The organism is Micromonospora sp. SD19 (assembly GCF_054462275.1).
The window spans coordinates 454486-506527 of record NZ_JBTLMN010000004.1; the positions used below are offsets into that span (position 1 = coordinate 454486).

52 protein-coding genes (1 of these 52 cut by a window edge) are annotated in these 52042 nt (G+C 72.3%); 25 read left to right on the plus strand and 27 right to left on the minus strand.

All coding sequences use genetic code 11. The features are described 5' to 3' along the window. The 3 genes from ACX27O_RS17715 to ACX27O_RS17725 form a co-directional block, all read right to left on the minus strand. Positions 1–376: the 5' portion of a DUF5709 domain-containing protein gene (locus ACX27O_RS17715; protein WP_030336635.1), read on the minus strand. Its footprint begins 197 nt before the window's first position; the window shows 376 of its 573 coding nt (coding positions 1–376); its start codon is at positions 374–376; its stop codon lies off the left edge, out of view. A 136-nt stretch (positions 377–512) separates the two neighbouring features. Then, positions 513–1334 (minus strand): ATP-binding protein, encoded by an 822-nt coding sequence (locus ACX27O_RS17720; protein WP_210863754.1) that lies wholly within the window; start codon positions 1332–1334, stop codon positions 513–515. Then, a complete protein-coding gene (locus ACX27O_RS17725) occupies positions 1334–2332 on the minus strand; it encodes an SDR family oxidoreductase (RefSeq protein ID WP_036412353.1) in 999 nt (332 codons plus the stop codon). The genes ACX27O_RS17720 and ACX27O_RS17725 overlap by 1 nt, the downstream gene beginning before the upstream one ends. A gap of 224 nt (positions 2333–2556) precedes the next feature. Here ACX27O_RS17725 and ACX27O_RS17730 point away from each other — a divergent pair, with 224 nt between their 5' ends. Beyond that, positions 2557–3756: a glycosyltransferase gene (locus tag ACX27O_RS17730; RefSeq protein WP_030336641.1), complete on the plus strand. Its 1200-nt coding sequence runs from the start codon at positions 2557–2559 to the stop codon at positions 3754–3756. A 66-nt stretch (positions 3757–3822) separates the two neighbouring features. Here the strand turns inward: ACX27O_RS17730 and ACX27O_RS17735 are convergent, their stop codons facing one another. The 4 genes from ACX27O_RS17735 to aroA are packed head-to-tail and all read right to left on the minus strand — an operon-like array spanning position 3823 to position 8015. Then, positions 3823–4677 (minus strand): hypothetical protein, encoded by an 855-nt coding sequence (locus tag ACX27O_RS17735; protein ID WP_030336643.1) that lies wholly within the window; start codon positions 4675–4677, stop codon positions 3823–3825. Between the two features lie 59 nt (positions 4678–4736). After that, entirely contained in the window at positions 4737–5555 is an 819-nt protein-coding gene (gene hisN / locus ACX27O_RS17740; RefSeq protein WP_030336645.1) for a histidinol-phosphatase, read from the minus strand. Positions 5556–5583: 28 nt separating this feature from the next. Continuing rightward, on the minus strand, positions 5584–6744 hold the full coding sequence (gene rsgA / locus ACX27O_RS17745) for a ribosome small subunit-dependent GTPase A (protein WP_458939744.1): 1161 nt from the start codon (positions 6742–6744) through the stop codon (positions 5584–5586). Continuing rightward, positions 6714–8015 carry a 3-phosphoshikimate 1-carboxyvinyltransferase gene (aroA, locus tag ACX27O_RS17750; protein ID WP_030336649.1) on the minus strand — a complete coding sequence of 434 codons (1302 nt, stop codon included), beginning with the start codon at positions 8013–8015 and terminating at the stop codon, positions 6714–6716. The genes rsgA and aroA overlap by 31 nt, the downstream gene beginning before the upstream one ends. 103 nt (positions 8016–8118) lie before the next feature. Here aroA and ACX27O_RS17755 point away from each other — a divergent pair, with 103 nt between their 5' ends. The 5 genes from ACX27O_RS17755 to rsrA all read left to right on the plus strand — a co-directional run bounded on the left by ACX27O_RS17755 (position 8119) and on the right by rsrA (position 11439). Next, positions 8119–8829 carry an SOS response-associated peptidase gene (locus ACX27O_RS17755; RefSeq protein WP_030336651.1) on the plus strand — a complete coding sequence of 237 codons (711 nt, stop codon included), beginning with the start codon at positions 8119–8121 and terminating at the stop codon, positions 8827–8829. 196 nt (positions 8830–9025) lie between these two features. Further along, entirely contained in the window at positions 9026–9418 is a 393-nt protein-coding gene (locus ACX27O_RS17760; protein ID WP_030336652.1) for a WhiB family transcriptional regulator, read from the plus strand. A 51-nt stretch (positions 9419–9469) separates the two neighbouring features. Next, positions 9470–10087, plus strand: a complete 618-nt coding sequence (locus tag ACX27O_RS17765; RefSeq protein WP_030336654.1) for an alpha/beta hydrolase family protein — start codon at positions 9470–9472, stop codon at positions 10085–10087. Positions 10088–10322: 235 nt separating this feature from the next. After that, the gene (locus tag ACX27O_RS17770; RefSeq protein ID WP_030336656.1) at positions 10323–11150 is read left to right on the plus strand and encodes a sigma-70 family RNA polymerase sigma factor; all 828 of its coding nucleotides are present in this window, start codon (positions 10323–10325) and stop codon (positions 11148–11150) included. 1 nt (position 11151) lies between these two features. Further along, positions 11152–11439, plus strand: coding sequence for a mycothiol system anti-sigma-R factor (gene rsrA, locus ACX27O_RS17775; RefSeq protein ID WP_030336658.1), 288 nt, complete (start codon positions 11152–11154; stop codon positions 11437–11439). A 112-nt stretch (positions 11440–11551) separates the two neighbouring features. Here rsrA and ACX27O_RS17780 read toward each other — a convergent pair whose 3' ends face one another. After that, the gene (locus ACX27O_RS17780) at positions 11552–11626 is read right to left on the minus strand and encodes a 50S ribosomal protein bL37 (protein ID WP_369814844.1); all 75 of its coding nucleotides are present in this window, start codon (positions 11624–11626) and stop codon (positions 11552–11554) included. Between the two features lie 221 nt (positions 11627–11847). Between ACX27O_RS17780 and ACX27O_RS17785 the strand changes: the two genes are divergently transcribed. After that, on the plus strand, positions 11848–12069 hold the full coding sequence (locus tag ACX27O_RS17785; RefSeq protein ID WP_210858367.1) for a biotin/lipoyl-binding carrier protein: 222 nt from the start codon (positions 11848–11850) through the stop codon (positions 12067–12069). Then, positions 12066–12575 carry a GNAT family N-acetyltransferase gene (locus ACX27O_RS17790; RefSeq protein WP_210858363.1) on the plus strand — a complete coding sequence of 170 codons (510 nt, stop codon included), beginning with the start codon at positions 12066–12068 and terminating at the stop codon, positions 12573–12575. Before ACX27O_RS17785 ends, ACX27O_RS17790 begins: the two co-directional genes overlap by 4 nt. Positions 12576–12641: 66 nt before the next feature. Here the strand turns inward: ACX27O_RS17790 and ACX27O_RS17795 are convergent, their stop codons facing one another. Further along, complete coding sequence (locus ACX27O_RS17795) at positions 12642–13220, minus strand: TetR/AcrR family transcriptional regulator (protein WP_030336665.1); 579 nt, start codon at positions 13218–13220, stop codon at positions 12642–12644. 111 nt (positions 13221–13331) lie between these two features. Here ACX27O_RS17795 and ACX27O_RS17800 point away from each other — a divergent pair, with 111 nt between their 5' ends. Next, on the plus strand, positions 13332–14918 hold the full coding sequence (locus ACX27O_RS17800) for an MDR family MFS transporter (protein ID WP_030336667.1): 1587 nt from the start codon (positions 13332–13334) through the stop codon (positions 14916–14918). Between the two features lie 137 nt (positions 14919–15055). Here the strand turns inward: ACX27O_RS17800 and ACX27O_RS17805 are convergent, their stop codons facing one another. Next, entirely contained in the window at positions 15056–16882 is a 1827-nt protein-coding gene (locus tag ACX27O_RS17805; RefSeq protein WP_051708803.1) for a tetratricopeptide repeat protein, read from the minus strand. 188 nt (positions 16883–17070) lie between these two features. Here ACX27O_RS17805 and ACX27O_RS17810 point away from each other — a divergent pair, with 188 nt between their 5' ends. Together ACX27O_RS17810 and ACX27O_RS17815 are read left to right on the plus strand one after the other, a co-directional pair. Continuing rightward, positions 17071–18102 carry an SIS domain-containing protein gene (locus tag ACX27O_RS17810; RefSeq protein WP_030336670.1) on the plus strand — a complete coding sequence of 344 codons (1032 nt, stop codon included), beginning with the start codon at positions 17071–17073 and terminating at the stop codon, positions 18100–18102. A gap of 25 nt (positions 18103–18127) precedes the next feature. After that, positions 18128–19720 carry a PAS domain-containing sensor histidine kinase gene (locus ACX27O_RS17815; RefSeq protein ID WP_030336671.1) on the plus strand — a complete coding sequence of 531 codons (1593 nt, stop codon included), beginning with the start codon at positions 18128–18130 and terminating at the stop codon, positions 19718–19720. Between the two features lie 149 nt (positions 19721–19869). On the opposite strand, the gene ACX27O_RS17820 is transcribed toward ACX27O_RS17815, so the two are convergent. Then, positions 19870–21414 carry a glycosyltransferase family 39 protein gene (locus tag ACX27O_RS17820; RefSeq protein WP_458939745.1) on the minus strand — a complete coding sequence of 515 codons (1545 nt, stop codon included), beginning with the start codon at positions 21412–21414 and terminating at the stop codon, positions 19870–19872. 36 nt (positions 21415–21450) lie between these two features. Next, positions 21451–22476, minus strand: coding sequence for an aldo/keto reductase family protein (locus ACX27O_RS17825; protein WP_458939746.1), 1026 nt, complete (start codon positions 22474–22476; stop codon positions 21451–21453). Between the two features lie 63 nt (positions 22477–22539). Between ACX27O_RS17825 and ACX27O_RS17830 the strand changes: the two genes are divergently transcribed. The 5 genes from ACX27O_RS17830 to ACX27O_RS17850 all read left to right on the plus strand — a co-directional run bounded on the left by ACX27O_RS17830 (position 22540) and on the right by ACX27O_RS17850 (position 27252). Beyond that, positions 22540–23451: an ArsR/SmtB family transcription factor gene (locus tag ACX27O_RS17830; protein ID WP_357638886.1), complete on the plus strand. Its 912-nt coding sequence runs from the start codon at positions 22540–22542 to the stop codon at positions 23449–23451. A 291-nt stretch (positions 23452–23742) separates the two neighbouring features. Next, on the plus strand, positions 23743–25455 hold the full coding sequence (locus ACX27O_RS17835; RefSeq protein ID WP_030336675.1) for a nitrite/sulfite reductase: 1713 nt from the start codon (positions 23743–23745) through the stop codon (positions 25453–25455). After that, positions 25452–25613, plus strand: a complete 162-nt coding sequence (locus ACX27O_RS17840) for a hypothetical protein (protein ID WP_167337345.1) — start codon at positions 25452–25454, stop codon at positions 25611–25613. Before ACX27O_RS17835 ends, ACX27O_RS17840 begins: the two co-directional genes overlap by 4 nt. Next, on the plus strand, positions 25610–26377 hold the full coding sequence (locus ACX27O_RS17845; RefSeq protein ID WP_030336676.1) for a phosphoadenylyl-sulfate reductase: 768 nt from the start codon (positions 25610–25612) through the stop codon (positions 26375–26377). The genes ACX27O_RS17840 and ACX27O_RS17845 overlap by 4 nt, the downstream gene beginning before the upstream one ends. Next, the gene (locus tag ACX27O_RS17850; protein WP_210866759.1) at positions 26359–27252 is read left to right on the plus strand and encodes a sirohydrochlorin chelatase; all 894 of its coding nucleotides are present in this window, start codon (positions 26359–26361) and stop codon (positions 27250–27252) included. Before ACX27O_RS17845 ends, ACX27O_RS17850 begins: the two co-directional genes overlap by 19 nt. Before the next feature lie 105 nt (positions 27253–27357). Here the strand turns inward: ACX27O_RS17850 and ACX27O_RS17855 are convergent, their stop codons facing one another. Together ACX27O_RS17855 and ACX27O_RS17860 are read right to left on the minus strand one after the other, a co-directional pair. Then, positions 27358–27615 (minus strand): WhiB family transcriptional regulator, encoded by a 258-nt coding sequence (locus ACX27O_RS17855; RefSeq protein WP_007072794.1) that lies wholly within the window; start codon positions 27613–27615, stop codon positions 27358–27360. A gap of 447 nt (positions 27616–28062) precedes the next feature. Then, complete coding sequence (locus ACX27O_RS17860; RefSeq protein ID WP_030336678.1) at positions 28063–29013, minus strand: diacylglycerol/lipid kinase family protein; 951 nt, start codon at positions 29011–29013, stop codon at positions 28063–28065. Positions 29014–29056: 43 nt separating this feature from the next. On the opposite strand from ACX27O_RS17860, the gene ACX27O_RS17865 reads away from it, so the two are divergent. Next, positions 29057–29446 carry a hypothetical protein gene (locus ACX27O_RS17865; RefSeq protein ID WP_030336679.1) on the plus strand — a complete coding sequence of 130 codons (390 nt, stop codon included), beginning with the start codon at positions 29057–29059 and terminating at the stop codon, positions 29444–29446. 22 nt (positions 29447–29468) lie between these two features. On the opposite strand, the gene ACX27O_RS17870 is transcribed toward ACX27O_RS17865, so the two are convergent. From ACX27O_RS17870 to sodN, 3 genes are read right to left on the minus strand one after another with little or no spacing between them, the layout of a single operon-like run. Continuing rightward, entirely contained in the window at positions 29469–29876 is a 408-nt protein-coding gene (locus tag ACX27O_RS17870; protein WP_030336681.1) for an ATP-binding protein, read from the minus strand. Positions 29877–29908: 32 nt separating this feature from the next. Beyond that, on the minus strand, positions 29909–30454 hold the full coding sequence (locus ACX27O_RS17875) for a GNAT family N-acetyltransferase (protein WP_030336683.1): 546 nt from the start codon (positions 30452–30454) through the stop codon (positions 29909–29911). Next, positions 30451–30855 (minus strand): superoxide dismutase, Ni, encoded by a 405-nt coding sequence (gene sodN, locus ACX27O_RS17880; RefSeq protein WP_458939747.1) that lies wholly within the window; start codon positions 30853–30855, stop codon positions 30451–30453. Before sodN ends, ACX27O_RS17875 begins: the two co-directional genes overlap by 4 nt. Positions 30856–30908: 53 nt before the next feature. Here sodN and ACX27O_RS17885 point away from each other — a divergent pair, with 53 nt between their 5' ends. From ACX27O_RS17885 to ACX27O_RS17895, 3 genes are all read left to right on the plus strand, one after another. Further along, positions 30909–31289, plus strand: coding sequence for a S26 family signal peptidase (locus tag ACX27O_RS17885; RefSeq protein ID WP_051708804.1), 381 nt, complete (start codon positions 30909–30911; stop codon positions 31287–31289). A 145-nt stretch (positions 31290–31434) separates the two neighbouring features. Beyond that, positions 31435–32613: an NAD(P)-dependent malic enzyme gene (locus tag ACX27O_RS17890; RefSeq protein WP_030336688.1), complete on the plus strand. Its 1179-nt coding sequence runs from the start codon at positions 31435–31437 to the stop codon at positions 32611–32613. A 191-nt stretch (positions 32614–32804) separates the two neighbouring features. Beyond that, positions 32805–33767, plus strand: coding sequence for a zinc-binding dehydrogenase (locus ACX27O_RS17895; RefSeq protein ID WP_030336689.1), 963 nt, complete (start codon positions 32805–32807; stop codon positions 33765–33767). Positions 33768–33916: 149 nt separating this feature from the next. Here the strand turns inward: ACX27O_RS17895 and ACX27O_RS17900 are convergent, their stop codons facing one another. The 3 genes from ACX27O_RS17900 to ACX27O_RS17910 all read right to left on the minus strand — a co-directional run bounded on the left by ACX27O_RS17900 (position 33917) and on the right by ACX27O_RS17910 (position 36419). Continuing rightward, positions 33917–34882: an alpha/beta hydrolase family protein gene (locus ACX27O_RS17900; RefSeq protein ID WP_030336691.1), complete on the minus strand. Its 966-nt coding sequence runs from the start codon at positions 34880–34882 to the stop codon at positions 33917–33919. A 75-nt stretch (positions 34883–34957) separates the two neighbouring features. Continuing rightward, positions 34958–35494: a nucleotidyltransferase domain-containing protein gene (locus ACX27O_RS17905; RefSeq protein WP_210861704.1), complete on the minus strand. Its 537-nt coding sequence runs from the start codon at positions 35492–35494 to the stop codon at positions 34958–34960. A gap of 28 nt (positions 35495–35522) precedes the next feature. Further along, a complete protein-coding gene (locus ACX27O_RS17910) occupies positions 35523–36419 on the minus strand; it encodes an alpha/beta hydrolase family protein (protein WP_458939748.1) in 897 nt (298 codons plus the stop codon). A gap of 157 nt (positions 36420–36576) precedes the next feature. Between ACX27O_RS17910 and ACX27O_RS17915 the strand changes: the two genes are divergently transcribed. Continuing rightward, positions 36577–36750, plus strand: a complete 174-nt coding sequence (locus tag ACX27O_RS17915) for a hypothetical protein (protein ID WP_458939749.1) — start codon at positions 36577–36579, stop codon at positions 36748–36750. A gap of 36 nt (positions 36751–36786) precedes the next feature. Here the strand turns inward: ACX27O_RS17915 and ACX27O_RS17920 are convergent, their stop codons facing one another. Continuing rightward, a complete protein-coding gene (locus tag ACX27O_RS17920) occupies positions 36787–37902 on the minus strand; it encodes an acetate/propionate family kinase (RefSeq protein WP_458939750.1) in 1116 nt (371 codons plus the stop codon). Then, positions 37899–39977, minus strand: coding sequence for a phosphate acetyltransferase (gene pta / locus ACX27O_RS17925; RefSeq protein ID WP_210866757.1), 2079 nt, complete (start codon positions 39975–39977; stop codon positions 37899–37901). Before pta ends, ACX27O_RS17920 begins: the two co-directional genes overlap by 4 nt. Before the next feature lie 314 nt (positions 39978–40291). Between pta and ACX27O_RS17930 the strand changes: the two genes are divergently transcribed. Together ACX27O_RS17930 and ACX27O_RS17935 are read left to right on the plus strand one after the other, a co-directional pair. Next, the gene (locus ACX27O_RS17930) at positions 40292–40843 is read left to right on the plus strand and encodes a hypothetical protein (protein WP_210862860.1); all 552 of its coding nucleotides are present in this window, start codon (positions 40292–40294) and stop codon (positions 40841–40843) included. Next, complete coding sequence (locus ACX27O_RS17935) at positions 40836–42998, plus strand: bifunctional polysaccharide deacetylase/glycosyltransferase family 2 protein (RefSeq protein WP_458939751.1); 2163 nt, start codon at positions 40836–40838, stop codon at positions 42996–42998. The genes ACX27O_RS17930 and ACX27O_RS17935 overlap by 8 nt, the downstream gene beginning before the upstream one ends. A 73-nt stretch (positions 42999–43071) precedes the next feature. On the opposite strand, the gene ACX27O_RS17940 is transcribed toward ACX27O_RS17935, so the two are convergent. From ACX27O_RS17940 to ACX27O_RS17960, 5 genes are all read right to left on the minus strand, one after another. Next, positions 43072–43251 (minus strand): DUF6104 family protein, encoded by a 180-nt coding sequence (locus ACX27O_RS17940; protein ID WP_030336704.1) that lies wholly within the window; start codon positions 43249–43251, stop codon positions 43072–43074. Positions 43252–43365: 114 nt separating this feature from the next. Further along, complete coding sequence (locus ACX27O_RS17945; RefSeq protein ID WP_458939752.1) at positions 43366–47154, minus strand: multifunctional oxoglutarate decarboxylase/oxoglutarate dehydrogenase thiamine pyrophosphate-binding subunit/dihydrolipoyllysine-residue succinyltransferase subunit; 3789 nt, start codon at positions 47152–47154, stop codon at positions 43366–43368. Between the two features lie 291 nt (positions 47155–47445). Continuing rightward, positions 47446–48258: an ABC transporter permease gene (locus tag ACX27O_RS17950; RefSeq protein ID WP_458939753.1), complete on the minus strand. Its 813-nt coding sequence runs from the start codon at positions 48256–48258 to the stop codon at positions 47446–47448. After that, on the minus strand, positions 48255–49190 hold the full coding sequence (locus ACX27O_RS17955; protein WP_030336710.1) for an ABC transporter ATP-binding protein: 936 nt from the start codon (positions 49188–49190) through the stop codon (positions 48255–48257). The genes ACX27O_RS17950 and ACX27O_RS17955 overlap by 4 nt, the downstream gene beginning before the upstream one ends. Before the next feature lie 141 nt (positions 49191–49331). Then, complete coding sequence (locus ACX27O_RS17960; RefSeq protein ID WP_458939754.1) at positions 49332–49979, minus strand: hypothetical protein; 648 nt, start codon at positions 49977–49979, stop codon at positions 49332–49334. 160 nt (positions 49980–50139) lie between these two features. Here ACX27O_RS17960 and ACX27O_RS17965 point away from each other — a divergent pair, with 160 nt between their 5' ends. Then, positions 50140–50937 (plus strand): GNAT family N-acetyltransferase, encoded by a 798-nt coding sequence (locus ACX27O_RS17965; protein WP_458939755.1) that lies wholly within the window; start codon positions 50140–50142, stop codon positions 50935–50937. Next, on the plus strand, positions 50934–51872 hold the full coding sequence (locus ACX27O_RS17970) for a lysophospholipid acyltransferase family protein (protein WP_458939756.1): 939 nt from the start codon (positions 50934–50936) through the stop codon (positions 51870–51872). The genes ACX27O_RS17965 and ACX27O_RS17970 overlap by 4 nt, the downstream gene beginning before the upstream one ends. Positions 51873–52042 lie beyond the last annotated feature (170 nt).

The following is a 52042-nucleotide window of genomic DNA, read 5'->3' on the forward strand; positions in this document are numbered from 1 at the left end:
AGTTCGGGTCCGAGGTGGGCCCGGGATCCATCACGTCGGCGTCCAGCTGGGCCTCCGCCGCGGCTTCCAGATTGTCCGCCTCGAAGGCGATCTTCGGGTCGATCGTGCCGGCCAGCGGATCGTCCGCCGGGCGTTCGTAGACCTCACGGTCGAGCTTGTAGTCCAACGACTCACCGTCGAGCTGCTCCTCAGCTGTCGTTCCGAACCGGTCCACCGCCACCGGCGTCCGGTCGCCGGGCAGCTGGGCCGGGTCGGGGCCGTCCGCCTCGCGCCCGGTGAAGACGTCGTCGTTGGCGGTCGAGTCGTCATCGGCGGTGTCGGGCAGCCCTTGCGCCTCGGTGTCGGACACGGGGGTCGGGTACTCGTTGTCGCGCATGTCTGATCACTACCCGCTGCCCTCCCGCCGTAACCGGGTGACCCTTCGGCGAAACGGCACCGAACCGGGCGTCGACGGCGAAAGCCCGGGGCCGGCAGCGCGTACCGGCCGGCGAGGTACGCCGCGATCAGCTTGGTCAGAGGGCCTCGTCGTCCGGGTGCAGCACACACCAGACGACCTTGCCGTCCCCTACGGCGCTGCTGCCCCAGCGACGGGTCACCGTGTCGATCAGCAGCAGGCCCCGGCCGCCGGCCCGGGACGGCGGGGAGATCCCGGCGAACGTCGGCCGGCGCGGGGAGTGGTCACGAACCGCCAGGTGCAGGGTGGTCTCCTGGGGTGCCAGCCGAACCGTCATCGGGGTCTGGGCATGGGCCACCACGTTGTTGACCATCTCGGTGATGGCGATGCACGCCGGATCGGCGAGCGTCGGCATGCCCCAGCGCTCGCAACCGGTGTTGACCAGATCGCGGGCCTGCCGGGCGGCTCCCACCGTCGGGGCGAGTTCGGCGGTGAGCACCGCCGCCAGTGGTGTCGTCGCGATGGCGGCCAGCGCGCCGTCGAGCGTCGGCCAGGCCGGCACGCCGTCGAGCGCCGAGTCCGAGTGGGCGGGCCCGGCGGCTGCGGAGTCCGGTTGGGCGGGCCCGGCGGCCGTCGGGTCACACAGCAGCAGATCCGCGGCGGGCCAGTCGGCGACCTCCCGGCGAATGTCGGCGAAGATGCCCCGACCGGCCGGCTCGACGAACCGCAGACCGGTCACGTCCGCCACCACCGGGCCGGGGCGGTCCGCGAGGCGGGTGAGCAGGGCGCCGCGTACCGCCTCGGCTCCGGCGGCGTCGAGCACACCGGTCAACCGGACCACCGCCGACGACTCGTCGACTTCCACGAGACAGCTCGCCATGATCGCCCCATTGTGCGCGCCGGTGACGGTCGGCGCATTCTGACGCTCGACGTCCGCCATCAGCGGTCCGACCGGGAGCGGCGGTTGATGGCCGCCAGGGTGCCGACGGCGGTGCCGGCGGCGGCCAGACCGAACGCGGCGGTCATCCGCACCAATTGCCGGCGTCGACCGTGCCAGCCGCCGTCCTGGCGCGCCTGAGCGTCGGCGTGGAACACGTTGCCGCTGCTGTCCACGCGGGCGCCCGGCCCGAACTGGGTTCGGTGCGCGTACCAGCCGAGGGTGCGCTCCACCAGCGCGGGCGCCAGCCGCCACTGCAGGCCGATCAACCGGGCCGCGCCACCGGCGTACGCCTCGCGGCGCGGCCGGCGCAGCAGCCGGACGATGGTCTCGGCGACCACCTCCGGCGGGTAGATCGGAGGCGGCGGCACCAGCTCCCGGCCGCTGTGATTGCCGGTGTGCCGGAAGAACGGGGTGTCGATGGTGGCCGGCAGCACGGTGCAGACGGAGATGTGCCCCCGGCCGGTGACCCGCAGCTCCTGACGGACGGTGTCGGCCAACCCCCGGATGCCGTGCTTGGTGGCGTTGTACGCAGACTGGTACGGCATGGCCACCTCGGCCAGCACCGAGGCGTTGTTGACCAGCACACCGCCACCGGCGGCGCCGAGGTAGGGCAGGGCCGCCTTGATGCCGTGCACCGCCCCGAGCAGGTTGACCTCCAGCACCCGGCGGAACTCGGCGACCGGGATCTCGTCGAACAGACCCACCGCGCTGACCGCGGCGTTGTTCACCCAGGCGTCGATCCGACCGAACTCGGCCACCGCCTGTTCGGCCAGCCGCCGCACCGACTCCAACTCGGTCACGTCGGTCGGTACGACGAGCGCCTGACCGCCCAGCTCCCGGCAGCGCTGCGCGACCTGTCGCAGGGCCGGCTCACTGCGGGCGGCCAGCACGACGGCGGCACCCCGGCGGGCCAGTGCGTAGGCGGTCGCCGTGCCGATCCCGCTGGACGCGCCGGTGATCACCACGGTCGAATCGTCGAGACTGCGGGTCAGCGGCATTCCTGAGCGGTACCCCCGGCCGGACCTGGTCACACCAGCGACAGGTTGTCGATCACCATCGAATCGTGCGGTCGGGTGTCACCTGTGCTTGCTGTGGCGCAAGTGTCGGTGGCAGTCGGGCGGACTCTTCCTGATCTGCCAGGTTTCGACTCAGCGTCGCGGGGTTAATGGGACGCTCTGACCGGGAGGACCACCGCCGAGGAAAGATCGCAGGGAGGTGACCCATGCGCGTCGGCCTCGTCTGCGCGCACGCCAGCTCATACCGCCACGCCGACGGCCCACCGGTCGGCACTCGACAGCACATCGCCAGGGTCGCCGCGGAACTGACCGAGCGGGGCCATGACGTCCGGCTCTACGTCCGCCGGGACGACCCGGCGCTGCCGGCGACGATGAACGTCGACGGCTACCAGGTGCACCACGTGCCGGCCGGCCCGCCCACCGCACTACCCACCGCCGAGCTGATCCCGTACGTGACGGAGGTCGGCCGTTGGCTGGCCGACGAGTGGTCCGGTGCCTGGCGGCCCGAGGTGGTGCACGGGCACTACTGGGTCGGCGGCCTGGCCGCCGCACACGCCGTTCGGGAGACCGACATCCCGGTGGTGCAGACGTTCCACTCGCTCGGCGTCGAGCAGCTGCGTCACCTGGGCGGTCACTACGACGGGCCGGGGCAGCGGATCACGCTGGAACGCGCGCTGACCCGGGCCGTCGACATCGCCGTGGCCCAGTCCAACGACGAGGTCGACGAGCTGACCCGGATGGGTCTGCAACGCAGCTCGGTCGCGTTGGTGCCGGCCGGCGTCGACATCGACCTGTTCCATCCCGACGGCGAGGCCGCGCCGCGCGAACAGCGGCCCCGCATCCTCTCGGTGGGCTCGCTCGCCGCCGGGCACGGCCAGGAGGACCTGATCCGGGCGATGCGGCTGGTCGGCGACGCCGAGTTGGTGATCGCCGGTGGGCCGCCGGCCGACCAGTTGGCCAACCACGCGGAGGCGCGCCGGCTGCGCGAGCTGGCCGAACAGATCGGCGTCGTCGACCAGGTGCGGCTCGTCGGGGCGGTGCCGCACGACCAGATGGCCACCTGGTACCGGTCGGCGGACGTGGTCGCCTGCACGCCGCACTACTCCTCGGCCGGGCGGGTCTCGCTGGAGGCGATGGCCTGCGGGGTGCCGGTGATCGGCTACGCGATGGGCGGCCTGGCGGACGCCGTCGTCGACGAGGTCACCGGCCGCCTGGTGCCTCCCGGTGACGTACGCGCGCTCGGCGTGTCGCTGCGTCGGCTGCTCGCCGACAACGCCGGCCGGTTCGCGTACGGACACGCCGCGGTGGACCGGGTGCGCAGCAGCTACACCTGGGAGCGGACCGCCGGTGCGTTGGAGCGTCTCTACGAGCGGGTGGTGAGCCGGCGCAAGCCGGTCGAGGCCTGAGCGGGGCGGTGCCGCGACACCCGCGGGCGCGGTGTCGGCCCGCCCGGCCGGGCCAGCGGCGGCCGGTCAGCCGGTCCGGCCGGCACCCACCATGGCGGGGTCCCGCCGGGGAGCCACCGAACGGTGCTGCTGCGGTTCGGCGTACCGGGTCAGGCCGATCACCGCGGCCAGGGTGACCAGGAAGCCGGCCGCGGCCAGCCACTCCCGCCCCGGCCAGATCTTGTCGTTGAGCAGCAGCAGGCCGACGATCGCGGCCGGCACCGCCCCGGCGGCGTCCATCGCGGCGACAGCGGCGGTCGTCGAGCCACGCTGCATGGCCAGACCGAGCAGCAGCTGACCGACGATCGAGTGGACGATCAGCAGGTAGAACAACGGGTTGACGAGGAACGCCTCGGCGGACGGCGCGGACGCCAGAGGCCGGGCGGCGACAGCTGCCGAGCTGAACGCCAGCCCGGCCAGGGAGCCGAGGGCCACCGAACCCGGTGCCCCGTGCAGCCGTACGGCGAAGACACCGAGCACCGCGATCACCCCGAGCGCCACCAGCAGGGCTATCGAACCGGCGGTGCCGAGCTGCTTCGACGGTGCCGGCCGGGCGGACAGCACCAGCGCGGTGATCCCCGCGAAGAGCAACGCCAGCAGCACCACCTCCGCCGCCGGCAGCCGCCACTTCAACACCAGCACCCCGAGGATGGCGGTCACCCCGAGCCCGGCGGCCACGCTGGCCTGCACGAGGAACAGCGGCAGGTCCCGTCGGGCCAGGAAGGCGAGCACGAAGCCGCCGATCTGGCAGCCCAGGCCGACCAGGTACGTCCGATGCCCGGCGAGGCGCAGCAGCAGACCCGGATCGAAGGTGTGGTGGACAGTGGTGCGGGCCGCCGCCACCGACTGGAGCAGGTTGGCGAAGCCGTACGCGACGATCATCGCCGCGAGGAAGCACCAGCCGGAGGAGACCACCTGGCGAGGATAGAGGTTGCCGGGGGTCAGCGCGCGGCTGGTCGATCGAGGCGGGTGAGGATGTCGGCGTGCAGCACACCGTTGGTGGCCACCACGCTGCTGTCGGTGCCCGGGGCGCCCGCCGGGGCCGGTCGACCGGACAGATCAGTGACCGTGCCACCCGCCTCCGTGATGATCGGCACCAGCGCCGCCACGTCCCACAGCGACAGCTCCGGCTCGGCCATCACATCCAGTGCCCCCTCGGCCAACAGCATGTAGCCGTAGAAGTCGCCGTACGCCCGGCTGCGCCAGCTGTCCCGCATCAGGTCGAGCACCGCGTCGAGCCGGCCGGCCTGCTCCCACCCGTCCAACGATGAGTAGCAGAAGCTGGCGTCCGCGACCCCACGCACCGCTGACACACCGATCCGCTCGCCAGCCGTGGGGCCCGGCCCGGCGTACGCGCCCGCGCCCGCGCTGGCCCACCAGCGTCGTCCGAGCGCCGGTGCGGACACCACACCGACCGCCGGCCGGTCGCCGTCGTAGAGCGCGATCAGGGTGGCCCAGATCGGCACGCCCCGGACGAAGTTCTTGGTGCCGTCGATCGGGTCGATGATCCACCGGCGGCCGTTCGCGTCGGCGGACGGCTGTGCGCCGTACTCCTCACCGAGCAGCCCGTCGGCCGGCCGGTGCTCGGTCAGCAGGGCGCGGATCTCCCGCTCCACAGCGGTGTCCGCGTCGGAGACCGGCGTCAGGTCGGGCTTCGCCTCGACGCGCAGGTCGAGCGCGCGGAACCGGGCCGTGGCGATGGCGTCGGCCCGATCGGCGAGCAGGTGGGCGAGGGCGAGGTCGTCGGCGTACCCGGTCATCCCGGCAACCTAGCCCACGCCCGTCGGGTCACTCGTCGGGCCCGCGCCGGTCACCCTCGCCCGGCCCGCGCTGGTCACTGTCGCCGCGCGAGTCACCCTCGCCGGCGCGGGAGGCGAGCAACCGGCGGTACGAGGCCAGCCGGCGCGGGTCCGCCTTACCGGCGGCCACCCAGGCGTCCAGCCCACACTCGGCCTCGTCGGCCGTGTGCGGGCAGTTCGGTGGGCAGTCGACGGTGCCCTCGACCAGGTCCGGAAAGCCGTGCAGCAGGCTGTCGGCCGAAACGTGCGCCAACCCGAAGCTGCGGATCCCGGGGGTGTCGATGATCCAACCCGGGTCCGTGTCGACCCCGGGCACCGGTGGCAGCCGCAGCGCCACCGCGCTGGTCGAGGTGTGCCGGCCCCGGCCGAACGCGCTGACCACGCCGACCGCGCGCAGCGCGTCCGGCACGAGCCGGTTGACGAGCGTCGACTTGCCCACCCCGGAGTGTCCGACCAGCACCGACACCTTGCCGCTCAACAGCGCGCGGAGCGCGTCGAGGTCGGAGTCGGGGCGGTTGAGCACGTACGGCAACTCCAACTCGGTGTAGTAGCCCAGCACCTCCTCCGGCCCGGCCAGGTCGGCCTTGGTGAGGCAGAGCAGCGGCTCCACGTCCGCGTCGTACGCGGCCACCAGGCAACGGTCGATGAACCCGGTACGCGGCGGCGGGTCGGCCAACGCGCTCACGATCACCAACTGGTCGGCGTTGGCCACCACCACGCGTTCCAGCCGACCCTCGGCGGTGGTCTCGTCGTCGTCGGCGGTGCGCCGCAGCACCGAGCGGCGCTCGGCGATCCGGACGATGCGGGCGAGTGCGCCCTCCGCGCCGGACGTGTCGCCGACCAGGCTGACCCGGTCACCCACCACCACCGACTTGCGGCCCAGCTCGCGGGCCCGCATGGCGGTGACAGTGGGCAGCTCGGCGCCGACCACGCCGCGCTCGGCCCCGGACAGCACGCAGGTGTAGCGCCCCCGGTCGACGGCGATGACGAACCCGTCGACCGCGTCGGCGTGCTGCGGGCGGGTGCGCGTACGCGGGCGTGACGACTTACGGGGCCGGACCCGTACGTCGTCCTCGTCGTACTCCCGCCGTTTGGTCGCCAGGACCTTCCTCCGTCGCGTCAGCTCTTGCCGGTCACCATCGCTGACCATAGTGCCGGGAACTCGGGCATCGTCTTGGAGGTACACCCCACGTCGTCCACCTCGATGCCCGGAACGGCGAGCCCGGCCACCGCGGCGGCGTGCGCCATCCGGTGGTCGTGGTAGGTGCGGAAGAGCCCGCCGCGCAGCGGACGGGGCCGGATCTCCAACCCGTCGGGGGTCTCGGTGATGTCCGCGCCGAGCCCGCCGAACTCCCGCGTGAGCGCGGCGAGCCGGTCGGTCTCGTGGCCCCGGATGTGCCCGACGCCGGTGAAGACCGACGGTGAGTCGGCCAGCAGGGCCAGCGCGGTCAGCACGAGGGTCAGCTCGCCGACGTCGGACAGGTCGGCGGTCAGACCGTGCACCACGCCGGTGCCGCGCACGGTCAGCCCGTCGGTGGAGAGGCTGACCTCGCCGCCCATCCGTTGCAGCAGCGAGCGGAGCTGCTCGACCGGCTGGGCGCTGCTGTGCGGCCAGCCCTGCAGGGTCACCTCACCGCCGGTGACCAGGGCGGCGGCGAAGAACGGCACGGCGCCGGAGAGATCCGGCTCGACGTCCCAGCCGCGCCCGGTGAGCGGGCCGGGCTCGACGGTCCAGACATCGGGGGTGCTGTCGTCGACCGCCGCGCCGGCGGCCCGCAGCATCTGCACCGTCATCCGCAGGTGCGGCGCGGACGGCACCGGCGGGCCGACGTGGCGCACCACGACGCCCCGGTCGAAGCGCGGGGCGGCCAGCAACAGCCCGGAGACGAGCTGGCTGGAGGCGGACGCGTCGATCACCACCTCGCCCCCGGTGACCCGGCCGGTGCCGAGCACGGTCAGCGGCAGGCTGCCGGTGCCGGTGACGTCGATCCGGACGCCCAGCGAGCGCAGCGCGTCGACCAGCGGGCCCAGCGGCCGGGTGCGGACGTACGGGTCGCCGTCGAAGCTGACCTGCCCGTCGGCCAGGCCCGCCACCGGTGGCACGAACCGCATCACGGTGCCGGCCAGCCCGACGTCGACGTGGGCGGGGCCGACCAGGGGGTGCGGTCGGACCAGCCAGCGCTCGTCGTCGCTGATCGACACGTGCGCGCCCATCGCCCGCAGGCCGGCGGCCATCAACTCGGTGTCCCGGGCGCGCAGCGGCCGGGCCAGCGTCGACGGGCCGGCAGCCAGCGCGCTGAGCACCAGGGCGCGGGCCGTCATCGATTTGGAACCGGGCAGGCGCAACGTCGCTGCCACCGGGTCGGATGCGGTCGGTGCGGTCCACGGCTGCGGCGGCCGGGTCGCTGTCAGGTTCCCCACGGTTACATTCTGCCGTGTCGTCGGGGGTCCGGCGGCACCCGGCGCTCGTACTCCCGGTTGGCGGGACAGCCGACAGCGCCCCCGACGCGTTAGCGTGTGCCCCATGTGCGGCAGGTACGCGACGACCCGGAGCTCCGGCGAGCTGAGCGCGCTGTTCGAGTCGTCCGACGACTCCGACGGCCTGGTCCGCGCCGATCACAACGTCGCGCCCACCGACCCGGTGCCGCTGGTCCGGCTCAGCCCGGAGGGGCACCGCAGCCTCTGTGTCGGCCGCTGGGGTCTGTTGCCGCACTGGTCCCGGTCCGCCTCGGCGGCGGCCCGCATGATCAACGCGCGGGCGGAGACGGTGGCCACCAGCCGGGCGTACGCGGGCTCCTTCGCCCGTCGCCGCTGTCTGGTCCCCGCCGACGGCTGGTACGAGTGGGTCCGGCTGCCCGACGGTGGCCGCCAGGCGTACTTCATGACCCCCCGGGACGGTTCGGTGCTCGCCCTGGCCGGCATCTGGTCGGTCTGGGAGTCCGACGCCGAGACCCGGCTCACCTTCAGCGTGCTGACGACCGCGGCGCTCGGCGACCTGACCGAGGTGCACGACCGGATGCCGGTGCTGCTGCCAGCGGAGCGTTGGTCGTCGTGGTTGGCCCCGACGGACGAGCCGGAGCGGCTGCTCAGCCCGGCGTCAGCGGAGCAGTTGGCGGGGTTGGAGATCCGCCCGGTGGGCGCGGCGGTGGGAGACGTCCGCAACGACGGGCCGCACCTGACCGCCCGGGTGCCGGTGGCGCCAACGGTGACGCCGCAGGAGTTGACCCTTTTCTGACGCTGTCGCGCATCGTTGGCCGCCGATTTGCCAGGGTTCCGCGTGATTCGTCTCCCGACTGTTCAGTCAGGTTCCCGGCAGACACTTGTCCCGATGTTGCGAAGTGCGATAGAACACAGCGCCGGTAGTGGACATCGATTCGCACGGGGCGGACGACGTCCACCGATTTTGCCGGTCCCACGGGGGAGGTGGGCGGATGACACGGGCACGTATGCCGCGTCCGCACGAGGTGGCGGCGGCGCGGCGAGATCCGCGACTGCTGCGGGCAGTGCGGGAACGGCGACAGGACGACGCGTGGCGTACCAGGGGTACCTGCCAGAGCGTCGATCCGGAGACCTTCTTTCCGGCACCGAACGAACCGGCGGACGCCGCCGTCGCGTTGTGCCGCAGTTGTGACGTACAGGGGTCCTGCCTGGCCTGGGCCCTCGACGTCGGCGACTGCCACGGCGTCTGGGGCGGCACCACGCCGCGGGAACGACGGGCGATGCTCGTCGCCTGGCGCGGTGAGGTCGACCCCGACCCGGACGCCATCGACGACGCCGGCCCGCCGGTGCGCGATCGCCTGCTCGCCCTGGTCCCGCTGAGCTGATCGGCGGCCGGGTTCACACCCGTCGGCGGTGCGGCGGCGCAGAATGGGGCGGTGCCACCCAGCGACGACATCGACACCCCGCGCGGTCCGGCGCGGATCGACACCGACCTGCCGGCCCGACCGGCCACCGCCCTGCTCGTCCTCGGGCACGGTGCGGGCGGCAGCGTCGACGCGCCTGACCTGCTCGCGGTCCGGGACGCGTCGGTCGCTGCCGGGCTGGCGGTGGTCCGGGTGACCCAGCCGTACCGGGTCGCCGGTCGACGGGCGCCGGCACCGGCCGGTCACCTCGACGAAGCCTGGGCGGCGGTGCTCGGCGTGCTGCGTGACCGGCACGCCGACGTGCCGACGGTGCTGGTCGGTGGGCGTTCCAGTGGCGCGCGGGTGGCCTGCCGGACGGCCCGCGCGGTGGGCGCGGTGGGCGTGGTCGCCCTGGCCTTTCCGCTGCACCCGCCCGGCCGGCCGGAACGCTCACGGGCCGCCGAGCTGGACACCGGCCTGCCGACGCTTGTCGTCAACGGTGACCGGGACCCGTTCGGGACGCCGGAGCCGGGGCCGGCGGTGCAGGTGGTGAGCCGTCCCGGTGAGACGCACGATCTGCGCCGGGATCCGGCCGGTACCGCCGCCGCCGTGCGCGACTGGCTGTCCGCCCAGGGCTGGGCGGCCGGCTGACCGGTCGCGTCGGCTCGCCGGGGCGACCGTTTCCGGTGCCGGGCACGGGTCGTTGCATCCGATGGTGCCGCCGGCCCGATCCGGGCTGGTGACACCAGTCCTCCCAGGCCCTTCCTGGTCCCAGCGCCGGCCGCCGTCGGGGCCGGGACCAGGAACGGGGAGAGCCGGCCGGAATGCCCCAGTGGTCATCTCGCGTTACTACCCCCGGACGACTTTTCTGCGAGGGGGGTGACCGGTGCCAACCGAGACACGAAGCCTGGAACAGGATGAACGGGACGCCCGGCAGTTGAAGCGGCTGCTGGACGGCCCGCAGTGGCCCGCCACGGCGGGACCGGGCGGGGTGGGTGCGGTGAGCACGGGCACACCAGCCGGAAGTGAATCTGTGGGTAGGTCTGTGCGCGTATCCTCGGCGGGAAAGCATCCGACGCGAGGGGATGTGCGGTTGACCACCGAGAAGACGGACGAGCGCAGGGCCCGATTCGAGCGGGACGCGATGCCATTCGTCGATCAGCTCTACGCTGCTGGGCTGCGAATGACGCGCAACCCGGCGGATGCCGAGGACCTGGTCCAGGAGACCTACCTGAAGGCGTACGCGGCCTTCCACCAGTTCGAGCAGGGCACGAACCTGAAGGCCTGGCTGTACCGGATCCTGACCAACACCTACATCAACTCCTACCGCAAGCGGCAGCGCCAGCCGATCCAGGCGCCCACGGAGGAGATCACCGACTGGCAGCTCGCCGAGGCCGAGTCGCACACCTCCAGCGGGTTGCGCTCCGCCGAGACGGAGGCACTGGACCGGCTGCCGGACAGTGACGTCAAGGAGGCCCTCCAGCAGTTGCCGGAGGAGTTCCGCCTGGCCGTCTACCTCACCGATGTCGAGGGCTTTTCCTACAAGGAGGTCGCGGACATCATGGGTACGCCGATCGGCACCGTGATGTCGCGTCTGCACCGTGGCCGTCGTAATCTGCGCAAGCTGCTCGAGCGCTACGCGGGGGAGCGGGGCTTCAGTGCGGCCCGCTCGGCGAAGGGTTCGACCGCCGCCGCTGCCGGCCGGGAGGTGTGACGTGAGCTGTGGGGAGCCGCACGAGACGGACTGCCGCGAAGTCCTCGCGGAGGTGTATCTCTACCTGGATCTGGAGTGCGCCGACGAGCGCCGCTCGCTGATCCGGCACCACCTGGACGAGTGCGGGCCCTGCCTGCGCGAGTACGGGCTGGAGCAGGAGGTGCGGGCGCTGGTGGCGCGTTGCTGTGGCAACGAGACCGCGCCGGACGAGCTGCGTGAGCGGCTGCGGGTCAAGCTCACCGAGCTGGTGGTCTTCGAGACCAGCGATTCCCGTGAGCTGGCCGACTGAGCGTCGGCATGAGCTGGCAAGACCGGTGGCCCGGGTCGATGTCGACCCGGGCCACCGGTGTATCCGGCCTCGGCCGGCTGAGCGACGACGGGCAGTGGGCCCGTCGACCCGTTCAGGAGTTGGGACGCTTGCCGTGGTTCGCGGCGCTCTTCTTACGAGCCTTCTTCTTCCGGGACTTCTTCGCCATGCTGACCTCCTCGTGATGGGTCGGATCCGTCCTGCGCACGACCTCGGCGCGGATGCGGCCACCGGCGGTCCGGCGTCGGGTCCGACCCGCTGATGGTAGTGCGGTCGGCACCCGCCGCCTCCCCCAGGGCGGGACTGCCGTCGCGGCTGTGCCGCTGCGCGCCCACCACCGGTCGACGCATGATTGGATACATCGGCAGGCACGTCGCGAAGAGGGAGGGCCTGAACATGGCCGAGGAGATCCGCGCCGAGATGGTGGCCAACGTCTGGAAGGTCGTCGCCGCGGCGGGTGACACGGTGGCCGAGGGTGACACCCTGGTGATCCTCGAGTCGATGAAGATGGAGATCCCGGTCGTCGCCGAGTCCGACGGTGTGCTGCAGCAGCTCGCCGTGCACGAGGGCGACGTCGTGCAGGACGGTGACCTGATCGCGGTGATTGCGTGACCGGTTTACTGGTCCGTCCGGCCGAGCCCGCCGACTTTCCGGCGGTGGCCCGGCTGACCGTTGCCGCGTACGAGGCGGACGGTCAGCTCAAGGGCGAGCACGGGTACGGCGAGGTGCTGGCCGACGTGGCGACCCGGGCCGCCAGCGGCGAGGTGCTGGTCGCTGTCGACGAGCTGACCGGCGCGGTGCTCGGCTCGGTCACGTTCGTGCTGCCGGGCACCCCGTTCGCGGAGCTGTCCGGGCCGGGCGAGGCGGAGTTCCGGATGCTCGCCGTCGACCCGGGCGCGCAGGGTCGTGGCGTCGGTGCCGTGTTGGTCGAGGCGTGCGTCGACCGGGCTACCGGGTTGGGTTGCACGGCGGTGGTGATCTGCGTCCGGGCCGGGATGGCCGATCCGGCGCACCGGCTCTACTCGCGGCGCGGGTTCGTCCGCTCGCCGGAGAAGGACTGGTCACCGGCACCGGGCGTGGACCTGCTCGGCCTGCGCCTGGAGCTGGCGCGCCGCTGAGCCGCCGGGCCGTTCCCGCTGAACCGCCCACCGCCGGGCCGTGCTGAGCCGCCGGGCGGGCCCGGGTCAGGCGTCGGGCTCTGTACCGATGGCGGCCAGCAGCTCGTCGGCCACGTCCAGGGCGAGCTTGCGACGTTCGTCGTCGCTGATGTGCGGGGCGCGGACCGCGAACCAGCTGGTGTGCACCGCGAACAGCGACAGCACGGCGCGCAGTTGGGCGGCGGGGGAGTCGTCGCCCCGGCAGAGCGCCCCGGCCAGCTCCATCATCCGGCCGCGCATCTTCTGGCCGGAGGAGAGACTCTTGAGCGCGGTCTGGTTCTGCTCGAAGAAGCGCATCACCGACGGCTGACTGCCGTCGAACATCGTGTCGGCGTATCGGGAGATCAGCTCCCGCCGGGTGGCCAGGGTGGCGGGCTGGGTGGCGGCCCAGGCGGTCAGCGCGTCCATCCGCTCCAGGCGGTCCTCGACGAAGCTGGCGACGATGTCGTCCTTGCTCTTGAAGTGGTAGTAGAGCGCAGCTTTGGTGACGTTGAGGCGCTCGGCGATCTCCCGGAGCGAGGTCTTCTCGTACCCCTGCTCGGTGAAGAGTTCGAGCGCGACGGCCTTGATCCGTTCCCGCGTTCCGCCGCCTGTGCTCTCGCTCACGCACGCCCTCCAAATGGCTTGACCGTTGCTCGTACCCAACTTACCGTGCGGCTAGTAAGGTGACTAGCCGGGCGGCAAGTAAGTACGGCAATCCTCGGGGGGAGCTTATCCATGACTCAGGCAACCCAGGTCGGCACACGACCCAACAACATCAGGGTCGTGCTGTTCGGGCTGATGATCGCGATGATGCTCGCGATGCTCGACAACATGATCGTCAGCACCGCGCTACCGCGGATCGTCGGCGAGTTCGGCGGGCTCAACCACTTCACCTGGGTGGTCACCGCGTACGTCCTGGGCACCACCGTCTCCACCCCGATCTGGGGCAAGCTCGGTGACCTCTACGGCCGCAAGTCGGTCTTCCTGACCTCGGTCGTCATCTTCCTGGTCGGCTCCGCCCTCTGCGGCATGGCCGGCTCCGGCATGTTCGGCGGCCCGCAGGACGGCATGGTCCAGCTCATCGCCTTCCGGGCCGTGCAGGGCCTCGGCGCCGGTGGCCTCATGGTCGGCGTGATGGCGATCATCGGTGACCTGGTCCCGCCCCGCGAGCGCGGGCGCTACCAGGGCATGATCGCCGGCATCATGGCCATCGCCATGGTCGCCGGCCCGCTGGTCGGCGGCTTCATCACCGACCACCTCTCCTGGCGCTGGGCGTTCTACGTGAACCTGCCGCTGGGCGGTGTCGCGCTGCTCGTGCTGATCACCACCATGCACCTGCCGAAGTACCGCACCGAGCACCGGATCGACTGGCTCGGCGCCGGGCTGCTCTCGGTCGGCATCACCGCGATCGTGCTCATCACCACCTGGGGTGGCAACGAGTACGACTGGACCTCGACGCAGATCCTCGGCCTGGCCGTGCTGGCCGTCGTCGCGTTGGTGGTGTTCGGGCTGGTGGAACGCCGGGTCCAGGAACCGATCCTGCCGCTGGCGCTCTTCGCCAACCGCAACTTCGCGCTGATCTCGGTGATCGGCTTCCTGCTCGGCTTCGCGATGTTCGGCGCGATGAACTTCCTGCCGCTCTACCAGCAGACCGTGCAGGGGGCGTCGGCGACAAACAGTGGTCTGCTGTTGCTGCCGCTGATGTTCGGCATGCTCGTCGTCTCGCTGGTCATCGGCCGGGCGATCACCCGCAACGGCAGGTACCGCGCGTACCCGATCATCGGTGGCGTGGTGATGACCGCGGGCATGGCGCTGCTGTCCATGCTCGACACCGACACCAGCAAGTTGATGTCCTCGCTGTACATGATCGTGCTCGGTGTCGGCATGGGCTTCCTCATGCAGACGTCGATGCTGATCGCGCAGAACAGCGTGGAGCAGAAGGACCTCGGCGCGGCCAGCGGCGCGGCCACCTTCTTCCGGTCGATCGGCGGCTCGTTCGGCATCTCGCTGTTCGGCGCGATCTTCGCCAACCGGCTGGCCAGCTCGGAGGGCGGTCGGGCCTTCGGCGGCGGCGAGGCCGGCGCCGGGATGGACCTGGCGAAGCTCAGGGAGTTGCCCGCTCAGGCCCGCGAGGCGGTGCTCGGCGGTCTCTCCGACGCCATCTCGCACGTCTTCCTCTGGGCGGTCCTGTTCACCATCGTGATCCCGGTGCTCGCCTGGTTCATCAAGGAGATCCCGCTGCGGACCGCGAACGAGGCCCCGCCGCAGGCCACCCCGGAGGAGGACGCCGAGGTCGCCCTCGGCAAGGCCCCCGTCGCGTAACCCCCACCCTCGCCCCACACCCCCGCGATCTTGCACTTTGTGCGGTGACATAAGCCCTCTATACCGGCAAAACGCCGACAGAAAGTGCAAGATCGCGGGGATGGGGCGCGGGCAAGATCGCGGGGGTTGGCAGGGAGTCAGCGGCGGAGCAGGCGTTGCCAGAGGCGGCGTAGGGGGTTGCGGGGGCGGGGGAGTCGGGGGGAGTGGGCGTTCAGCAGCTCGGTGGCCAGTGCCGCGGTCGCCGGGTCGAGCTGTGGGGCGGCCAGTGCCAGGTGCGCCAGTGACGCGGCGATCGGGACCGGTCGGGTCCGCGCCACGGCGGCCACGTCGGCCAGCCGCTCCGCCACCACCCGGGCCACGTCCGGCCGTACCGAAGGGTCCACCCAGGCCGCGGTGACGAGGGCGAACAGCGCCGCCTCGGTGACCCAGTCCTCGACGCCCCAGATCAGGTCGAGGAGCACCCGGCGTCGGGTCGAGCCCTCCCACGGCTCGTCGGTGCGGTGGTGCAGCAGCCCCAGACAGGCCCACACCTGCACGCCACGGACCCAGACCGACGGGTCGTGAGCCGCCAGCAGCCGACCTACCGCGTTGGCCGGCGCGGCCGGCGGGTGCACCAGCAGGCCGAGCAGGTCGGCCAGCTCAAGGCCGGCCAGGCCCACCGCCGCGTCGTACGCCGCCGGTGGGTGCGCCCACGCCGGGTGGGCGATCTGCCCGATCCGTTCGACAGCAGCCGCCGAGGGCGCGGCCAGCGCGGGCGTGGGGACGGCGTCCGCGTAGTGCCACAACCGCTGCGCGGACGCCCGTCGGGGTTCGCGCGGGTCGGGCTCCGGCGCGCCGACGACCTCGATCCGCAGCCCGGGGGCGGTGGCGATCGCCGTCCCGACCGCGCTGGGCGGGGCGGCGGCGGGTAGGCGTACGGCGCCGCCGAGACCGTTGTCGTCATCGGCCACCGCCTGGCGCATCGCGTCGACCAGGGGCCCGCCGGCCGGGGTGAGTTGCCCGAGCCAGGGCTTGCCTCGGCAGCACTGGGCCAGGTCGCCGTGCTCGTGGCTGTCGTCCGGGTGGTCCCGCACGAAGTCGGCGAGCGCGACCAGGTGGGCGAGGTCGCCGTCGCGCAGGTGCCGCAGGCGGTGGGCGGTGTGCACCGCGCAGTCGAACGACGGATCGCGGGCCAGCGCCCGCTCGGTCCACTCCAGCGCCTCGTCCAGTCGGCCGATCTCGGCCAGGGTGCCGGCGATGTCCGCGTAGATCGCCAGGTCGTCGGGGTCCAGCTCGACGGCCCGACCGAGGGCCGCGAGGCCGTCGCGGGTCCGGCCCGAGCTGCGGTACGCGTACCCGAGCCACACCTCGCCCATCTTCGAGGGCTGGGCGCGTACCCCTCGGGTGGCCCAGCGGACCGCCAGCTCGGTCTCGCCGAGGCGCCGGGCCAGCGCGGACGCCGCGCCCAGCAGTAGGCCGTGTTCCGGGTGCACGGTGGCCGCGTTGCGCGCGAGGGTGAGGTACGGGGACAGCGGGGCCCGGCCGATGCGGGGGACGGGGTCGGGCAGCGCGGCGCAGATCTGCATGAGGACGCGGGCGATGTGCTCCGGGTCCAGTCGTTCGGCCAGTTCGGGCGCGGTGACCCAGGGCACGGCGGCCCACTCGGTGCCGGGTGCGTACGCCGTCGCCGCGGCCAGCAGCTCCAGCCCTTCGGCGGGGCGGCCGGCGGTGGCCAGGAGGTGCGCGCGGGCGACCACCGCGCCCACGAAGGTGTGGTGGTTGATCGGGAAGAGGTCGAGGCCGCCGCCGCTCGTCGCAGCGAGCCGGGCCAGCGTCTCGTGCACCTCCGGAAGGGTGGGGGCCTGCGCCAACGCGCCGGCGAGGTGGCCGGCGGCGTGGTGCAGGTCGCCCTCGTCGAGGGCCAGCCGGGCCAGCGCCAGCTCCTCCGTCACGGAGAGCGCGGGATCGTCCGTTCCCTCAGGCACGTCGTCCTCTCGTGGCAGCTAGACCGGGTGCGGCGGGTGAAGCTTAGTTGATATTGAGATCAACTGGTGATCAGCTGCGCAGTCCTGCTCGTTCGATTGCTGAGATACGGTTAAAAGTGCAAGACTGAGCAAGAATCGCGCGGCAATCGCGCAGGGGAGGGGCTTCCGTGACACGTGCAGGGGCTGGAATGGCCGCCGACATCGACGAGCAGCCGGCTGGCTACGCGCGCCTGCTCTCCGCGGCCAACGCCGCGGAGATCGCCCGGGTCGCGGCGATCATCGCCGAACGGCGGCCACGGCACGTGGTCTTCACCGCGCGGGGCACCTCTGACCACGCGGCGCTCTACGGGGCCTACCTGACCGAGATCCGGCTCGGCCTGCCCGCCGGGCTCGCCTCGCCCAGCGTCGTCACCCTGTTCGGGGCCCGCCCCGACCTGTCCGACGCGCTGGTCGTCGGGGTCAGCCAGAGCGGTGGCTCGCCCGACCTGGCCGAGGTGCTGCGCGCCGCCCGCGCCTCCGGGGCGCTGACCCTCGCGGTGACCAACGCCCCCGACTCGCCGCTGGTCGACGTGGCCGAGCTGAGCGTCGACATCGCCGCCGGGCACGAGCGGGCGGTGGCCGCCACCAAGACGTACACCGCCGAGCTGCTCGCCCTGTTGATGCTGGTGGAGGGGGTCCGGGCCGGCGACGGGGTGCTGCCGACCGCCGAACGGGAAGCGCTCGACGCGCTGCCCGAGCTGGCTGCCCGCACCCTGGCCGACGACACCCCGGCCCAGCTCGCCCCGCGCTACCGGTTCGCCCGCCAGTTGGTCACCACCGGCCGCGGCTACGCCTACCCGACCGCCCGGGAGGCCGCGCTCAAGCTGATGGAGACCTCGTACCTGCCGGCGCTCGCCTTCTCCGGTGCCGACCTGCTGCACGGCCCGCTCGCGATGACCGACCCGGAGGTCCCGGTGCTCGCCGTGGTCGGCTCCGGCCCCGGTGGCCGGTCGATGGGGGAGGTGCTGCCCCGCCTCGGCGAACGCCGCGCCGACGTCGTGGTGGTCGGCTCCGCCGACGTGCCGGGCGCGACCCGGCTGGCCGTTCCCGAGGTCGACGAGCGGTACGCCCCACTGCTGGACATCCTGCCGATGCAGCGGCTGGCGCTGGCCCTGGCGCTCACCCGGGGCGAGGATCCGGACGCGCCGCGCGGGTTGAAGAAGGTCACCGCGACGATGTGAGGCGTGGCGTGGCACCCTGGTCACCGTGTCCACGCTGCGCGACCTCGCCGAGGAGCACACCCATCTCCGTCCGGCCGACATCGACCACCTGCACCGGATCGCCGGCGACTGGCAGCTGCTCTCCGATCTGTCCTTCGCTGACCTGCTGCTCTGGGTGCCTGTCGACACCGAGGGCACGTTCCTCTGCGTCGCCCAGGTCCGTCCGACCACCGCGCCGACCGCGTACCAGGACGACCAGGTGGGTCGGATCGTCGGCGGACCGGAGGTGGCCCACCTGGGGGTGGCGTACTCCCAGGGTCGGATCTGGCGGGAGGGCGACCCGGTCTGGTACGGCGACGTGCCGGCCCGACACGAGGCGATCCCGGTTCGGCTGCGTACCGCCGAGGGGGAGGCCGGCGAGGTGATCGCGGTGGTGGGGCGGGACACCAACCTCTCCACCGCGCGTACGCCCAGCCAGCTGGAGCTCAACTACCTCACCACGGCCGACGACCTGGCGCAGATGATCGCGGACGGCACCTTCCCGCCGCCACGGCATCCGGGTGAGACCACCTCGGCGCCCCGGGTCGGCGACGGCCTGGTCCGGCTCGATGCCGGCGGCAAGGTCACCTACGCCAGCCCGAACGCGCAGTCCGCGTACCGCCGACTGGGCTACGCCGCGCACCTGGTGGGCGAGGATCTGGCCGCGCTGCACCGCCGACTGGCCGGCGACCCGCTGGACGGCACCGAGGCGTCGAACGGCATCCTGGCCGCGCTGCGCGGTGAGGCGCCACCGCGCCGGGAGATCGACGCACGGGGTGCCACGATGCTCACCAGGGCGCTGCCGCTGATGCCGGCCGGGGTGCCGATCGGGGCGCTGGTGCTGGTCCGGGACATCACCGAGGTTCGACGCCGGGACCGGGCACTTATCACCAAGGACGCCACCATTCGGGAGATCCACCATCGGGTGAAGAACAACCTCCAGACGGTGGCTGCGCTGCTGCGGTTGCAGGCCCGCCGGGTGGCGATGCCGGAGGCCCGGGTCGCGTTGGAGGAATCGGTCCGACGGGTCGCCTCGATCGCCCTGGTGCACGAGACGCTCTCCATGTCCAGCGACGAGGCGGTCGAGTTCGACGGCATCGTCGACCGGGTGGCCAGCGCGGCGACCGAGGTCGCGGCGACCGAGGTGAGCGTCGGCATGCGGCGGCGGGGCAGCTTCGGCGTGCTGCCGGCGGAGATCGCCACCTCGCTGGTGATGGTCCTCAACGAGTTGCTGCTCAACGCCGTCGAGCACGGCTTCCCGCCGGCCGACGAGGCGGACGAGGTCCCGGTGCCCGCCGCGTCCGGCATGGTGCCGGTCGCCGCCCCCGAGGTCGACCCGTCGCTGCGGCCCGAGGTGGTGGTCTCCGCGCACCGGTTCCGCAAGATGCTGCACGTTTCGGTGACCGACAACGGCCGCGGCCTGCCGCCGGACTTCGACGCCGAACACGGCAGCCGGCTCGGCCTCCAGATCGTCCGCGCCCTGATCACCGGGGAGCTGCGCGGCACCATCGAACTGCGGGCCGGTGCCAACGGTGGCACCGAGGCGGTGCTGATCATCCCACTGGCCCGCAGCGCCCCGGAGGGCCGCTCCCAACCCTGACCCGCCCTGCCGCCTCCAATGGGGCGGGGTCCGCAGCGGGAGCGGATGTCGGGATGGGCGTGATGCCTCTCAGTCATCCTGATGACTGAGAGGCATCAGGCACATCGAGGTGGGTGGGCCTGGTCGCCGGCCGGCGACCCGGGGCCGGGTCAGCGGTCGGAGCGGGTGGTCAGCAGGGCGACGGTCAGGCCGGGGCGCTGCCAGACCTGCGCGACGGTGAAGTCCGCACGGAGCGCGTCGCCCTTGGCGTCGGGCACGGCGGCCAGCGGGTCGGCGTGCCGGCCGGAGACGACGAGCCACACCCGCGTCGTACCGGCCAGGCACTGTGCCGGCTGGGGGCACTCGGCAGCCCACAGATCGCCGCGGCGTGCCTCGTCCTCGGTGACCAGCACGTCGCGTGGTGGGTCGGCGAGGTGGTACTCGATGCCGAGGTCGAGGAAGAGCCAGCTGTGCCTTGGCGAGTAGACCACCGCGTCCCCCGGTCGTTGACCGTCCGCGATCACCCGCGCCGCCCCCGCGTAGTCCACCGGGGCGCTGCGCGGCCACTCGTGGGTGCGTCGCAGCGCCGCCTGGTCGGGCAGGCCGAGCAGCCCGGCCAGGACCACCGCCACCAGCGCGCCCGGTGCGCTCACGGCGGCGAGCGCCGCCCCCGCCAACAGGCAGGCGAAGGGCACCACGAAGACCAGGTACCGGGGCACCCACAGCGGCACGACCGCGCCGGCGGCGAAGAGCAGCAGTACGGGCAGCAGCACCGCGCTGACCGGCAGCACCGCGCGTCGCCCGAGCCGGGCTGCGCCCAGGGCGGCGACCCCGACCAGCAGGCCACCCACCACACTGCTCTGGGCCACGCCGCCGGGCAGCGCGCTCAGGTCGTCCGGCCGGACCAGGTGGACCCAGTTCAACTGCCGGGACTGCTGGGTCCGGGCCTTGACCAGCAACGGGCTGACCAGCAGCGCGGCCGGCAGTATGGCGACCAGCCACCGCCACACCCGCCGTTCCCGCTCGGCGTCGAGGCGCGGGGCGGTGCTGCCGGCTGTGGTCGGGGTGGCGCTGGCCGGGGCGGCGATGCCGGCCGCAGCCGGGCCGCGCCACCAGGCGATGAGGACGACCAGCGCGTGCGCGGCGAGCAGTGTGAGTGCGATCAGATGGATGAGCCCGAGCGCGGCGACGGCGACGGCGTAACCGCCCCAACGGGCCCAGCCCGGTCGACGCAGCGCCGTCACCAGCAGCACTGTGGCCAGCACGGCGAGCATGGTGGCCAGCGCGTACGGGCGGGCCTCCTGCCCGTAGCGGGAGGTGCCGGGCAGCACCGCGAACAGCAGCCCGGCGAACAGGCCGGCGCGCCGGTCGACGAGCCGCGCGCCGAGCACGGCGAGCAGCCCGGCGGCCACTGTCATCGCCAGCACCGCCGGTAGCCGCAGGGCGATCGTGGAGTCGCCGACGACAGTGGTCCACCAGTGCATCAGCAGGTAGTACGGCCCGGTGGCGGCGTCGATGGTGCCGGCCAGCCGGGCCAGGTCGGTGGGCGAGCGGGTGGCCGCGCTCCACGTCGCCAGCTCGTCGCGCCAGAGCTGGGCGGAGCCCAGCCCGGTCACTGTCACCGCCAGGGTCAGCAGCGCCGGGGGGAGCCAGACCGGCAGGCGGCGCAGCCGCTCCCACGCCGACCCGGCCGACCTCTCGGACAATTGCCCCACGGTTCGAGCCTGCCACGGCCACCCCCTCCGTGGGCGTCACCCAGCGGCAGGAGGCGGGCGCCAGGCGGACATCACGTCGTTCGGTCGGGCGGTCTTCGCCGGATCACGCTCCACGAGTTCGTCGAGCACGGCGTCGATCCGGGCGATCAGATCGTCGTCGAGCCGTACCGTGGCGGCCTTGGCCGTCTCGGCGAGCTGCTCCGGCCGGGACGCGCCGACGATCGCGCTCGCCACGGTCGGACGGGCCAGCACCCACGCCACCGCCAGCTGGGCCATCGTGCAGCCGGCCGCCTCGGCGACCGGTCGGAGCTGACGTACCCGGGAGAGCAGCAGATCCGAGGAGTAGCGGGCGATGAACGCGCCACCGAAGCCGTCGGTGGCCCGGGAGCCGGCGGGCGGACGTCGACCAGGTTCGTACCGACCGGTCAGCACGCCCATCGCGAGTGGCGCCCAGGCGAGCTGGCCCAGGCCGAGGTCCGCGCAGGCGGGCGACACCTCGGCCTCCACCACCCGCCACACCATCGAGTACTGCGGCTGGTTGGCGATGAACGGGATGCGCAGCTCGGCGGCGAGCCGCAGGCCCTCGCGCAGCTGCGGGGCGGTCCACTCGGAGGCGCCGACGTAGAGCACCTTGCCCTGGCGGACCAGGTCGGCGAAGGCGAGCATCGTCTCCTCCAGCGGCACGCTGTCGTCGTACCGGTGCGCCTGGTAGAGGTCGACGTAGTCGGTGCCCAGCCGGCTCAGCGAGGCGTGGCAGCCCTCGATGATGTGTTTGCGGGACAGCCCGGCGTCGTTGGCCCCCGGCCCGACCGGTAGGCACACCTTCGTGCACAGCTCGATCGAGCTGCGCCGGACGCCGCTCAGAGCCTTGCCCAACGCCTCCTCGGCCCGCCCGTTGGCGTACCGGTCGGCGGTGTCGAACGTGGTGATGCCCGCGTCCAGGGCGGCGGCCACGCACGCTGCCGCCCCGTCGTCGTCGAGCTGGTTGCCGTGGGTGACCCAGTTGCCGTACGCGACCGCGCTGACGCGCAGGCCCGACCGGCCCAGTTGCCTGTACTCCATACCGAGGATCCTCGGGCCGCCCCGCGCTGTCGCCGAACCGTTCGACCATGGTCGAATCCGTGGGTGATCGAGGTTCGGTTCTCGCCCGACGACCTGAGCCGGGTCCGGTTCGTGCACTCGCCGCTGGCCGAGCTGGTGGCCAGCTCCTGGGCGTTACGCAAGCCGACGAAGTACTGGATGCACCGCCCGTGGCGGGAACGCGCGGAGCGGCTGCTGCCGGACGCCGGCCTGGAGCCGCTGCTGGCGGTGCTCAGGTCGTCCAACGGTTACGTACCGGATTTCCTCACCCCGATCGGGGCGGCACCGAACCTGGCCGCCGAGCTGCGGGCGGTCGCCGGCACCGACCCGTCCGTGGTGCGCCGGCAACTGGACCGGGCCGGCGCGCCCCGGCTGACACCGGACGAGCTGGTCGCGCAGCTCCACCGATACTTCACACTGCTGATCGCACCGGACTGGCCCCGACTGCGGGCGCTCGCACTGGCCGACATCCGGCGGCGGACGCTGCTCGCTGCCGAGCAGGGTGGGCGCATCCTGCTCCGCGAGCTGCACCCGTTGATCCGCTGGGACGGCGCGGCACTGCGGGTCGCCGTCGGCACGAGCCTGCCGGCCGGCCTGGACGGACGCCCGTGGACGCTGCTGCCCACCTCCTTCTCCGGGCCGACGGTGCACGCGATCATGGAGGGCGATGCCGGCCCGGCCCTCTGCTATCCGCCCAGTGGGCTGGGCGGGCTGTGGGCTTCGCCGCCGCCCAGCGCCGCGCTGGCCGCCCTGCTCGGCGGTACGCGGGCGGCGGCCCTCGCGCTGCTCGACGCACCGCTGAGCACCGGTGAGCTGGCCGCGATGCTGGGTCTCGCGCCGGCGACCGCGTCGCACCACCTCACCACGCTGCGGGACAACGGCCTGATCGTCGGCGTACGCCAGGGACGGGTGGTGCGTTATGCCCGAACTGTCCTCGGTGACCAACTGGTCGGCTGACCTCCGGCCCGTGATGTGGGATCCAGCACGCGGACATTGGCCGGCCCCCATGGGGTGTGGCAGCATGAGCCCATGACCGCCGCAGTCGTCCGCCGCTTCGTGGCACGTCGCCACGTCGATTACGGCCGCGTGCGCAGCGCGATCTGTCCGGCCAACTGACGACGCCCGACCAATCCGTCTCGGGCGCGCTCCGCGCCGGCTGTCCCCGACACCGTTGTCTTGCCCGCTTCGCCGGGCCGGCCGCCGCGCCCCGCGTGCCCCGAGGCACAGCAGACAACGGAGGACGCCGCGATGGCGGTCAGCAGCATCCCGGCCCGTTCCGAGGACCCGACGGCTCGCCCGACCCGAGCGCCGCGCCGGCCACGGGGTGAGGGTCAGTGGGCGCTCGGCCACCGTGAGCCGCTCAACCCCAACGAGCGGATCAAGAAGGACGACGACCCACTCAACGTTCGAGCCCGCATCGAAACCATCTACGCGCACCGCGGCTTCGCCTCCATCGACCCGCAGGACCTGCGCGGCCGGTTCCGCTGGTGGGGCCTCTACACCCAGCGCAAGGCGGGCATCGACGGTGGGCGCACCGCCGTGCTGGAGCCGCACGAGCTGGAGGACGAGTTCTTCATGCTCCGGGTTCGCATCGACGGCGGTCAGCTCAGCCTGGCCCAGCTGCGGGTGATCGCGGACATCTCCCGGGAGTTCGCCCGGGACACCGCCGACATCACCGACCGGCAGAACATCCAGTACCACTGGATCCGGGTCGAGGACATGCCGGAGATCTGGCGTCGGCTGGAGTCGGTCGGCCTGCAGACCACCGAGGCGTGCGGCGACTGCCCGCGGATCGTGCTGGGCAGCCCGGTCGCCGGGGTGGCCCGCGACGAGCTGCTCGACCCGACCCCGGCGATCGACGAGATCGTCTCGCGGTACGTCGGTGACAAGCAGTTCTCCAACCTGCCCCGCAAGTTCAAGACGTCGATCTCCTGGCTGGTGGACACCCCGTACGAGTCGAACGACATCGCCTTCCTCGGTGTCGACCACCCCGAACACGGCCCCGGCTTCGACGTCTGGGTCGGCGGGGGTCTCGCCACCAACCCGATGCTCGCCAAGCGGCTCGGCGTCTGGGTGCCGCTGGCCGAGGTGCCGGACGTGTGGGCCGGGGTGGTCGGGATCTTCCGCGACTACGGCTACCGCCGACTGCGCAACCGGGCCCGGCTGAAGTTCCTGGTGGCCGACTGGGGCGTGGAGCGCTTCCGCGAGGTGCTGGAGAAGGACTACCTCGGTCGTACGCTGCTCGACGGCCCAGCGCCGATCCTGCCGTCGAAGCCGATCGATCACGTGGGCGTGCACGAGCAGGCCGACGGGCGGCACTACGTGGGCGCCGCCCCGGTGGTCGGGCGGGTTTCCGGCGCGCAGCTCAGCCAGCTCGCCGACGTGGTCGAGGCGCACGGCAGCGACCGGGTGCGGCTCACTCCGTACCAGAAGCTGCTGGTGCTCGACGTGCCGTCGGAGCGGACGGAGTCGCTCGTCGACGCGCTGCGCGGGATCGGTCTGGAGGCCCGGCCGTCGGCCTGGCGGCGCGGCACGATGGCGTGCACCGGCATCGAGTACTGCAAGCTCGCCATCGTCGAGACGAAGGCCCGTGGCGAGGAGTTGGTGGCCCGGCTGGAGCAGCGGCTGCGCGACTTCGACGCGGACATCTCGATCCACATCAACGGCTGCCCGAACGCGTGTGCCCGCACCCAGGTGGCCGACATCGGGCTGAAGGGCCAACTGGTGGTCGGCCCGGACGGCCGGCAGGTCGAGGGTTTCCAGGTGCACCTGGGCGGCGGCCTGGGCATGGCGCAGGGGCAGACCGCCGGGTTCGGCCGCAAGCTGCGCGGCCTGAAGACCACCGCCGACGAGCTTCCGGAGTACGTGGAACGGCTGGCCCTTCGCTACCTGGCCGGTCGCAGCGAGGGCGAGACGTTCGCCAACTGGGTGATCAGAGTCGACGAGGAGGAACTGCGGTGAGCAGCGAGAACCGAGCGGCACCTCTGCACTGCCCGTACTGCGGCGAGGAGGACCTGCGGCCGCACGAGTCGGGGCACGGCGCCTGGGAGTGCCACGCCTGCACCCGGGTCTTCTCGGTGAAGTTCATCGGGCTGCTCAGCCGGACGGTGACCCGGTGAGCGCGGGTCTCGTCTCGGCCACGAGCCTGCGCCTGGTGGGCCCGGGCGCCTCGGCACCGGCCGACCCGAGCGGGCGCAGCCCGGACGAGCTGCGGGCCCTGGCCGAGCAGGCCGCTCGGGACCTGGAGGGCGCCCCGGCACTGGAGATCGCCCGCTGGGCGGCGCAGACCTTCGGCGAGCGGTTCTGCGTGACCAGCTCGATGGCCGACGCCGTGCTGGCGCACCTGGTGTCCCGGGTGGCTCCCGGGGTGGACGTGGTCTTCCTCGACACCGGGCTGCACTTCCCCGAGACGCTGCGGGTCCGTGACGAGGTGGCCCGGACGCTGCCGGTGAACGTCCGGTCGATCCGGCCCCGGCTCACCGTCGGCCAGCAGGACGGCCAGTACGGTCCGCGACTGTTCAACAAGTCACCGGACGACTGCTGCCAGCTGCGCAAGGTGGAGCCGCTGGAGCGGGCGCTGAGCGGGTACGACGCCTGGGCCGCCGGTCTGCGTCGGGACGAGTCGCCGACCCGGGCCAACACCCCGGTGGTGACCTTCGACGCGCGCCGCGGCAAGGTCAAGGTGAACCCGATCGCGGCCTGGTCGCAACGGGACGTGGACGCCTACATCGCCCGGTTCAACGTGCCGGTCAACGAACTCTTCAAGCAGGGGTACGGGTCGATCGGCTGCTGGCCGTGCACCCGCCGTACGAAGGCCGGCGAGGACGCGCGGGCCGGCCGGTGGGCGATGTTCGAGAAGACCGAGTGCGGGCTGCACGTCTGACCTCGCCGGGCACGACAGTGACCGGTGCGGCCGGCGGGGCGGACCCGGTGGTGCTCGTCGCGCACGGCAGCCGTGATCCGCGAGCGGCCGATGCCACCCGGGCGCTGGCTCGGGCGGTGTCGGCGGCCCGGCCCGGCACACCGGTGTGGGCGAGCTGGCTGGACCACACCGAGCCGGGGCCGACCGAGCTGCTGCGTCAGCTGGCCGTGGCCGGTCACCGTCGGGCGGTGCTGGTGCCACTGCTGCTGACCGCCGCGTACCACCATCGGGTGGACATTCCCGCGGCGGTCGCCGCGGCCACCCGGTCCGGGCCGCCACTGGCGGTACGGGTGACCGACGTGCTCGGCCCGGCGGACGACACCCCCGATCCGGCGCTGCTGGCCGGGCTGTGCCGTCGGCTGGGTGAGACGTGGCCGGATGGCTCGACCGCGTCGCGTCGGGGCGGCTTGGACGCGTCGCGTCGGGGCAGCTTGGACGCGTCGCGTCGGGGCGGTTTGGACGCGTCGCGTCGGGGTCGGTTCGACGCGTTGGTGCTGGCTGCGGCGGGCACCCGGGATGCGCGGGCGCGCCGCTCGGTGGGCCGGGTTGCCGATGCGCTCGGCGTGGAGTTCGGGGTGCCCTGCCGGGTGGCGTACGCGTCGGCGGCTCCACCGGCGGCCGGCGTGGCGGTGTCCCGGTTGCGGGCGTCCGGCGCGCGGCGGGTCGCGGTGTCCGCGTACTTCCTGGCGCCGGGGTTGTTCCATGACGCGGTGGCCGAGGCGGCCGGGGCGGCGGGTGCGGTGGCGGTTGCCGCGCCGTTGACCGACGCGCCGGAGCTGGTCGAGTTGGTGCTGCGCCGGGTCGACGATCGGCCCGTGCTGGCGTCGACGGGCTGATCCGGTGCCGGCCTCGACGGGGCTGATCCGGTGCCGGCCCGGTGCCGGACAGCGGAACGCCCCGGTGGGCGAACCCACCGGGGCGTACAGCTGTGTCGTTGGGGATCAGGCGGAGTGAGCGCGCAGCACCCGGAGACCGCCGCGCCGCTTGACAGCGCGCCGCTCCTCCTCGCTCATTCCGCCCCAGACGCCGGCGTCCTGACCAGACTCGAGTGCCCACTGCAGGCACTGGTCGGTCACGGAGCAGCGCCTGCAGACGGCCTTGGCCTGCTCGACCTGCAGGAGAGCCGGTCCGGACGTCCCAATCGGGAAGAACAGCTCCGGGTCCTCGTCGCGGCAGACAGCATGGTGACGCCAGTCCATGGCGGCAACACTCCTCATTCTGGATGGGTGGCAAATATTGCTTGTCGTGCTTTCCCTATATGCATCCGCAGTGCCGAGGTGACAGTTAGCGTTCGTCCATTCGGCAGTGCGTGAGCAGGCAGTTAGTGCCGGGGACCTGCTGGAACAGCTCAACCTGACGAGCATATCCAGGCAATGTCCCGGTAACTCAAGTTCGCTTGTGAATACTTTCACGAACAGTCGTGATGTCAAGGGTGACGCTCGGAAAAACTCCGGGCGGTGAGCAAGCCCACAACCCGTTTGTCCGGGTTTCCGCGCTTTCCTGGTTACCCGGCGTGCCACAGTCGAGGATCAATATAGTACAGTCCGCGTGACATTGCTGACATTTCCGGCACCTGCCCCTCGGTGTGGCGGCGACCCGGCCGATCGGTTGTGGCCACCGTGTCGACCAACTGCGGTACCCGAGACCTAGCAGATTACTCTCAGTGCGGCCGGAACGGAGGTGAATCTGACTTTCTCCCGCTCGCCGAGATAGTCCCCGTCCAGCTGGAACGCCTGCGGGCGGCTGGAGACCAGGGTAAACTCCGCCGTGTCATGGAGTCGTAACACCTGACGACCGCGCGGATTCGGTTGCCGGGACAGGAACTGCGTCACTGTCCGTGTTGTGCTAGCCACCCGGAGCTGACGCAACGCCAGTACGTCCAGCCCGAGATCGAACGACGCCTCCGGGTTCGGGTTGACCTCCCGGTCGCCCAGGTACGTCCACGGGGCAGTGTTCTGGATGATGACGGTGGCCAGCTCGGCCTCCGCCGGCTCGCCCGGGCGCTCCAGGACGATCGCCGGGTGCCGCCGGTCCGAGGCGAGGAAATACTGGTTCATGATCGAACGCAGGTAGAGCGACGGCGTGGACACCCGCCCCTTGCGCCGGGCCTGCTCCACCCGGTGGATCACCGCGGCGTCCAGGCCGAACCCGGCGCAGAAGGTGAAGTAGCGGTCGTCGGCGCGGCCCAGCCCCACCGTCCGGCTGCGGCCCAGCCGCAGCCCCTCCAGGATCATGCTGGTCGCCTCCGGCCACTCCCGGGGCAGCCCCACCGCGCGGGCGAACACGTTTGTCGAACCGCCGGGGACGGTGGCCAGCGCGGGCAGTCGCTCGGCCATCGGCGCATCACCGGCGCGGGTCGGCGGCTCGGCCGTCATCAGGCCGTTCACCACCTCGTTCACCGTGCCGTCGCCACCCAGGGTGACGACCAGGTCGACCCCCTCCGCGGCTGCCTCCCGGGCGAGCGCCACGGCGTGCCCGCGCCGACGGGTGTAGCGCACGCTGAGATCGACTTCGCTGCGCAGCGCCCGGACAAGCACGTCCCGGCTGCGTTCGCTGGTGGTGGTGGCCTTCGGATTGACCACCAGGACGGCCCGCATGGGCGGCACTGTACCTGCCGGCAGCCCGGGTATCGTGGCGCGCGTGACCATCGACTCGGACCCGATCCCCGTCACGCTCCGCTGGGCGGTCCGGCTGCTGTGGGCAGAGGCGGCAGTCGTCGGGCTGATCGCCGTCTGGCTGATCTGGGCCGACCTCACCGCCACCCGCACCGACCTGCTGGCGGCGTTGCTGGTGACCGGGTTCGCCATCGGCGCGGCCGTCGTGCTCTGGGCGCTGGGACGCGCGCTGCTGCGCCGTCAGGCGGGCGCACGCGCCCCCGCCATCGTGCTTCAGCTGATGCTGCTGCCGATCGGTTGGTTCATGATCCAGGCTGGGCTGGGCTGGCTGGGCGTGCCGCTGATGGCGCTCGGCCTGGGCGTGGGCTGGCTGCTGGTCTGCTCCCCGACGACCCGTGCCCTCGGCTTCCAGTGACCACCAGGGTGGGCCGGGTCGGTCAGTAGCCGCCGGAGCGGCGGGTGAGCAGCGCGATCGTGGCCCGGCCGTCGGCCGACGTGGCGGACGCCGACGTGGTCAGCGCGGTGAGCACCTTCCAGGCGAAGGACGACTCGGCGGGCAGGGTGGCACCGCGCACGGTCGGCACTGTCACCTCGACGGTGAGCGCGTCCTCGGTGACCGCGAAACGGCACTCCAGCTCGGCGTCGCGGGTGGCGATGGCGAGCAGCATGGCGCACGCCTCGTCGACAGCGATCCGCAGATCCTCGATCTCGTCGAGCGCGAACTGCAACCGGGCCGCGAGACCGGCGGTGGCGGTGCGAAGAACGCCGAGGTAACCGCCGTCGGCGGGCACCGTGAGGTGCACCACGTCGTCGTCGGTCGCTGGCTGGCCAGTCAGTTGAGTCACGCCTCATCCCCCCGGTCGGGGACTCTACCCGGTCAGTCGCCCGTACGCGTGCCGGCGGTGGTGACGTGATCGGCCAGCTGGCGGAGCGCGTCGCCGCTGAGCCGGTAGGGAACCCACTCGCTCATCTGCTCGGCGCCGATCGAGGCGTAGAAACCGGCGGCCGGGTTCCAGTCGATCATCCACCACTCCAGCCGCCGGTAGCCGCGTCGTACGCAGATGTCGGCCAGCGTGGCGAGCAGCAGCCGACCGGCGCCGGTGCCCCGGGCGGCCGGCCGGACGTAGAGGTCCTCCAGGTAGATGCCGTGCACGCCGGCCCAGGTGGAGAAGTTGAGGAACCACAGTGCGAAGCCGACCGGCTGGTCCTGCTCATCCACCGCGACGTGGCCGAAGAGCGCCGGAGCGCTCGGCTCTTCCGACGTCGCGCCGGCACCGAACAGGGCCGAGGTCAACTGCTCGGCGGTGAGGTGGCACTGCTCCGGCGCGCGTTCGTACTCGGCCAGCTCGTGCACCATGGCGACGACGGCCGGCACGTCCTCGGGACGTGCCGGCCGGATCGTCGGGATGACCGGAGAGGTCACGCCTTCTTGGTCTCCCAGAAGATCTTCGAGATCTCGTCGATCTTCGCGAGCAGCTTGTCGGCGGTGGCCGGGTCGAGGCTGCCCTTGACGCCACCGGCGCCGGCGAGCTTGGTGGCCTCGTTGAACAGGCTGTGCAGGTTCGGGTACTTCTCGAAGTGCGGCGGCTTGAAGTAGTCGGTCCAGAGCACCCAGAGGTGGTGCTTGACCAGCTCGGCGCGCTGCTCCTTGATGATGATGGCGCGGGTGCGGAACTCCGGGTCGGTGTTCGACTGGTACTTCTCGCAGATCATTTTGACCGACTCGGCCTCGATCCGGGCCTGGGCCGGGTCGTAGACACCGCACGGCAGGTCGCAGTGAGCGCTCGCGGTGACGCGGGGCGCAAGGATGCGCGGAAATCGCATCGGGATCCTCCATGGGAAGTTTGCGATGATCAAAGGCGACATTACTCCTGGAGATGCTCCCCCAACCGGTTGAGGTGAAACCAGTGACCGCCGATCACCCGGCTGAGGCGCCCCGGCTGCGGAGGCCGCTGACCGCCGTTCTGGTGACCGGCCCGTCCATGGTCCCGACGCTGCGGCACGGCGACGCGGTGCTGGTTCGCGTCGGTGGCCGCCCGATCCGGGCCGGTGACGTGGTGGTCGCGGTCTTCCGGACCCGGCCCGATCTGCTGGTGGTGAAGCGTGCGGTCCGGTCGCAGGACGGCGGCTGGTGGCTGCGGGGCGACAACGACCTGATCACCGACGACTCCCGGGCGTACGGGGTGGCCGACGTGCGCGGACGGGTGGTGGCCCGCTACTGGCCGCGCCCGGGACGGGTACCTCGCCGGCAGTTATGACCCTGCTCACATCCGAGGGGTGGTGTCGACACTATGCTCGGAAAGTGCCCGGGTGACCCCCCGCACCGCGTGCCACCGCCCGCCGCCCACCTCGCGGCGGGGCCGGCCGCCTCACATCTGCTCGACAGATCCTGGAGTCACCACCATGTCTTCGTCCACCGTGGACCCCGCTGATCCCGTCTTCCAACTGCACCGGGGCGGCAAGATGGCCGTCACCTCGACCGTGCCGCTCACCAGCCGGGAGGACCTCTCCCTGGCGTACACCCCAGGGGTGGCCCGGGTGTGTGAGGCGATCGCCGCCGACCCGGCCCTGGTGGATGACTACACCTGGGTGTCGCACACGGTCGCGGTGGTCACCGACGGCTCGGCGGTGCTCGGGCTGGGCAACATCGGCCCCCGGGCCGCGCTGCCGGTGATGGAGGGCAAGGCCGTGCTGTTCAAGCAGTTCGGCGGCGTGGACGCGGTGCCGGTGTGCCTGGACACCCAGGACGTGGACGAGATCGTCGCGGTGGTGCGGGCGTTGGCACCCTCGTTCGGTGGGATCAACCTGGAGGACATCAGCGCCCCGCGCTGCTTCGAGATCGAGCGTCGACTCGACGAGGCGTTGGACATCCCGGTCTTCCACGACGACCAGCACGGCACCGCGATCGTGGTGCTCGCCGCGCTGCGCAACGCCGCGACGTTGCTCGACCGCAAGCTGGGTGACCTGCGGGTGGCGGTGAGCGGCGCGGGCGCGGCCGGCGTGGCGGTGACGAAGATGCTGATCGCCGGGGGCGTCAACCCCGACCAGGTGGTGGTCTGTGACTCCAAGGGGATCATCGGCCGCCACCGCACCGAGCTGACCGGCACCAAGGCCGAGTTGGCCGCGAGCACCAACGCCGACGGCCGGCACGGCGACGTCACCGAGGCGCTGCGCGACGCGGACGTGCTGGTCGGGGTCTCCGGCGGGCAGATCCCCGAGGCGGCGGTGGCTCAGATGGCGCCCGGCGGAATCGTGTTCGCGCTGGCGAACCCCACCCCCGAGGTGCACCCCGAGGTGGCCGCCCGGCACGTCGCGGTGGTCGCCACCGGGCGCAGTGACTACCCCAACCAGATCAACAACGTGCTGGCCTTCCCCGGGGTGTTCCGCGGTGCGCTGGACGCCGGCGCCACCAGGATCACCGAGGCGATGAAGGTCGCCGCCGCGGACGCCATCGCCGGTGTGGTGGCCGAGTCGCTGACCGCCGACGCGATCGTGCCGTCCCCGCTCGACCCGCGCGTCGCGCCGGCCGTGGCCGAGGCGGTCGCCGAAGCCGCCCGCCGCGACGGCGTCGCCCGCCGCTAGGACGCACGCGTGGCCAGGGGCGCTCGGGCGCGGCATGCGCCGCCGGCTCTACGCGCACGCCTGGGCCGGGGGTTCTCCGGGGCGGCATGCGCCGCCGGCTCTACGCGCACGCGTGGGCCAGGGGCGCTCCGGCGAAGCATGCGCCGCTGGCCTACGCGCACGCCTTCTTAACGAGCGCTCAGCTTGTTACCGTGCCGATCATGCGTGCTGCCTTTGCCTCCCGTTTCGACGACGCCGACCCGCTCGCCGCGCTCACCGTCGGTGAGCGGCCCGAGCCGACCCCTCCGGCGGACGACTGGGTGACCGTGCAGTTGCGGGCCACCTCGCTCAACCACCACGACCTCTGGTCGCTGCGCGGGGTGGGTCTCACCGAGGCCCAACTTCCGATGATCCTCGGCTGCGACGCGGTCGGGGTGGACCCGGAGGGGCGTCCGGTGGTCGTCTACCCGGTGGTCGTCACCCCGGGTGACCCGCGCGGGGTCTCCATCCTCTCCGAGCACTTCGCCGGGACGCTCGCCGAGCGGGTGGTCGTACCCCGGTCGAATCTGATCCCGCTGCCCGACGGCATGGCGGCGACCGACGCGGCGTGCCTGCCCACGGCCTGGCTGACCGCGTGGCGGATGCTGACCACCAAGGGCCGCGTCGCGGAGGCCGACAGCGTGCTGGTCCAGGGCGCGGGCGGTGGGGTGGCCACCGCGGCCGTCGCGCTCGCCGTCGCGATGGGCAAGCGGGTGTACGCGACCAGCCGCGACGCCGTGAAGCGTGACCGGATCTCCGCCCTCGGCGCCACCGCCGTGGAGCCCGGCGCCCGGCTGCCGGAGCGGGTCGACGTGGTGATCGAGACGGTCGGCGCGGCCACCTTCGACCACTCGCTGAAGTCGGCCGCGCCGATGGCCCGGATCGTGGTCTCCGGCGCGACCGCCGGGCACGAGCCGTCGGTCAACCTGCGCCGCGTCTTCGCCATGCAGCTGGAGATCCTGGGCACCTCGATGGGCACGCCCGGCGAGCTGTACGAGCTGCTGGCGTTCTGCTCGGACAACGAGGTGCGCCCGGTAGTCGACTGCGTCATCCCGTTCAGCCGGGTCGAGGACGCCTTCGCCCGACTGCACTCCGGCGACGCCTTCGGCAAGGTCGTCATCGACCACGAGGCCTAACGCCCGCCTGTCCGCGCCGCGCTCGCGCCGCGCCATGATCTGCGCAACATCGGGGAAACTGCTGCATTCCGGCGTGCCGAGGCAGCAACATCCCCGATGTTGGCAGATCTTGGGCGTGCGGCGTGCGGCGCGGGGCGCGAGGCGCGGGATCAGAGGTGGTCGTCGAAGGTGGCGATGTCGCCGCGCGTCGCGTCGGTGGAGATGCGCTTCTTGGCGTCCGGGTCGCCGTAGAGCGACCAGCGTAGGAACTCGACCGAGGTGTCCGAGACGACCCGCAGCGTCGCGCCGTCGCTGAGCAGCGCCCGCCCGTGGTCGCCCTTCGGCAGGCTCAGCATCGCCTTCGGCCAGGGCACCTTGTCGTAGGCGGCCTTGCCGGCCGCGTACTCGACCACCTCGTCCAGCTCACCGTGCACGAACAACTGCGGGGCGGCGGCACCGGCGAACGCGGTACCCACCCCGAGCGCCGTGCCGGCGAACACCACTCCCGCGTCCAGCCGTTCGTCCCGGCTCGCGGTGAACAGGCCGATGGTGGTCACCCCGCCCGCCGAGTGCCCGGCGGCGGCCACCCGCTCACCGTCCAACCGGCCGCGCAACGCGTCGCCGGCCTTGCCGTCCAACGCCAACACCTGATCCAACGCGTACGACACGTCGGCGGGCTGGTTGAGCACGTCGAGGACGTTGTTGTCGGCGCCCCGGGAGGTGTGCGGGAACGCGGGCGCGGCCACCACGAAACCGGCCGCCGCCCAGCGGGTCAGCAGCGTGGCGTAGTCGTCCGGCCGCCCACCCAGGCCGTGACTGAACATCACCACCGGGAACCGGCCCTCCGCCGCCGTCGCCGACCGCTTGGCCGCGCCGCCGGACTGCCCGGCCGCCGGGTACCAGAGCGTCGTCGGCAGCGCGCGGCCGTCCCTGTTCAGCTTCAGCTGGCGTACGCCGACAGCGAAGGCGCGCTGCGGGGCTTTCCCGGCGGGTACCTGCGGTGTCGGGGTGGCGGCGGGCGGTGGTTCGACGGGCGCCTGCTGGCTCTCGGCCTTCCTGGCGTCCGCCGAGCAGCCGACCAGACCGGCCAGGAGCAGGGCGCTGGCCAGCAGGGCGGGGGTGACACGACGCGACATGAGTCCGATTGTGCCTCGCCCCGCAGACCTGCCCGGCGCACTTTGGCACTGTGTGCCCGCCCGCTCACCCACAGCTCAGGGGGCGCGCCGCGGGGCGGGGGCGAGATCGCGCAGGCGGGCCAGGTCGTCGGCGTCCTTCGGGCGGCGCTGACGTTCCGGCATCCAGACTGGGTACATCTGCTTGAACTCGATCTGGGCGGCCACCGAGATGGTCGGCACGGTGAGCGGGCCGATCCGGCCGGGTGGGGCGGCCAGCATCCCGGCCGGCAGTGGGGTGCCGGCCCAGGACCCGGCACCCACCGTCGGTCGGCCGGCGGCATCCCGACCCAGGTACGCGAAGCTGACCTCCACGTCGGCGGCGAACAGGTCAAGCTGCAACCGGGCGGGCATCCGCGGGTCGGGAAGCCAGCCCCGGGCCAGCAGCAGGTCGGCCAGCCGGTCCGCGTCGTCGCGCCAGCAGTACCAGTCGACGTCGACGTGCGGGCGGGTCACAGTGCCGAGCTGGAAGTCCATCGCCCAGCCGCCGCGCAGCCACACCGGGATGCCACAGGCCCCGGTCACCGTGATGACCTCGGCGATGCTCGCCAACTGCCGGCGCGCAAGCTCGTCCACCGCACGACCGTACCGACAGCGGCAGGGGTCAGTGGGCCGGGCGGGACTCGTAACGGGTCAGGTTGGGGGAGTGGGCGTCGGTGCGGAGGCGGGCGGCGGCAACCTGATCGCCGTAGAGGGTCCAGCGCAGGAAGTCGGTGGTGGTGGCGAGGACCGGGGCGAAGCCCGGGTGGCCCGGCGTGAGGTACGCCCCGTGGTCCTGGTCGAGCAGGCTGAGGAACGCGGCCGGCCCGGGCGTGCGCGCGTAAGCGGCCCGGCCGACAGTCACCGGCACCACCGGGTCGGCCGTGCCGTGCACGAAGAGCACCGGCGCGGCTGGCCCGGCGAAGCTGCCCGGCAACCCGCCGCCGGCGATCACGATCCCGGCGCGCAACCGGGCCTGATGGCCCTCGCTGAACATGCCGGAGGTGGTGAAGCCGCCCGCCGAGTGCCCGGCGGCGGCGATCGAGGTCAGGTCGAGGTGCCCGGCGAGCGGATCGGCGCGGTTGCGGTCGAGCCGCCCGAGGTGCCGGATCAGCCGCCAGGCGTCGGCCGGCTGGTGGCGTACGTCGGCCCGGGTGAAGTGCGCGGCACCCTGCCGGGTGTGCGGGTACGCGGGTGCGGCCACCACGAAACCGGCCGCCGCCCAGCGGGTGGTCAGGCCGGCGTGCAACTCGGGTCGGCTGCCCAGGCCGTGGCTGTAGATCACCACCGGGAACCGTCCGGCCGCCACCTGACCGGTCGACGTCGGGTACCAGATCGTCACCGGCAGCGGGCGCGCCGAACGCGGATCGAGGGTGAGCGTACGCACGCCGACGGCGTACGACCCCTCGGGCGCTCGACGCGCCGGTACCGGGTCGGTGGCCCCGCCGGCCACTGCCGTGGCCGGCGCGCAGCCGGCCAGCAACGCTGTCACCAGTACGGCCAGCAGCCGGCCCGCCCCCATCGTTTCACGGTAGGTGCCCGGGAGGGCGTAGCAGCCCCGCCGTCCGGTTCGGCTGCACCGGCCACCCGGTCGGGTCACCTCCACCGGCCGGGTCCACCCCCGCGACGCCGTGGACCGGGGACGGTGCCGCGTGACCAGCTTCGCTAGGGTCACCGACATGCCTGAGAACTACACAGACCCCAGCGGCAACACCGAGGCGTTCCGTGCCTTCAGCCAGACGCCGGAGGCCGCGGCACCGGCGGAGGCCCCGTCCCGCCTGCCGCTCATCATCGGCGCGGCGGTGGTCGTCGTGGTGCTGGTGGCCCTCGTCGCCTGGCTGGCGGGCGGCTGAGCTGGTGGCCCGACTGGCGGGCGGCTGGTCAAGCCGTCAGGCCGCCCCGACCAGGTCCCGGGTCTGCCTGGCGATCTCCCGCTCCTCGTCGGTGCGGATGACGCAGACGCTCACGTCGGCGCCGTCCGGTGAGATCACCCGGTCGCCGTCACCGTCGTTGCGGGCGTCGTCCACGCTGATGCCGAGCCGACCCAGGCCGGCCAGCGCGGCGGCCCGCACCGGCGCGGCGTGCTCGCCGACCCCGGCGGTGAAGGTGATCGCGTCGACCCGGCCGAGCAGCGCGTAGTACGCCCCGACGTAGCCGGTGATGCGCCGGCAGTACACCTCGAAGGCCAGCGTCGCCGCCTGATCACCGGCAGCCCGACGCTCGAGGACCTCGCGCATGTCGTTGACGCCGGTCAGCCCGAGCAGGCCGCTGCGGTGGTTGAGCAGGTCGTCGATGTCGTCCACCGACAGCCCGCCCTCCCGGCGCAGGTGGAAGATCACGGTGGGGTCGATGTCGCCGCTGCGGGTGCCCATCACCAGCCCTTCGAGGGGGGACATGCCCATCGAGGTGGCGACGCTGCGACCGTTCTCGACAGCGCACGCGCTGGCCCCGTTACCCAGGTGCAGGGTGATCGTGTTGATCTGCTCGTAGGGCCGGCCCAGCAGTTCGGCGGTGCGGCGGGACACGTACGCGTGTGAGGTGCCGTGGAAGCCGTACCGGCGGATGTCGTACCGCTCGGCGACCTCGCGGTCGATCGCGTACGTCGCGACGGCCTCCGGCAGGGTGTGGTGGAACGCGGTGTCGAAGACGGCGACCTGCGGCACGTCCGGCAGTGCCGAGCGGGCCACCTCGATGCCCGCCAGGTTGACCGGGTTGTGCAGTGGGGCGAGCGGGATCAGCTCGCGGATCGCGGCCAGCACCGCGTCGTCGACGAGCACCGGCGCGCTGAACTTCCGGCCGCCGTGCACCACCCGGTGCCCGACCGCCGCCAACCCGGTCAGGTCCAGCCCGTCCAGGATCTGCTGGACCGCCTCGGTGTGGTCAGTCGGGCCACCACCGGGCTCACCGATGCGTTCGACGGTGCCGTGGTCCAGCGCCCGCTCACCGTCGTAGCGGCGCCACTTCACCGACGACGACCCGCAGTTGAGCACCAGTACCTGACTCACGACGCCTCCTCGGTGGCCGCCTGGATGGCGGTGATCGCCACCGTGTTGACGATGTCCGTCACCAACGCGCCCCGGGACAGGTCGTTCACCGGTCGGCGTAGACCCTGCATGACCGGGCCGACGGCGACCGCCCCGGCGGAGCGTTGCACCGCCTTGTACGTGTTGTTGCCGGTGTTCAGGTCCGGGAAGATGAAGACCGTGGCGTGGCCGGCGACCGGGCTGCCCGGCAGCTTCGTCGCCGCCACCGCCGGGTCGATCGCCGCGTCGTACTGGATGGGCCCCTCGACCAGCAGGTCGGGCCGGCGTTCCCGGACCAGCGCGGTGGCCGCGGCGACCTTCTCCACGTCCGCGCCGGCACCGGAGCTGCCGGTGGAGTACGACAGCATCGCCACCCGGGGTTCGATGCCGAACCGGGCCGCGGTGTCGGCCGACGAGATCGCGATGTCGGCGAGCTGGGCGGCGTCGGGGTCGCGGTTGACGGCGCAGTCGCCGTAGACCAGCACCCGGTCGGCGAGCAGCATGAAGAAGACGCTGGAGGCCACCGAGACGTCCGGCAGCGTACGGATGATCTCGAACGCGGGCCGGATGGTCGCGGCGGTGGTGTGCGTCGCGCCGGAGACCATGCCGTCGGCTCGGCCGGTCGCCACCATCAGGGTGCCGAAGTAGTTGGGCTGCGCCACGATGTCGTGCGCCAACTCGGCAGTGACGCCCCGGTGGGCGCGCAGCCGGGCGTACTCGGCGGCGAAGTCGTCGCGCCACCCGCTGGTGACCGGGTCGACCAGGTGCGCGTCGCCCAGGTCGATGCCCAGCTCGCGGGTGCGCCGGGCGATGTCGTCCGGCCTGCCGAGCAGCGTCAGCTCGGCCACTCCGCGGCGTAGCAGGATCTCCGCCGCGCGCAGGATCCGCTCGTCGGTGCCCTCCGGCAGCACCAGGTGACGGGGCTTCGAGCGGGCCCGGTCGATCAGCTCGTTCTCGAACATCAGCGGGGTGACCCGCGCCGACCGGCTGACCCGCAGCCGGCGGGCCAGGTCGTCGGTGTCCACGCAGCGTTCGAACGCGCCGAGCGCGGCCTCCACCTTGCGGGGATTGGCCGCGCTGGGCCGGCCCTCGATGCGGCTGGACGCGGCCACCGTGTCGTAGCTGTCGCTGCGCACGGAGAGCACCGCCAGCCCGGTGTTGAGCCCCTCCACCAGCCGCATGACCCGGGGGTCGGGCTGCTCGCCGAGGGTGAGCACCAGCCCGGCCACCGACACCTGCCCGGCCACGTGCGCGGCGCTCGCGGCGACGAGCAGGTCGGCCCGGTCCCCGGGGGTGATCACCAGGGCGCCCTCGGTGAGGTGGCCCAGCAGGGTCGGCACATGCGCCGCGCCGACCACGAAATCCAGCACGTCGCGACCGAGCGCGGCGTCGTCCCCGGCCAGCAGGGTGGCGCCGAGCGCCGCCGCCACCTCGGCCACCGTCGGCGCCGACACGCTCGGCACCTCCGGGATGGCGTACGCGGGCACCGGCAGGTCGGGCAGCGTCATCGGCTCGGACACCCGGTTGGCGATCACCGCGAGCACTGTCGCGCCCAGGTCGGCCAGGTCGTGGTACGCCCCCCGCATCGCCGCCGCCACGGCCGCCGGCTCCTGCCCGAAGCCGTCCACCACCGGCACCACCACGCTGCCGAACTCGGTGGCCAGCCGGGCGTTGAAGGCCAGCTCGCGGGGGCGGGCCGGATCACCCGGGTCGTCGAAGTCGCTGCCCACCACGACCACCGCCGGGCACTGCCGTTCCACCGCCCGGTAGCGCTCGACGATCGCGGAGATCAGCTGTTCCCGTCGGCCGTCCGCGACCAGCGCGGCGGCCTCGGCGTAGCTCGCCCCGGCCAGCTCGGCCAGCGGCACCTCGACCCGGTACCGCTCGCTGAGCAGGGCGAGGATCGGATCCTGCCCGGTGTCGGCGACCAGCGGCCGGAACACGCCGATCCGCCCGACCTGGCGGGACAGCAACTCGGCCAGCCCGAGGGCGATCGTCGACTTGCCTCCGCCCGAACCGACGCTGGTCAGATACACGCTGCGAGCCACAGCCCCCACCCTAGAAGATCGCGAGACTCCCCACCCGGGCCCTACGGCCCCTGAGCTGCCGCCGTCACCGGCCGCAGGCCGGGTACGAACCCTCCCTGACGACGAGAAGGCGGCGGTCGCGGCGACCCCCGTCGTGGCCCCGACGGTGCGGTCGGCGTCTCAATCAGTGAGCCGTCAGCAAAGCTGAGAAAAACTCACGCCTAGACTCGCGTCCCATGACCACCCGGGGCTTGAGCAGCGACGATACGTCGACTGGGAGGTCAACGCCCGCCGGGTCCGGCGACCCTCGGTCCCGACCGGCGGCGCCGGTCGACGAGCCCACCATGGTGGCCAACCGCACCGACGGCCCCACCGAGCTGATCGCCGCCGCGCCCCAACCGCCCCCGGTCTTCGTCGACCCCAGCGGCCGACGCCGCTCCCGCCTGCGCTGGCTCGCATACGTCGTCGGTCTGCTGGGCCTGACCTACACCGGGCTGGTGGCCGTCAGCTTCGCCGGCGGCATGGTGGAGCCGCACACGGTGCTCCCGTTCGTGGACGAGGCCGAGCAGCCTGAACGGACCCAGTCGCCGCAGGCCGAGGCGATTACCGCCATCCCCGAGCCGTCGACAGCCGTCCCCCGTACGCCGGCGGCCAGGGTGGCACCCACCGTCGCCCCGCCGGCTCCCCGCTCACCTGCCCCCACGCGGTCACGGAGCGCCGCCAGCCCGGCGAGCGGTGACCCCACCAGCGTGCCGCCCTCGCCCAGCTCGGGGCGGCCCACCTCGGTGGCACCGACACCCGCCGTCTCACCCTCGACCGAGGACCCGCCGCTCCCACCCGAGGAACCGGCCGAACCCGGCGGACTCCCCACCGACCTCCTCCCCGCGGATGGCTGAGCCGGCGATCACGGCCCGCCGTCGTCGGGCCGTACCTCCACCGCGCTGGGTCCTGCTCGGCATGCTGCTGGCGGTTCTGGCCGGCGTACTTCTGGTCAACGCGTACACCAACGCCTCCTTCACCCCGGACCACCAGCACAGCAACCAGGGGCAACGCGAGGTCCCCACCTCAGTGGTGAACGGGGGGCCGATCATCAGCGCCAACAGCGAGCAGGTCCGCTCCTACCGCTTGCCGGACCGGACCATCGCGCTCACCTTCGACGACGGCCCCGACCCCGTCTGGACCCCCGAGGTTCTGCGCGTCCTCGACGCCCACCAGGTCACTGGCACGTTCTTCGTGCTGGGTTCGCAGGTCGCCCGGCACCCCGACATGGCCCGGAACCTGGTCGCGGGTGGCCACGAGCTCGGCGTGCACACGTTCACCCACCCCGACCTCACCGAGCTGTCCGGATGGCGGCAAGAGCTGGAGTACGCCCAGACCCAGCTCGCCCTCGCCGCCGTCACCGGCGTGCGCACCTCGCTGGTCCGGTTTCCGTACTCCTCGCATGCCGACGCGATCGACAACCAGGACTGGCCGGTGCTGATCGCCGCCGGTGACCTGGGCTACCTGACGGTGCTCAACGACACCGACAGCCAGGACTGGGCGCTGCCCGGCGTAGACAAGATCGTCGAGAACGCCACCCCGGACGGCGACTCGGGTGCGATCACCCTCTGGCACGACGCCGGCGGTGACCGCGCGCAGACCGTCGCCGCCCTCGACCGCTTCATCCCGATGATGAAGCAACGGGGATACCGCTTCGTCACCGCGACGGACGGACTGAACCTCGCCTTCGCCGCCGCCGGGGTCGACTACCGGGCGGAATCCGGTGCGGCGGCCACCGCTGGGGACCGTTGGCGCGGCCAGATGCTGGTCTGGGCGGTACGGGGCGCCGACCAGGTGCTGACCGTGTTCGGGATCCTCTTCGTGCTCGTCGGGGTGCTCACCCTCGGGCGTACCGCCGTGCTGTTCCTGCTCGCCGGGCGACACGCCCGTCGCCGTCGGGCCACGGACTGGACGTGGGGGCCGCCGGTCACCGCGCCGGTGTCGGTGATCGTCCCGGCGTACAACGAGAAGGAGGGGATCGCCGCGGCGGTCCGTTCACTCGCTGGCGGCGACCATCCCGGCGGAATCGAGGTGGTTGTCGTCGACGACGGCTCCACCGACGGGACCGCGGACATCGTCGACGCGCTCCGCCTGCCCAACGTCCGGGTGGTCCGCAAACCCAACGGTGGCAAGCCCAGCGCATTGAACACCGGCGTGGCGCTCGCCCGGCACGACCTGATCGTCATGGTCGACGGGGACACTGTCTTCGAACCCGACGCCGTCCGCCGGCTCGTGCAGCCCTTCGCCGACCCGCAGGTGGGCGCGGTGGCCGGCAACGTGAAGGTCGGCAACCGGCGCAGCCTGATCGCCAAGTGGCAGCACATCGAGTACGTCATCGGGTTCAACCTGGACCGGCGCCTCTACGAGACGCTGCGCTGCATGCCGACGGTGCCCGGGGCGATCGGCGGTTTCCGGCGACAGGCGCTGCGGTACGCCGGGGGGATGACCGATGACACCCTGGCCGAGGACACGGACGTCACCATCGCGCTCGGTCGGGCCGGCTGGAAGGTCGTCTACGAGGAGACGGCCCGCGCCTGGACCGAGGCGCCGACGAGCATCGGCCAGCTCTGGAAACAGCGCTACCGGTGGAGCTACGGCACCATGCAGGCGATGTGGAAGCATCGCCGCTCCGTATTCGACCGGGGTGCGTCGGGCCGGTTCACCCGGCGTTGCCTGTTCTTCCTCAGCCTCTTCGGCGTGCTGTTGCCGCTGCTCGCGCCGGTGATCGACCTACTGGCCCTGTACGGCCTCTTCTTCCTCGACCGGACCGCCACGGCGGTGGCCTGGCTGGTCATGCTCGGCGTGCAACTGGTCACCGCAGTGGTGGCGTTCCGGCTGGACCGGGAGAAGTTGGGGGTGCTGTGGGTGTTGCCGCTCCAACAGTTCGTCTACCGGCAGTTGATGTATCTGGTGATGGTTCAGGCCGTGGTCACCGCGTTGACCGGCGGCCGGCTGGGCTGGCAGAAACTGCGACGCACGGGCCTGGAACCGGTCACTTCGCGGACCGGCTGACCGGCCGGCGCCGGCCAGCTGCCAGCCGCCCGTCAGCTGCCCAATCGGGCGGTGGTTCCCGGCACCGGGTGGGTCAGTCCTCGTCGGGGTCGTCGAGCCGGGCCAGCCAGGTGGCGAAGCGCTCGATCGGTGTCTCGAACTCGGGGTTGAGGTCGACGAAGTCGCGCAGCCGCTCGCCGAGCCACTCCAGGGTCACCTGCTCGTCGCCCCGGCGCTCGACCAGCTCCTCGATGCCACGGTCGGTGAAGTACATGGGTATGTCCTCTTACTCGGCCCGGCGCAGGCCGGGCGGGTGGTTGGGTCGACCGACGGAGCCGGGGCAGGACCGTGGAAACGGCCCTGCCCCGGCTGTCGCGGTGCGGTCAGGTCACGGGCGCGGAAGTGCCGCCTCGATCAGCGCGTTCTGCTCGACCTCGTGGGTCTTGGCCGAGCCGACCGCCGGGGCGGCCGCGGCCGGGCGGGAGATCCGCCGCAGCCGAACGTCGGTGAGGTGCTCCAGCAGGTTGAGCGCGACGAACGACCAGGCGCCCTGGTTGGCCGGCTCCTCCTGCACCCAGGCGAAGTCCTCCGCGTTCGGGAACTGCGCCAGGGCGGCCCGGATCTCCTCCACCGGCAGCGGGTACAGCTGCTCGAGCCGGATGATGGCGGTGTCGGTGACGCCGCGCTCCTGCCGGGCCTGGAACAGGTCGTAGTAGACCTTGCCGGAGCAGAGCAGCACCCGCTTCACCGCCTCCGGCGCCGGGGCGGCGGTGTCGCGCAGCACCGGCTGGAAGGTGCCGGTGGTGAAGTCCTCCACCGGCGAGACGCAGAGCTTGTGCCGCAGCAGCGACTTCGGCGTGAACACCACCAACGGCTTGCGCTTGGGCGACAGGGCCTGGCGGCGCAGCAGGTGGAAGTAGTTCGCCGGGGTGGTCGGGATGGACACCCGCATGTTGTCCTCGGCGCACATCTGCAGGAACCGCTCCGGCCGGCCGGAGGTGTGGTCCGGGCCCTGACCCTCGTGGCCGTGCGGCAGCAGCAGGGTGATGGCGGAGCGCTGGCCCCACTTCACCTCACCGGACGAGATGAACTCGTCGATCACCGACTGGGCGCCGTTGACGAAGTCGCCGAACTGGGCCTCCCAGGCGACGAGGGCGTTGATGTTCTCCACCGAGTAGCCGTACTCGAAGCCCATCGCCGCGTACTCGCTGAGCAGCGAGTCGTGCACGAAGAACCGGGAGCGGTCGCCGTCGCCGGTGAGCGACTTCAACGGCAGGTAGTCGTCGCCGGTGCGGGAGTCGACCACCGAGGCGTGCCGCTGGACGAACGTGCCGCGACGCGAGTCCTGCCCGGCGAGCCGGACGGTGACCCCGTCGTGCAGCAGCGCCCCGAGCGCGATGATCTCGCCGAAGCCCCAGTCGATGTTGCCCTCGACGGACATCTTGGCCCGCCGGTCCAGCAGTTGCTGGATCCGCTTGTGCGGGGTGAAGCCCTCCGGCAGGTTGATGTGCGCCTCGCCGATGGCCTTGACCACCGACGCGTCGGTGGCGGTGTCGACCTGCGGCTCCGGCTCCTCCTCACGGCGCGGCCGGTTGAGCTGGCGCGGTGCCGAGGCGGCGTCCCGGGTGGCCTTGAAGACCTTCTCCAGCTGCGCCTGGTAGTCGCGCAGCAGCTCCTCCGCGTCCTCCACGGTGATGTCGCCGCGACCGATCAGCTCCTCGGTGTAGAGCTTGCGGACCGAGCGCTTCGAGTCAATGATCTTGTACATCTGGGGGTTGGACATCGACGGGTCGTCGCCCTCGTTGTGCCCGCGCCGGCGGTAGCAGACCATGTCGATCACGACGTCCTTGTTGAACGTCTGCCGGTACTCGAACGCCAGCCGGGCCACCCGGACCACGGCCTCCGGGTCGTCGCCGTTGACGTGGAAGATCGGCGCCTGGATCATCCGGGCCACGTCGGTGCTGTAGAGGCTGGACCGGCTGTACTCCGGGGCGGTGGTGAAGCCGACCTGGTTGTTGACCACCACGTGCACGGTGCCGCCGGTGCGGTAGCCGCGCAGCTGCGACAGGTTGAGCGTCTCGGCCACCACGCCCTGCCCGGCGAAGGCGGCGTCACCGTGCACCGCCAGCGGCAGCACGGTGTAGCCCTCCAGCTTGAGGTCTATCCGGTCCTGCTTGGCCCGGACGATGCCCTCCAGCACCGGGTCGACGGCCTCCAGGTGCGACGGGTTGGCCACCACCGACACCTTGACCGCGTGCTCGCCGTCGGGGGTGGTGAACTTGCCGTTCTGACCCAGGTGGTACTTCACGTCGCCGGAGCCCTGCGTCGAGCGCGGGTCCAGGTGGCCCTCGAACTCGGAGAAGATCTTCTCGTACGGCTTGCCGACGATGTTGGCCAGCACGTTGAGCCGACCCCGGTGGGCCATGCCGATGACGACCTCGTCCAGCCCGCTCTCGGCGGACGACTCCAGCACCTCACCGAGCAGCGGGATCAGCGACTCGCCGCCCTCCAGCGAGAAGCGCTTCTGGCCGACGTACTTCGTCTGCAGGAAGGTCTCGAACGCCTCGGCGGCGTTGAGCCGGTTGAGCACGTGCTTCTGCTCGTCGGCGGACGGCTTCTCGTACTTGCGCTCGATCCGTTCCTGGACCCAGCGGCGCTCCTCCGGGTCCTGGATGTGCATGTACTCGATGCCGACCCGGCGGCAGTACGAGTCGCGCAGCACGCCGAGGATCTCGCGCAGCTTCATCCGCTGCCGACCGGCGAAGCCGTTGACCGGGAACTCGCGGTCCAGGTCCCACAGGGTGAGCCCGTGCTGGAGGACGTCCAGGTCGGGGTGCTTGCGAATCTTGAATTCCAGCGGGTCGGTGTCGGCCATCAGGTGACCGCGCACCCGGTACGCGTGGATCAGCTCGTGCACCCGGGCGGTCTTGTTGATCTGCCCCTCGGAGTTGACCGCCACGTCGCGCATCCACCGCACCGGCTCGTACGGGATGCGCAGCGAGGTGAAGATCTCGTCGTAGAAGTCGTGCTCGCCCAGGATCAGCTCGTGCATCACCTTGAGGAACTCGCCGGACTGCGCGCCCTGGATGATCCGGTGGTCGTACGTGCTGGTCAGCGTGATGATCTTGCTGACCGCCAGCTCGGCCAGGGTGGCCTCGGACATCCCCTGGTAAGGGGCCGGGTACTCCATCGCGCCGACACCGATGATCGCGCTCTGCCCCTGCATGAGCCGCGGCATCGAGTGCACGGTGCCGATGCCGCCCGGGTTGGTCAGCGAGATCGTGGTGCCGGAGTAGTCCTCCATGGTCAGCTCGTTGCGCCGGGCCCGGCGGACCACGTCCTCGTACGCCTGCCAGAACTGCCGGAAGTCCATCTGCTCGCAGCCCTTGATGGAGGGGACCACCAGGTTGCGGCTGCCGTCCGGCTTGGCCAGGTCGATCGCGATGCCGAGGTTGACGTGTGCCGGGCGGACCACCGCCGGCTTGCCGTTGGCCTCGGCGAAGGAGTTGTTCATCTCCGGGTGCTGGACCAGCGCGCGCACCATCGCGTAGCCGACCAGGTGGGTGAAGCTGACCTTGCCACCCCGCCCTCGGGCGAGGTGGTTGTTGATCACGATGCGGTTGTCCACGAGCAGCTTGGCCGGGACCGCGCGCACGCTGGTCGCGGTGGGCACGCTCAGCGAGGCGTCCATGTTCTGGACGATCTTCGCGGCGACGCCCCGCAACGGGGTGGTCTGCGGGCCGTCGGCGCTCGGCTCGGTGGCCTTGGCGGCCGGCTTGGCCGGGGCCGCCTTCTCCGGCGCTGCCTTCGCCGGGGCGGCCTTGGGCGTGGCCGGAGCGGCGGACTTGGTCGGCGCCGGCTGGGCGGCGGCCGGCTTGCTCGGGGCGGCCGGCTTGCTCGCGGTCGCCGGCTTGGCCGGGGCGCTCGGCTGGGCGATGCTGACGGCGGCCTCGGGCTGGCCGTCCGGCTCGGGGGCGGCGGCCGGCTTGTCCGACGATTCGGCACCGCCCGGGGTGCCCGCCCCTGGTGCGGGCCGGTAGTCGGCGAAGAAGTCGTGCCAGGCCGAATCGACGCTCGATGGGTCGGCGAGGTAACGCTGGTACATCTCCTCGACGATCCACTCATTCGGGCCGAAACCCGCCAGTGGGTTCTCCTGCGAAGTCTGCTGGGTCGACACGGCCGGTAATCGCCTCTTTCACGCGGGTTTGTGTGGCACGCGGTGTGTCCTGTCGCGCCCGATTAGGAGCACGGACTGGACGGCTCCCAGGCTACGCCGTACCGATCCCGCAGGCATTTCCGCCTCGGTCCCGTGGCCGGTTTCACAGAAGATGCCAGAAGTTCGGCAGCCGCTGCGCGTCCGGTGGAGAGCTGGTAGCGCGTCAGTTCCACGATGTCCCGGGCCCGCCGATGGCGGTGACGACCCCGGAGCGGCCAGCTTGTCACGGCCACCCCGGGGTCGGGTGCCTTGTCAGGCGATGTCGCGCCGTCGGGTGAGCAGGACGCCGACAACCCCGCTGACCAGCGCATAGCCGATCAGCACCAGGGCGCCGACCCACCAGGACGGGGTGAACTCGGAGGTGCCCTCCGTGATCATGACCTGGGATGCCACCGCCGGCCAGATCACCTGCCACTTGAGCACCGCCTCGCTGTCGAGCAGGTTCGACAGGAGCAGGAACAGCAGACCCACCACCTGGGTGCCGATCAGATAGAGCACCGCCGCCGTGATCACCGCTCCGAGCTGGTTGGTGATCAGCGTGCCGATGCCCACCCCGAGGATCGTCCAGATCGCGTAGGCGAGCAGGTTGAACAGCAGTGCCCGCTGCACGGGCCACTCACCGAGCTGGGTGCCGTAGTCGTTCGCGGACAGGAACATCGCGCCCGCGGCCAGGTCGATCAGCGTGGTCGCCAGCCAGAACATGAAGCCGAGCAGGCTCGCGGCGACGAGCTTGCTGACGATGACCGACGTTCGCCGCGGGGTCGTCAGGAACGTGGTGGTCGCGGTCTGGTGGAAGAACTCGTTGGTGACCATCAGGATGCCGATGAGCATCACGAACATCAGCCCGAGGTACTGGCCCGAGGTGTAGAGGTTCGCCGCCTGCGCCGGCGCGGTCGCCTGCTCGGCGCTGACGCCGATCTCGTCGGCGTCGCCGCCGAGCGCCGTGACGGCCAGCCACGCGTTGACCGCGAACGCCAGCGCGATCGAGAGGAACGCGCCGAGAGCCAACCACCACCAGGTGCTGGTGGTGCGGATCTTGAGTAGCTCGGATCGGACCAGGTTCATCGGATGCCCGCCTTTCCGGCCGTCAGCTCCAGGAAGACCCGTTCCAGATCGGGCCGTTCGGTGGTCAGTTCGTGCAGCTCCACCCCGGCGGTGAGGGCGGCGCGACCGATCGTCGGGGCGTCCACCCCGGCGACCAGCAGCACGCCGTGCTCGTCGACATCCACTGTCGCCGACTGCGCCTTCAGGGCGGCGGTCAGCGCCTCGGCCTGCGGGGTGCGGACCCGGACCCGGGCGCCCTGGGCCATCGACCCGAGAACCTGGTCGACCGGGCCCTGCCGGACCAGCTGCCCGGCCGCGATGATCACCACGTCGTCGGCGAGCAGCTGCATCTCCGACAGCAGGTGACTGGAGACCAGCACCGTACGGCCCTCGTGGGCGAGGTTCTTGAGGAATCCGCGCATCCACCGGATGCCCTCCGGGTCGAGCCCGTTGGCCGGCTCGTCGAGGATCAGCACCCGAGGGTCACCGAGCATCGCGGCGGCGATACCGAGCCGCTGCTTCATGCCCAGCGAGTAACCCTTGAACTTGCGCTTCGCCGCCGGGCTCAGCCCGACCAGGGCCAGCGCCTCGTCGGCCCGCTGCTTGGGCAGCCCGGCCGCCGCGCAGATGACCCGCAGGTGGTTGATGCCGGTACGGCCCTTGTGCGCGCTGGACGCCTCCAGCACCGCGCCGACGTGCCGCAGCGGGTCGGTGAGGTCGGCGTACCGCTGACCGCTGATGGTGGTCGTGCCGGCGGTCGGCGTGACCAGGTTCAGCAGCATGCGCAGCGTGGTGGTCTTGCCGGCGCCGTTCGGGCCGAGGAAGCCGGTCACCCGTCCCGGTGCCACGGTGAAGGACAGGTTGTTCACCGCCCGGACGTTCTTGTACTGCTTTGTCAGACCGGACACCACGATCTGACCGTCGCTGGTGGGGCTTCGCTGCCCGTCAGTCATCGTTCTCCTCCCGTGTGTGGCGTCGAGGTACGCCGTGGCACAGCGTGACGGCCCAATGCAACAAGGTCAATCAGGCGCGGTCCGTATGTCCTGATCCGTCGCAGGGCGGAGGCGACTCCTCCCTGCGGACTACGGTCGGGTTCAGCGGGCGATCCAGGTTGCCCGCGCCGCGCCGAGCAGCGCGCCGTCCGGCCCGTACAGGCTGGTGTGCACGAGCGCCTTGCGGCCATCGACGCGCAGCAACGCCCCGGTCACCACGCACTCGTCGTCCGGCCGCGGCAGCGCCGCGACCACTGCGGCGATGCGGCCCAGCAGGTACGGGCGGCCCGGCGCGAGCACCGCCCAACCGCCGGGGCAGTCCAACGCCGCCCAGACCGTGGCCGCACTGACCTTCGCGGGCGCGCGGAACGGCGCGGCGGTCCGCCCGTCCGGCAGCCGGCCGGGGAAGATCCGCAGCCCGTCGACCCGTTGCGGTCCGCACACGTAGCAGCTGGGGAACGGATGCTCGACCAGGCCGGGGTAGCGGGTCGCGGCGGCCACCGCCGTCTCCAGGTCGACCGGGGGTACGACGGCATCGACCACTCCGGCCGCGCGCACCTCGGCCACCAGTTCACCGGTCGGGTCCCGGACCTCGCCGCCGATCAGGGTCAGCTCGGTCTCCAGCGGTGGTGGCCGGCGCAGCGTCACCTCGACCGGCCCGCTGCCGCCCGCCGCGGCGGCGAAGGTCCCCGCGCTCCAGCCGCCGTTGCCGGAACCGGCCGGCCCGTTGTATCGGGACTCGATGCGCATCGTCGACCTCCGATGGTGCGTGTCGGCGCCGTCGCCAGTCTGCCCCGGGCAGCCTCGCACGGTCCCCGCCGGGCGTCGCCAGCGGTCTCGCCGGCCGGCGTTCACCCGATCGACACCAGTGGTCCCCGTGGATGGCAACCCGGGCACCTACACAGATCCCATGGCCGTTCTGCATGCCGCTGGCGCACCCTTGACGACCAGCGGATACACCCTGCTGATCGCCGACGACCCCATCCAGGTCGCGGCCGCGCAACGCCTGCGCCACGAGGTGTTCGCCACCGAGTTGGGCGCCACCCTCCTTCCCGGCGAGGCCGGGCTGGACGTGGACCCCTTCGACGCGTACTGCGACCATCTGATCGTTCGCGAGGACAGCACCGGCGAGGTGGTCGGCACGTACCGGCTGCTGCCACCGGGACGCACCGCTCGGCGGTACGCCGAGAACGAGTTCGACCTCACCGCGCTCGACCCGCTCCGTGACGACCTGGTCGAGACGGGCCGGTCCTGTGTGCACCCGGACCATCGCTCCGGGGCGGTGATCAACCTGATGTGGGCTGGCCTCACCCGCTACCTGCACCTGCGTGGCTCGCGCTGGCTCGGCGGCTGTGCGTCGGTGCCGGTGGCCGACGGCGGGCGGACGGTCGCCGAGGTGTGGGCCCAGGCCCAGGCCCGGCACCTGTCGCCCCCGCCGCTGCGGGTCCGCCCGTTGCGGCCCTGGTTCGCCGAGGCCGCCTCCGCGCCCGGCCCGCTCCCCGCCGCCACCGGCCCGCTCCCCGCTGCCAGGGCCGGGCGCGTCACCATTCCGCCACTGCTGCGGGGCTACCTCCGGCTGGGTGCGTGGATCTGCGGCGAGCCGTCGTACGACAGCGACTTCGGCTGCGCGGACTTCTACGTCCTCTTCTCCCTGGACCGGATGAACCCGCGCTACCTGCGGCACTTCCTGGGTGGGGAGCAGCGGTGACCGGCGTACCGCGCGACCTGTGGCGGCCCTTTTCGGGCTGCGACGACGACTGCCTGCCGGTGGCCGGCGAGGTGCCCACCGTGCCGGTGGGCCGCCGGGTGCTCCGGCTGGTCGCCGCGCTCGGCATGCTGCTGGCCGGGATCCCGGTGGCGCTGCTGTCGCCAGTGCTTCCCACCCGGGAGCGGCAGACGTTGATCAGCGGCTGGGCGCGGGCCACCGTGCGCGCGTTCGGTGTCCGCCTCGTGGTGAAGGGGCGGCTGCCCCGACGGCGCGCGCTGCTGGTCGCCAACCACGTCTCCTGGCTGGACATCCTCGCGGTGCTGGCGGTCGCGCCCACCCGGATGGTCGCGAAGCGGGAGGTCCGCTCGTGGCCGGTGCTCGGGCTGCTGGCCGCGGCGGCGGGCACCGTCTTCGTGGACCGGTCCCGGCCCCTGGCGTTGCCGACCACCGTCGGCCGGGTCGCCGACGCGCTGCGCGCCGGGCGGTCGGTGACGGTCTTTCCGGAGGGTACGACGTGGTGCGCCGGAAGCACCGCGACCGACTGTCGTCCCGGCGGTGGCTTCCGGCCCGCGACGTTCCAGGCGGCCATCGACACCGGCAGTCCGGTGGTGCCGCTGCGGCTCAGCTACCGCTGTGCGGCCACCGGGTCGACCACCACGGTCGCCGCCTTCCTCGGCGCGGACACCCTGCTGCGCTCGGTGGCCCGGGTGGTGACGGCGCGGGAGCTGGTGGTCTCGGTGACGATCGCCGGAGCGCTGCACCCGGCCCCTGGTGCCGACCGGCGGTGGCTGGCCCGGGCCGCCGAGTCGGCCGTACACCTGTTGCCAGCGGCGGGTGCCCCGACGCCGGCCCGGCTGCGGGCGGTCCCCACGGCGAGCCCGACTGTTCCGGTCCCGACGCACACCCCCGATCGGGAGCTGGACCTGGCGGCCTGAGGGAGAGCCGTCCGCGCCCCGCGCCCCGCGCCCCGCGCCCCGCGCCCCGCGCCAAGATCGCGCTTGATCCAGGAAACAGTGGCCTCGGTCGTGGGCGGTTTCAAGCGGCTGTTGCGACTAGGTGTTTGTGGAGTACCTCGGCTGGATTCTGCCAGTCGAGGGTTTGGCGT

Excerpts from the sequence above, each read along its gene's own strand:
- ACX27O_RS17720 (WP_210863754.1), bottom strand. The coding sequence starts at position 1,334 with ATGGCGGACGTCGAGCGTCAGAATGCGCCGACCGTCACCGGCGCGCAC.
- ACX27O_RS17725 (WP_036412353.1), bottom strand. The coding sequence starts at position 2,332 with ATGCCGCTGACCCGCAGTCTCGACGATTCGACCGTGGTGATCACCGGC.
- ACX27O_RS17730 (WP_030336641.1), top strand. The coding sequence starts at position 2,557 with ATGCGCGTCGGCCTCGTCTGCGCGCACGCCAGCTCATACCGCCACGCC.
- ACX27O_RS17735 (WP_030336643.1), bottom strand. The coding sequence starts at position 4,677 with ATGATCGTCGCGTACGGCTTCGCCAACCTGCTCCAGTCGGTGGCGGCG.
- hisN (WP_030336645.1), bottom strand. The coding sequence starts at position 5,555 with ATGACCGGGTACGCCGACGACCTCGCCCTCGCCCACCTGCTCGCCGAT.
- rsgA (WP_458939744.1), bottom strand. The coding sequence starts at position 6,744 with ATGGTCAGCGATGGTGACCGGCAAGAGCTGACGCGACGGAGGAAGGTC.
- ACX27O_RS17755 (WP_030336651.1), top strand. The coding sequence starts at position 8,119 with ATGTGCGGCAGGTACGCGACGACCCGGAGCTCCGGCGAGCTGAGCGCG.
- ACX27O_RS17760 (WP_030336652.1), top strand. The coding sequence starts at position 9,026 with ATGACACGGGCACGTATGCCGCGTCCGCACGAGGTGGCGGCGGCGCGG.
- ACX27O_RS17800 (WP_030336667.1), top strand. The coding sequence starts at position 13,332 with ATGACTCAGGCAACCCAGGTCGGCACACGACCCAACAACATCAGGGTC.
- ACX27O_RS17810 (WP_030336670.1), top strand. The coding sequence starts at position 17,071 with ATGGCCGCCGACATCGACGAGCAGCCGGCTGGCTACGCGCGCCTGCTC.
- ACX27O_RS17825 (WP_458939746.1), bottom strand. The coding sequence starts at position 22,476 with ATGGAGTACAGGCAACTGGGCCGGTCGGGCCTGCGCGTCAGCGCGGTC.
- ACX27O_RS17835 (WP_030336675.1), top strand. The coding sequence starts at position 23,743 with ATGGCGGTCAGCAGCATCCCGGCCCGTTCCGAGGACCCGACGGCTCGC.
- ACX27O_RS17855 (WP_007072794.1), bottom strand. The coding sequence starts at position 27,615 with ATGGACTGGCGTCACCATGCTGTCTGCCGCGACGAGGACCCGGAGCTG.
- ACX27O_RS17860 (WP_030336678.1), bottom strand. The coding sequence starts at position 29,013 with ATGCGGGCCGTCCTGGTGGTCAATCCGAAGGCCACCACCACCAGCGAA.
- sodN (WP_458939747.1), bottom strand. The coding sequence starts at position 30,855 with ATGCGATTTCCGCGCATCCTTGCGCCCCGCGTCACCGCGAGCGCTCAC.
- ACX27O_RS17885 (WP_051708804.1), top strand. The coding sequence starts at position 30,909 with ATGCTCCCCCAACCGGTTGAGGTGAAACCAGTGACCGCCGATCACCCG.
- ACX27O_RS17890 (WP_030336688.1), top strand. The coding sequence starts at position 31,435 with ATGTCTTCGTCCACCGTGGACCCCGCTGATCCCGTCTTCCAACTGCAC.
- ACX27O_RS17900 (WP_030336691.1), bottom strand. The coding sequence starts at position 34,882 with ATGTCGCGTCGTGTCACCCCCGCCCTGCTGGCCAGCGCCCTGCTCCTG.
- ACX27O_RS17910 (WP_458939748.1), bottom strand. The coding sequence starts at position 36,419 with ATGGGGGCGGGCCGGCTGCTGGCCGTACTGGTGACAGCGTTGCTGGCC.
- ACX27O_RS17915 (WP_458939749.1), top strand. The coding sequence starts at position 36,577 with ATGCCTGAGAACTACACAGACCCCAGCGGCAACACCGAGGCGTTCCGT.
- ACX27O_RS17930 (WP_210862860.1), top strand. The coding sequence starts at position 40,292 with ATGGTGGCCAACCGCACCGACGGCCCCACCGAGCTGATCGCCGCCGCG.
- ACX27O_RS17935 (WP_458939751.1), top strand. The coding sequence starts at position 40,836 with ATGGCTGAGCCGGCGATCACGGCCCGCCGTCGTCGGGCCGTACCTCCA.
- ACX27O_RS17940 (WP_030336704.1), bottom strand. The coding sequence starts at position 43,251 with ATGTACTTCACCGACCGTGGCATCGAGGAGCTGGTCGAGCGCCGGGGC.
- ACX27O_RS17950 (WP_458939753.1), bottom strand. The coding sequence starts at position 48,258 with ATGAACCTGGTCCGATCCGAGCTACTCAAGATCCGCACCACCAGCACC.
- ACX27O_RS17955 (WP_030336710.1), bottom strand. The coding sequence starts at position 49,190 with ATGACTGACGGGCAGCGAAGCCCCACCAGCGACGGTCAGATCGTGGTG.
- ACX27O_RS17960 (WP_458939754.1), bottom strand. The coding sequence starts at position 49,979 with ATGCGCATCGAGTCCCGATACAACGGGCCGGCCGGTTCCGGCAACGGC.
- ACX27O_RS17965 (WP_458939755.1), top strand. The coding sequence starts at position 50,140 with ATGGCCGTTCTGCATGCCGCTGGCGCACCCTTGACGACCAGCGGATAC.